Annotated in this window: 45 protein-coding genes and 1 riboswitch (2 of these 46 only partly in view); of the genes, 24 read left to right on the top strand and 21 right to left on the bottom strand. The window is 67.6% G+C overall.

Annotated elements, in window-relative coordinates; genetic code table 11:
• On the bottom strand, nucleotides 1–1,326 hold the 5' portion of the coding sequence (locus tag NGR01S_RS11465) for an alanine/glycine:cation symporter family protein (protein ID WP_063036156.1). Its footprint begins 60 nt before the window's first position; the window shows 1,326 of its 1,386 coding nt (coding positions 1–1,326); the start codon lies at nucleotides 1,324–1,326; the stop codon falls past the left edge of the window.
• A 915-nt stretch (nucleotides 1,327–2,241) separates the two neighbouring features.
• Here NGR01S_RS11465 and NGR01S_RS11470 point away from each other — a divergent pair.
• Nucleotides 2,242–3,684, top strand: coding sequence for a sodium/glutamate symporter (locus tag NGR01S_RS11470; RefSeq protein WP_063036157.1), 1,443 nt, complete (start codon nucleotides 2,242–2,244; stop codon nucleotides 3,682–3,684).
• Between the two features lie 153 nt (nucleotides 3,685–3,837).
• Here the strand turns inward: NGR01S_RS11470 and NGR01S_RS30175 are convergent, their stop codons facing one another.
• Both NGR01S_RS30175 and nhaA read right to left on the bottom strand, forming a co-directional pair.
• A complete protein-coding gene (locus tag NGR01S_RS30175) occupies nucleotides 3,838–4,668 on the bottom strand; it encodes an alpha/beta fold hydrolase (RefSeq protein WP_084480674.1) in 831 nt (276 codons plus the stop codon).
• A 52-nt stretch (nucleotides 4,669–4,720) separates the two neighbouring features.
• On the bottom strand, nucleotides 4,721–6,031 hold the full coding sequence (nhaA, locus tag NGR01S_RS11475; protein ID WP_063036158.1) for a Na+/H+ antiporter NhaA: 1,311 nt from the start codon (nucleotides 6,029–6,031) through the stop codon (nucleotides 4,721–4,723).
• A 729-nt stretch (nucleotides 6,032–6,760) separates the two neighbouring features.
• Between nhaA and NGR01S_RS11480 the strand changes: the two genes are divergently transcribed.
• From NGR01S_RS11480 to NGR01S_RS11490, 3 genes are all read left to right on the top strand, one after another.
• Complete coding sequence (locus NGR01S_RS11480; protein WP_063036159.1) at nucleotides 6,761–7,627, top strand: class II glutamine amidotransferase; 867 nt, start codon at nucleotides 6,761–6,763, stop codon at nucleotides 7,625–7,627.
• A gap of 274 nt (nucleotides 7,628–7,901) precedes the next feature.
• Nucleotides 7,902–8,981, top strand: a complete 1,080-nt coding sequence (locus NGR01S_RS31505; RefSeq protein WP_063036160.1) for a DUF1707 SHOCT-like domain-containing protein — start codon at nucleotides 7,902–7,904, stop codon at nucleotides 8,979–8,981.
• A gap of 10 nt (nucleotides 8,982–8,991) precedes the next feature.
• Nucleotides 8,992–9,795, top strand: a complete 804-nt coding sequence (locus tag NGR01S_RS11490) for a DUF1707 SHOCT-like domain-containing protein (protein ID WP_063036161.1) — start codon at nucleotides 8,992–8,994, stop codon at nucleotides 9,793–9,795.
• A 165-nt stretch (nucleotides 9,796–9,960) separates the two neighbouring features.
• On the opposite strand, the gene NGR01S_RS11495 is transcribed toward NGR01S_RS11490, so the two are convergent.
• Entirely contained in the window at nucleotides 9,961–10,431 is a 471-nt protein-coding gene (locus NGR01S_RS11495) for a hypothetical protein (protein ID WP_063036162.1), read from the bottom strand.
• Between the two features lie 435 nt (nucleotides 10,432–10,866).
• Between NGR01S_RS11495 and NGR01S_RS32820 the strand changes: the two genes are divergently transcribed.
• The 8 genes from NGR01S_RS32820 (at nucleotide 10,867) to NGR01S_RS11535 (ending at nucleotide 21,278) form a co-directional block, all read left to right on the top strand.
• On the top strand, nucleotides 10,867–12,789 hold the full coding sequence (locus NGR01S_RS32820) for an NACHT domain-containing protein (RefSeq protein ID WP_169811897.1): 1,923 nt from the start codon (nucleotides 10,867–10,869) through the stop codon (nucleotides 12,787–12,789).
• Nucleotides 12,790–13,216: 427 nt separating this feature from the next.
• The gene (locus tag NGR01S_RS11505) at nucleotides 13,217–13,588 is read left to right on the top strand and encodes an anti-sigma factor antagonist (RefSeq protein WP_063036164.1); all 372 of its coding nucleotides are present in this window, start codon (nucleotides 13,217–13,219) and stop codon (nucleotides 13,586–13,588) included.
• Nucleotides 13,589–13,703: 115 nt separating this feature from the next.
• The gene (locus NGR01S_RS11510) at nucleotides 13,704–14,345 is read left to right on the top strand and encodes a PAS and ANTAR domain-containing protein (protein ID WP_063036165.1); all 642 of its coding nucleotides are present in this window, start codon (nucleotides 13,704–13,706) and stop codon (nucleotides 14,343–14,345) included.
• Between the two features lie 159 nt (nucleotides 14,346–14,504).
• Nucleotides 14,505–14,768: a hypothetical protein gene (locus NGR01S_RS11515; protein WP_063036166.1), complete on the top strand. Its 264-nt coding sequence runs from the start codon at nucleotides 14,505–14,507 to the stop codon at nucleotides 14,766–14,768.
• Between the two features lie 71 nt (nucleotides 14,769–14,839).
• Nucleotides 14,840–15,029: riboswitch (cobalamin riboswitch) on the top strand.
• A gap of 21 nt (nucleotides 15,030–15,050) precedes the next feature.
• The gene (locus NGR01S_RS11520) at nucleotides 15,051–16,649 is read left to right on the top strand and encodes an ABC transporter substrate-binding protein (RefSeq protein WP_063036333.1); all 1,599 of its coding nucleotides are present in this window, start codon (nucleotides 15,051–15,053) and stop codon (nucleotides 16,647–16,649) included.
• Nucleotides 16,650–16,652: 3 nt separating this feature from the next.
• Nucleotides 16,653–17,621 carry an ABC transporter permease gene (locus tag NGR01S_RS11525; protein WP_063036167.1) on the top strand — a complete coding sequence of 323 codons (969 nt, stop codon included), beginning with the start codon at nucleotides 16,653–16,655 and terminating at the stop codon, nucleotides 17,619–17,621.
• On the top strand, nucleotides 17,621–19,849 hold the full coding sequence (locus NGR01S_RS11530; protein WP_157107209.1) for an ABC transporter ATP-binding protein/permease: 2,229 nt from the start codon (nucleotides 17,621–17,623) through the stop codon (nucleotides 19,847–19,849). Before NGR01S_RS11525 ends, NGR01S_RS11530 begins: the two co-directional genes overlap by 1 nt.
• 148 nt (nucleotides 19,850–19,997) lie before the next feature.
• Nucleotides 19,998–21,278: a cytochrome P450 gene (locus tag NGR01S_RS11535; protein WP_063036169.1), complete on the top strand. Its 1,281-nt coding sequence runs from the start codon at nucleotides 19,998–20,000 to the stop codon at nucleotides 21,276–21,278.
• 37 nt (nucleotides 21,279–21,315) lie between these two features.
• Here the strand turns inward: NGR01S_RS11535 and NGR01S_RS11540 are convergent, their stop codons facing one another.
• Nucleotides 21,316–21,957: a TetR/AcrR family transcriptional regulator gene (locus NGR01S_RS11540; protein WP_084480676.1), complete on the bottom strand. Its 642-nt coding sequence runs from the start codon at nucleotides 21,955–21,957 to the stop codon at nucleotides 21,316–21,318.
• Nucleotides 21,958–22,001: 44 nt separating this feature from the next.
• Between NGR01S_RS11540 and NGR01S_RS11545 the strand changes: the two genes are divergently transcribed.
• The 4 genes from NGR01S_RS11545 to NGR01S_RS11560 are packed head-to-tail and all read left to right on the top strand — an operon-like array spanning nucleotide 22,002 to nucleotide 25,586.
• Nucleotides 22,002–22,379: a hypothetical protein gene (locus tag NGR01S_RS11545; RefSeq protein ID WP_063036171.1), complete on the top strand. Its 378-nt coding sequence runs from the start codon at nucleotides 22,002–22,004 to the stop codon at nucleotides 22,377–22,379.
• Nucleotides 22,376–23,278 carry an alpha/beta fold hydrolase gene (locus NGR01S_RS11550; protein WP_063036172.1) on the top strand — a complete coding sequence of 301 codons (903 nt, stop codon included), beginning with the start codon at nucleotides 22,376–22,378 and terminating at the stop codon, nucleotides 23,276–23,278. The genes NGR01S_RS11545 and NGR01S_RS11550 overlap by 4 nt, the downstream gene beginning before the upstream one ends.
• 59 nt (nucleotides 23,279–23,337) lie before the next feature.
• Nucleotides 23,338–24,951, top strand: coding sequence for an LVIVD repeat-containing protein (locus NGR01S_RS11555; protein ID WP_245664530.1), 1,614 nt, complete (start codon nucleotides 23,338–23,340; stop codon nucleotides 24,949–24,951).
• A 5-nt stretch (nucleotides 24,952–24,956) separates the two neighbouring features.
• Nucleotides 24,957–25,586 carry a DUF305 domain-containing protein gene (locus tag NGR01S_RS11560; RefSeq protein WP_245664531.1) on the top strand — a complete coding sequence of 210 codons (630 nt, stop codon included), beginning with the start codon at nucleotides 24,957–24,959 and terminating at the stop codon, nucleotides 25,584–25,586.
• Nucleotides 25,587–25,761: 175 nt separating this feature from the next.
• Here the strand turns inward: NGR01S_RS11560 and NGR01S_RS11565 are convergent, their stop codons facing one another.
• The 11 genes from NGR01S_RS11565 to NGR01S_RS11615 form a co-directional block, all read right to left on the bottom strand.
• Complete coding sequence (locus NGR01S_RS11565) at nucleotides 25,762–26,673, bottom strand: SMP-30/gluconolactonase/LRE family protein (RefSeq protein WP_063036174.1); 912 nt, start codon at nucleotides 26,671–26,673, stop codon at nucleotides 25,762–25,764.
• The gene (locus NGR01S_RS11570; RefSeq protein ID WP_063036175.1) at nucleotides 26,670–27,632 is read right to left on the bottom strand and encodes a sugar kinase; all 963 of its coding nucleotides are present in this window, start codon (nucleotides 27,630–27,632) and stop codon (nucleotides 26,670–26,672) included. Before NGR01S_RS11570 ends, NGR01S_RS11565 begins: the two co-directional genes overlap by 4 nt.
• 53 nt (nucleotides 27,633–27,685) lie before the next feature.
• Nucleotides 27,686–28,312, bottom strand: coding sequence for a bifunctional 4-hydroxy-2-oxoglutarate aldolase/2-dehydro-3-deoxy-phosphogluconate aldolase (locus tag NGR01S_RS11575; RefSeq protein ID WP_063036176.1), 627 nt, complete (start codon nucleotides 28,310–28,312; stop codon nucleotides 27,686–27,688).
• Nucleotides 28,313–28,364: 52 nt separating this feature from the next.
• Nucleotides 28,365–29,513 (bottom strand): galactonate dehydratase, encoded by a 1,149-nt coding sequence (dgoD, locus tag NGR01S_RS11580; protein ID WP_063036177.1) that lies wholly within the window; start codon nucleotides 29,511–29,513, stop codon nucleotides 28,365–28,367.
• Nucleotides 29,510–30,229 (bottom strand): FadR/GntR family transcriptional regulator, encoded by a 720-nt coding sequence (locus NGR01S_RS11585; RefSeq protein ID WP_063036178.1) that lies wholly within the window; start codon nucleotides 30,227–30,229, stop codon nucleotides 29,510–29,512. The genes dgoD and NGR01S_RS11585 overlap by 4 nt, the downstream gene beginning before the upstream one ends.
• A 56-nt stretch (nucleotides 30,230–30,285) precedes the next feature.
• Nucleotides 30,286–31,041 carry an SDR family NAD(P)-dependent oxidoreductase gene (locus NGR01S_RS11590; RefSeq protein ID WP_063036179.1) on the bottom strand — a complete coding sequence of 252 codons (756 nt, stop codon included), beginning with the start codon at nucleotides 31,039–31,041 and terminating at the stop codon, nucleotides 30,286–30,288.
• Nucleotides 31,038–32,258 (bottom strand): DUF4380 domain-containing protein, encoded by a 1,221-nt coding sequence (locus tag NGR01S_RS11595; protein ID WP_063036180.1) that lies wholly within the window; start codon nucleotides 32,256–32,258, stop codon nucleotides 31,038–31,040. Before NGR01S_RS11595 ends, NGR01S_RS11590 begins: the two co-directional genes overlap by 4 nt.
• Nucleotides 32,255–33,349 (bottom strand): zinc-dependent alcohol dehydrogenase family protein, encoded by a 1,095-nt coding sequence (locus tag NGR01S_RS11600; protein WP_063036181.1) that lies wholly within the window; start codon nucleotides 33,347–33,349, stop codon nucleotides 32,255–32,257. The genes NGR01S_RS11595 and NGR01S_RS11600 overlap by 4 nt, the downstream gene beginning before the upstream one ends.
• Nucleotides 33,350–33,428: 79 nt before the next feature.
• Nucleotides 33,429–34,445 carry an ABC transporter permease gene (locus NGR01S_RS11605; RefSeq protein WP_245664532.1) on the bottom strand — a complete coding sequence of 339 codons (1,017 nt, stop codon included), beginning with the start codon at nucleotides 34,443–34,445 and terminating at the stop codon, nucleotides 33,429–33,431.
• A 34-nt stretch (nucleotides 34,446–34,479) separates the two neighbouring features.
• Complete coding sequence (locus tag NGR01S_RS11610; protein ID WP_063036336.1) at nucleotides 34,480–35,991, bottom strand: sugar ABC transporter ATP-binding protein; 1,512 nt, start codon at nucleotides 35,989–35,991, stop codon at nucleotides 34,480–34,482.
• A 44-nt stretch (nucleotides 35,992–36,035) separates the two neighbouring features.
• Complete coding sequence (locus tag NGR01S_RS11615; RefSeq protein WP_063036182.1) at nucleotides 36,036–37,019, bottom strand: substrate-binding domain-containing protein; 984 nt, start codon at nucleotides 37,017–37,019, stop codon at nucleotides 36,036–36,038.
• Nucleotides 37,020–37,517: 498 nt separating this feature from the next.
• Here NGR01S_RS11615 and adhE point away from each other — a divergent pair, with 498 nt between their 5' ends.
• From adhE to NGR01S_RS11640, 5 genes are all read left to right on the top strand, one after another.
• Nucleotides 37,518–40,178, top strand: coding sequence for a bifunctional acetaldehyde-CoA/alcohol dehydrogenase (adhE, locus tag NGR01S_RS11620; protein WP_063036183.1), 2,661 nt, complete (start codon nucleotides 37,518–37,520; stop codon nucleotides 40,176–40,178).
• Nucleotides 40,179–40,507: 329 nt separating this feature from the next.
• The gene (locus tag NGR01S_RS11625) at nucleotides 40,508–40,954 is read left to right on the top strand and encodes an SRPBCC family protein (RefSeq protein WP_245664555.1); all 447 of its coding nucleotides are present in this window, start codon (nucleotides 40,508–40,510) and stop codon (nucleotides 40,952–40,954) included.
• A 325-nt stretch (nucleotides 40,955–41,279) separates the two neighbouring features.
• The gene (locus NGR01S_RS11630) at nucleotides 41,280–41,588 is read left to right on the top strand and encodes a DUF6802 family protein (RefSeq protein ID WP_063036337.1); all 309 of its coding nucleotides are present in this window, start codon (nucleotides 41,280–41,282) and stop codon (nucleotides 41,586–41,588) included.
• Nucleotides 41,589–41,607: 19 nt separating this feature from the next.
• On the top strand, nucleotides 41,608–41,916 hold the full coding sequence (locus tag NGR01S_RS11635; protein WP_084480682.1) for a substrate-binding domain-containing protein: 309 nt from the start codon (nucleotides 41,608–41,610) through the stop codon (nucleotides 41,914–41,916).
• Between the two features lie 407 nt (nucleotides 41,917–42,323).
• A complete protein-coding gene (locus NGR01S_RS11640) occupies nucleotides 42,324–44,345 on the top strand; it encodes a polyprenyl synthetase family protein (protein WP_218020757.1) in 2,022 nt (673 codons plus the stop codon).
• A 66-nt stretch (nucleotides 44,346–44,411) separates the two neighbouring features.
• On the opposite strand, the gene NGR01S_RS11645 is transcribed toward NGR01S_RS11640, so the two are convergent.
• The 3 genes from NGR01S_RS11645 to NGR01S_RS11655 form a co-directional block, all read right to left on the bottom strand.
• Complete coding sequence (locus NGR01S_RS11645) at nucleotides 44,412–45,245, bottom strand: ABC transporter permease (RefSeq protein ID WP_063036186.1); 834 nt, start codon at nucleotides 45,243–45,245, stop codon at nucleotides 44,412–44,414.
• Nucleotides 45,242–45,847 carry an ABC transporter ATP-binding protein gene (locus NGR01S_RS11650; protein WP_063036187.1) on the bottom strand — a complete coding sequence of 202 codons (606 nt, stop codon included), beginning with the start codon at nucleotides 45,845–45,847 and terminating at the stop codon, nucleotides 45,242–45,244. The genes NGR01S_RS11645 and NGR01S_RS11650 overlap by 4 nt, the downstream gene beginning before the upstream one ends.
• 211 nt (nucleotides 45,848–46,058) lie before the next feature.
• Nucleotides 46,059–47,741 (bottom strand): helix-turn-helix domain-containing protein, encoded by a 1,683-nt coding sequence (locus tag NGR01S_RS11655; RefSeq protein WP_063036188.1) that lies wholly within the window; start codon nucleotides 47,739–47,741, stop codon nucleotides 46,059–46,061.
• Nucleotides 47,742–47,863: 122 nt separating this feature from the next.
• On the opposite strand from NGR01S_RS11655, the gene NGR01S_RS11660 reads away from it, so the two are divergent.
• Both NGR01S_RS11660 and NGR01S_RS11665 read left to right on the top strand, forming a co-directional pair.
• The gene (locus NGR01S_RS11660) at nucleotides 47,864–48,499 is read left to right on the top strand and encodes a flavin reductase family protein (RefSeq protein WP_063036339.1); all 636 of its coding nucleotides are present in this window, start codon (nucleotides 47,864–47,866) and stop codon (nucleotides 48,497–48,499) included.
• 180 nt (nucleotides 48,500–48,679) lie between these two features.
• Nucleotides 48,680–49,615 carry an MBL fold metallo-hydrolase gene (locus NGR01S_RS11665; protein ID WP_157107210.1) on the top strand — a complete coding sequence of 312 codons (936 nt, stop codon included), beginning with the start codon at nucleotides 48,680–48,682 and terminating at the stop codon, nucleotides 49,613–49,615.
• Nucleotides 49,616–49,803: 188 nt separating this feature from the next.
• Here NGR01S_RS11665 and NGR01S_RS11670 read toward each other — a convergent pair whose 3' ends face one another.
• Nucleotides 49,804–53,058 carry a protein kinase domain-containing protein gene (locus NGR01S_RS11670; protein ID WP_063036190.1) on the bottom strand — a complete coding sequence of 1,085 codons (3,255 nt, stop codon included), beginning with the start codon at nucleotides 53,056–53,058 and terminating at the stop codon, nucleotides 49,804–49,806.
• 445 nt (nucleotides 53,059–53,503) lie between these two features.
• Between NGR01S_RS11670 and NGR01S_RS11675 the strand changes: the two genes are divergently transcribed.
• On the top strand, nucleotides 53,504–54,238 hold the full coding sequence (locus tag NGR01S_RS11675; RefSeq protein ID WP_063036340.1) for an MgtC/SapB family protein: 735 nt from the start codon (nucleotides 53,504–53,506) through the stop codon (nucleotides 54,236–54,238).
• A 52-nt stretch (nucleotides 54,239–54,290) separates the two neighbouring features.
• On the opposite strand, the gene NGR01S_RS11680 is transcribed toward NGR01S_RS11675, so the two are convergent.
• Nucleotides 54,291–57,671, bottom strand: the 3' portion of a protein-coding gene (locus NGR01S_RS11680; protein WP_063036191.1) for a CHAT domain-containing protein. It continues 147 nt past the right edge of the window; only the last 3,381 of its 3,528 coding nucleotides appear in the window; its start codon lies off the right edge, out of view; the stop codon is at nucleotides 54,291–54,293.

Genomic DNA, 57,671 nt, shown 5'->3' on the forward strand with positions numbered 1-57,671 from the left:
ATATGCTTTGGTCTCGCGGTATACCAGTGGTGACAGGATCAGGAGGCCGATGAGGTTCGGCAATGCCATCAGGCCGTTGGCGACATCGGAGAATGTCCAGACTGTGGTCAGCTCGGTGGTGGCGCCCACGTAGACGACCGCGATGAACAGGATTCGGTACGGCAGCACCAGCGTGTTGCCGAACAGGAATTCGATACACCGGTCGCCGTAGTAGGACCACCCCAGGACCGTCGAGAAGGCGAAGAAGATGATGCTGACGGTCACGATGACGCTGCCCCAAGTACCCGGCAGGGCGTCGGCGAACGCTGCGGCGGTGAAGGTCGCTGCAGCGGCATCGGATTTCCACACTCCGGTGACCACGATCACCAGGCCGGTGAAGGAGACCACGACAAGGGTGTCGATGAAGGTCTGGGTCATCGATACCAGCGCTTGGCGTACTGGGTGGGTGGTCGAGGCCGCGGCGGCAGCGATACCGCCGGTGCCGAGGCCGGATTCGTTGGAGAAGATCCCCCGCGCCACACCGTACTGAATGGCCGCGGCAACGCCGGCGCCCACGAAACCACCGGTGGCCGCCGTTCCGGTGAAGGCATCGGTGAGGATTTCACCGACGGCGGCGGGTAGATCGTCGAACCGCAGGATCAGAACCGCGAGGGCGCCCAGGATGTACAGCACGATCATCACCGGCACGAAGATGCTGGCCACCCGGCCGATTCCCTTGATTCCACCCAGGATGACCGCCGCGGCCAGAGCGGTGATGATCAGCCCGGTGAGCCAGGTGGGCAGGCCCCATTCCGACGCGACATTGAGCGCCACTGTATTCGCCTGGGTCATATTGCCGATACCGAACGAGGCGATGACGCCGGCCACTGCGAAGAAACCACCGAGGAACATCCCGAGCGGCCCCTTGATACCGCGCCGCAGATAATGCATCGGCCCGCCGGCCTGCCTACCGGCGGCGTCGGTGCGTCGGAAACGGACACCGAGGAACGCTTCGCTGTATTTGGTGGCCATACCGACCAGGCCGGTCAGCCACATCCAGAACACCGCACCGGGTCCGCCCAAGGAGATCGCGGTGGCCACACCGGCGATATTGCCGACGCCGACAGTGGCCGCAAGCGCGGTGGACAGTGCCTGATAGTGCGAGATATCGCCTTCGGCGTCGGTATCGGTGCGTTCGACAAAACCCAGCCGGAACGCGAGTACGAACCGCCGGAATTGCAGCCCCCGCAGCAAGACCGTCAAATACAATCCGGTCAGCAGGAGCAGGGGAATCAGTAGCCAGGGACCCCAGATGAAGTCACTGGCGCTGCTGAGCACATCGCCCATAAGAAAACAACCGCCTCATCGATACAGACCATGGCCGGCACGCACTACGGTCGTGTGTCACCGGCCATTCGCCGATGGCTCGATCATTCTCGCCTATGGGAACCGGATGTGCATGACGACCCGCGTTTCACAAATGGCCACGGCGGTATGGCAACCGCACCGACGGTGAGTATCTTGCCGTCGCAAGCCTGATCCTTGCGTCGCGGCGACCCGGCTGCCCGTGCCGCTTGCCTGCTGATCAACGACCTGGCGGTGTTGCTACTGCCCGCATATCGGCGCTGTCCTCGGTGTCGATCTTCATGGAGGCGGGAATGCGACCGGGGGTGCCGAAGTGCTGTCGATCTACCGTGCGGGGCTGGAGACTCTGTGACCCCGTTGCCTGCTACTCGGGATCGAGGTACCCGTGTCTGTTTCTTCCGTTCTTCCCGCTCCGGTCGCCGAGACCTTGGTCGGCATCGCTTCCCAGGTGCTGCGCACGCGTCAGCTGATGCGAGCCCCGGCTCAGGTCTTATCGGGCGCCTGCGCAACCTCTTCCACCGTGCGCGCAGGCATGACCGCAATCGCGGTACCCGCAGAGAGTGAATGGAGGTGATCGGCGAAAGTGTTGTCACCGTGCAGGAGCGCTCCCGTGGTCGAATTCGCCCGACCCGCTCCGGGCCGGATTGCCGACCAGACTTCCCGGCGCACCACAGGTAAAGATGCCGTACCGGGCGCTCGAGCGCAACCCCGGTTCCCGGCCGTGCTGCCACCACTTCTTCGGGCGTTCGTGTATTCCCGTGAGGGAGGAGGATTTACAAAGTACCGGGCCATTGTCTATCGTACCGTCATTCAACGGCATATTTTTGGGGTGTTTGTCGCATTCATTGCCTGTTGTCGCCGGGTGCCGGCGGTTCGCTACGACGGAAGTAGGTGAGTATGTCACCGGAAGTTATCGGGTTCGCACTGCTGTTGCTGGGCGTGATGATGTTGATCGCGAAGATCATTCGAGTGAAGTGGAAGCTTGCGCAGAAGCTGTTCATTCCGAGTTCGATCATCGGTGGCGCGCTGGCACTGTTGATCGGGCCGGATGTATTCGGCCGGATCGCTTCGCTGTTCGGTACCGATCGATTCGCTGAATCGGGCCTGATGACGCCGGAGATCATCGATGTGTGGAAAACCCTGCCCGGACTGTTGATCTCGCTGGTGTTCGCCGGTCTGCTGATGGGACACAAGCTGCCCTCGCCGCGCGAGGCGTTCCGGGTGGCGGGTCCGCAGATCACCTTCGGTATCACAGTGGCCAGCGGCCAGTACGTGTTCGGGTTGCTGCTGGCGATTCTGGTGCTGGGCCCGGTGTTCGGGTTGCCCGCGATGGCGGGCACCTTGATCGAGATCGGCTTCGAGGGCGGTCACGGTACCGCGGCGGGGATGGCCGGAACGTTCGAAGAGTTCGACTTCCCCGAGGGGCAGGACCTTGCGCTCGGTCTGGCCACGGTCGGGATCCTGTCGGGGATCGTCTGCGGGATCGCGTTGATCAACTGGGGTGTGCGCAGCGGTAAGACCACCGAGTTGCGCACCGACGCCACCCCGTCGGTGGCCGAGCGAGCGGGGCTGGTGGAAAAAGAGCGCCGCCGTTCCGCGGGCACGCTGACCGTCAACCCGTCCTCGATCGAACCCCTTACCCTGCACTTCGGGTTGCTGGCAGTGGCGGTGTTGATCGGCTGGCTCATGCTGAGCGGACTGCAGTGGGTCGAGCAGAAACTGTGGGCCGACAGCCTGGAACTGTTCGCGCATGTGCCGCTGTTCCCGATCGCGATGATCGGCGGCATCATCGTGCAGGCCTTGATCCAGGCGTTCGACCGCGAGGAGATCGTCGACGTGCAGATGATCGAGCGGTTGCAGGGTTTCAGTCTCGATGTGCTGGTCATCGCCGCGCTGGGTACCTTGTCGCTGACAGCGATCGCGGCGAATATGGGCCCGTTCATCCTGCTCGCGGTCACCGGTCTGGTCTGGACAGTGGGTGCGTTCGTGTTCCTCGCCCGGCGGATGCTGCCCGACTTCTGGTTCGAACGCGGTATCGCCGACGTCGGTCAGGCTATGGGCGTGACTTCCACCGGTCTGATTCTGCTGCGAGTGGTGGACCCGGATCTGAAGACACCGGCCTACCAGGCCTTCGGCTACAAGCAGCTGATCATGGAGCCCTTCTTCGGTGGTGGACTGGTGACCGCGGGCGTTATTCCGATCATCGCCAATTTCGGGGTCGGATGGTTGCTCGCCGGGATGCTCGCGCTTTTCGTGGGCGCACTCGCCGCCGGCCTGCTGTATTTCGGTCGCCGCCCTGTCTCCACTTCTACGTCGGAGCCGGCCACGGTCTCACCGTGACATTCGCGGTAGTGGTAGGCCCCGGCGCGCGAGACAGGCGCCGGGGCCTACCTCTTCTGTGTACACCGCCGCTGCCCGGACACAAGTGTGCGGTGACTCGCGACTGCACCGAGGCCCGGCGTCAGATGTGCCCGGACAACTCGTCGACGAGGTTCACGACTCCGGCCGGATCGTCGCCGAGGGCCAGGTGTCCGCAGTCCGGCAGTATGCGCAGATGGGTTCCGAGCCGGTCATGGACGGCGCGTTCGAGATGACGGGGCGGTAAGAAGATGTCATCGGCGTTGGTGGCCACCAGGCAGGGTGTCGAGCGGCAGCTGTCGAGTAGCGCGGGGCCAGTGGGGCCGGCGCCAGTGTGGTGCGGCAATAGCGGGCGACCAGGGGCATCCAATCGACCAGATGCGGTGCGACACCTCGGGTAGGGCCTGTCATCAATTGCAGAAGGCGGATCGTGTGGTCTCGGGACGGGGCGGCAAGCCAGCTGACGGTTGCCGCGAGCAGGCGGGGCGGTACCGCCAGGCGGGCAAGCCCGGCCGGCGCTATCAGTACCCGGCCGGCTACCCGCCGCGACGGGCAGGCCAAGGCGATCGCACCGCCGAGTGAATGCCCGAGCAACACGGCCGTCTCGGGTACGGTCTGCTCCAGCACCTCACCGAGCCACCGCCCGTACCAGGCCATCCGGTCTCGGCGCGGCCGCTCCGGCGCGCTGAGACCGGGCTGGCCCGGAACATCCAGAGCGAGGACCCGATACCGCGCCGCCAACTGCGCCAGGAAGGGTAGTGCGACCGCGGTGTTCATGTTCGTCCCCGGGATCAGCACAACAGTGGCCCCACGATCGTGCTCCTCGCCGAGCGCCACAATGCGAGTGGGGCCCGCCGACGTCGTGATGCTCCACTGCCGGTGGGCCACGTCCCAGTTCTGTAATCGCTCGGTGCACCAGAGCTCGATCACCTCACCACTGGGTGCGTTGACGTAAACCGAAACCATTCGCCGGCGCCTTTCTCGGTATGCCGCGGGTATCGAGGGGATGTTCGGCTCCTCAGGATCTCTTCTGGTAGACGTCGGGGATGCCGTCGTGGTCGTCGTCTCTGGTTTCCTCTTCGGCGATGCGGCGGTAGACGCGGTTGCGTGCCCGCAGCACGAGCGTGGCCAGCAGTGCGGCGGTCAGGGTGCCGACGAGGACCCCGATGCGGACATGGTCTTCCCGAAGCGGCTGACCAGCGAATGCCAGCTCTCCGATCAGCAGCGACACCGTGAACCCGATTCCGCCGAGCAACGCCACTCCTGTGACATCGATCCAGCTCAGATCTGAGTCCAGTTCGGCGCGGGTGAGCTTCGCAGTCAGGAAGGTCGTGAGCAGAATCCCGAGAGCCTTGCCCGCCACCAGGCCCACGACGATGCCGAGCGTGACCCGGTCGCTGAGCGAATCGACCATTCCGCTGAGCCCTCCGACGGTGACCCCGGCGGCGAAGAACGCGAATACCGGGACCGCGAAGCCGGCGGTGAACGGTCGTATCCGGTGCTCGAACACCTCGGCCACCCCCGGGTCGTGCGCCGACGGGGCGGCGGCACCGGAACGGGAGGTGAGAACGGGCACGGCGAAACCCAGAAGTACACCGGCGACGGTGGCGTGTATCCCGGATTGATGCACCAGCCACCAGGTCGCTGCCGCCAGTGGTATCAGCACCCACACCGAATGGACCCCGCGCTGGACCGCGAAGGTGAACGCGGCGAGGGGGAGCACGGCCAGTGCCAGGTAGGGAAGATGCAGTTCGTCGGTGTAGAAGATCGCGATCACCGTCACCGCGAGGAGGTCGTCGACTACCGCGAGGGTGAGCAAGAATGTTCGTAACGCGGTGGGCAGATGTGAACTGACCACCGCGAGGACGGCCAGGGCGAAGGCGATATCGGTTGCGGTGGGCACCGCCCAGCCCTGTAGGGCATCGCCGTTGCCGAGATTGAACGCGAGGAAGATCAGAGCCGGGCCGACCATCCCGCCGACGGCTGCCACCACCGGCAGTGCCGCGCGGCGGGGGTCGCGCAGGTCTCCGGCCACGAACTCGCGTTTGAGTTCCAGGCCGACGACGAAGAAGAACACCGCCAGCAGCCCGTCGGCGGCCCATGTCTCCAGCGAGAGCCTCAGGTGCAGGCCGGCCGGGCCGACCTCGAAGGCACGCAGCGCCTCGTATGCGTTCGACCAGGGGGTATTGGCCCAGATGAGACCGAGGGCCGCTGCGACGATCAGCAACGCACCCCCGGCGGTCTCGGTGCGCAGGATCGCGGTGATCCGCCGGGTCTCCGGCCAGGAACCCCGAGCGAACAACGAGGGGCGGGGTCGGGGTGAACTCATCAGCGCGTGTCATCTTCCGTCGGCATCGACCCCGGCCCATGCTCGGACCAGGTACGCCGACCAGACTTCCCGGCTCTCCTACCGTAAAGATGCCGTATAGACCGCTGGAAACGCAAACCGCGCGGCCACCGCCCCGGTCATTCGTTCCTGCGGTACGGGGCCGCTGCTCCCGCCTGCCCGTCACGGTGATGCATTAGGGGAGGGCTGTTCGGTGGTGTATCGCTTACGCCAGCGGTCGATGAGGGGACCAGTTCGTGGAGCATGAAGGTGGAGAAGTAAAGCGAGTGTGTAGGCAGTGATGATCCACTGCGGCCGAGGTCGCCGAATTGTAGGTCGAGCTGAGCGGCAGGCATCGCGATATGCACGATCGTGCCGTCCGGAATCACTATTGGCTGGGGCGATGGCGACGGATCCGAGAGCCAGCCACTTCCGCTGGATCGGCGCGGCCGGGGAGGCATTGTGCGCGGCCGGCCCGCAAGTCAGGGCCAGGAACGCCATGCGGCCGCAGTGCCCACCTCCAGCGCGGGCAGGGGCCGTGCTTCGGCATTCGGGTCGAAGCCATGTCGCCGGCCACGGGGCCGGAACCAACCGAAGATGCTGCTCGCAGCTGGCTCGATGTACTCCTGCGGCTCAGCCGAGTCGGCGATGTCGGAGCGGTGCCGAATACATTCCCGGCGTAAGCTGACCGGCGACCTGCCCCACTCGGACGACGCCCGATCAGGAAGCGCCATGTGTCGTTTGTTCGGATTGTCGGCCGCACCGCGGCGGGTACGAGCCACATTCTGGTTGCTGGACGCGCCGGACAGCCTCTCGGAACAGAGTCGGCGCATGCCCGATGGTGTCGGGCTGGGCACCTTCACCGCGGACGGGTCCACGCGGGTGGAGAAGCAACCGATCGCCGCGTACGAGGATAGGCAGTTCGCCCGTGAGGCGCGGGAACGGGAATCGGCGACGTTCGTGGCGCATATCCGCTACGCGTCTACCGGCGGTCTGGAAGTACGCAATACCCACCCCTTCGAACAACACGGCCGGCTGTTCGCCCACAACGGTGTGCTGCAAGGCCTCGACGAACTGGATGCAGAGCTCGGTGACTACGGCGATCTTGTGCACGGCGATACCGACTCCGAACGGTTCTTCGCGCTCATCACACAGCGCACCGATCGGCACGACGGCGACGTCACGGCGGGCATCGCCGATGCCGTCCGCTGGCTCGCGGACCAGGTGCCCGTCTATGCCCTGAATATGGTATTGACCACCGACTCCGGTCTGTGGGCGCTGCGCTATCCGGACACCCACGACCTGTTCGTGCTGGAGCGCGCGGCAGGCGGACCGCACGGCGGACGCCACCTCGATCACGCGGGCCGAGCGGGAATCCGTACCCGTAGCGCCGAGTTGGCAGCTTTTCCCGCGGTGGTCGTGGCCAGCGAGCGCACGGACGAGGATCCGGGGTGGCGATCGTTGGCGTCGGGAGAGTTACTGCACGTCGACGGCCATAACCGCATCCAGGTGACGACGATTTCGGACAAACCGCCACGCCATCCGCTGACGCTCGCGCAGCTCGATGGGACGGCGGCCGCTTCGCAAAGGGGACGGTGAACCGTCCTGCACTCCCATGGCCGTCCCCGAACGATGCGGGTTGCGGACGTTCGTTGTGGCAGTACCGCCAGCAGGAGATCGCCCCGGCAACGCCGGACGTGCCTTCGAATGCGGTGATGGCGTCGGGGGAGCGGTCAGTCGCGGTAGACACCGACGGAGGGAAACTCGCGGGAAACGTGATAGCCGGCGACGACTCCTGTCTGCACTATTGCCAGCTGTCCTTTCGACACAACGAATCTTTTCATGCCAGGAGTGCGCGACGTAGAATTCGCCGGTGTCAACAGCAGGGTCGGGTCGTTTTCGTGCACGCGATGTCGACCGTGTCGAAACAGCGGCCCGGCTGGACGCGGCCTATGCCGAGGGCCAGCTGGGCGCGACGGAATACCACGACCGTATTGCCCGGTGCCGTGCCGCGAAAACGCTCGGTGAACTCGCCGGATTGGTGGCCGACCTCCAGGGCTCGTCCACTGCCGGACCTCCTGTAGCGCGGTCGGCGCCGCGTGGTTATCCGCCGGGCATCCGGGCGCGTACCGCCGACCGCCGGGCCACCGCCGAACTACTGGACCGGGCCTACGCCGAGGGCCAGCTGACCGAGGACGAGTATCGCGCGGCCGCGGAGCTGCTCACCGAGGCCATCACCCTGGGTGATCTCACCGATATCACCGCCGACCTCCAGGCTCCGCCGCATACTCCTGTCGAGTCCCACCCGGCCGGTGGCGCTCGCTCCGGTCGTTACTTCGCCGTCCTCACCGCCGCCGCGCTGGCGGTGGCGTTCGGCGCGTACACGCTCGTCGGCCGCGAAGCCGAGTCCGCTGTAGCGACGCAACCGCCGCCCGCCGCGGCCCCGGTGCCCGCGCCGGCCCCGGCGCCGGAGGAGCTCGAGCCTCTGGTCTTCACCCCGCCGGATCTGGTCACCGGTGCGGGACTGGCCCAGTTCATCACCGAGTACCGGGCGCGTTTCGGCGATACGGTGGCCGACGAAGTGTGGCTGCATCCCGAGCACGGTGATGTGAAGCGGGCCGTCCCCGGGCAGCCGAACCGGCTGCTCGCCTACGACTATCGGGGCGGTTTCCGGCAGTCCGACGATCCGACCACCCGCACGGCCGGCACTCCGACCGTGGACCTGGGGGCTCTGAACACCGAGGTGATCGGTCGCGTGCTGGTCGATGCCCCGGCGATCGTGCGGGTCCCCGACGGCGTGGTCACCCATATGGGTTATGAGATCCACACCTTCCCTCCATACGACGGAATGCCCGCGCTCAGTATTTATGTCCGCAATTCGTTCGACGAGAGCGGGCGGCTACTGGTCGGTCCGGCCGGCGATGTGCTGCGGGTCTGGTCGTTCGAGGGATGAGGATCGGGTAATGGCGAGGAAAGAGCAGGTCAGGGCGCGCGACCGTGATCGCGTCGAGGTCTGCGCAATCCTGGACGCGGCGCTCGCGGACGGACAACTGCGCACCGACGAGCACACCGCCCGCACCCGGTCGGCGATGCGGGCGAAATTCACCTCCGACCTGAGCGCCCTCATCCGTGACCTCCAGACTCCCGGCAACCCGGCAGATGCCCCGGTGCTCAGGGACAACCACCGGTGGCGGCGCTGGAAGCTCCCGGTCGCGGTACTTGCCGCGGCCGCCGTGCTCGGAATCGGGGTCGGTGTCATCGCGCGCGACGATCCGGCACCCGCTGCCGTCACCGTCACCCACCGCGAACCGGAGTCCCCGCCGCTGCCGAATCTACTCACCACCGAGGGGCTGGGGTTCTTCATAGACGCCTATCGCCGAGAATTCGGCGATACGATCGTCGATACGGCCACGGTCTACCCGGACTTCCTGCTGGTCCAGCGGCTGGACAACGGCAGACCCCGGAACTTTCGTTTCACCGCGGGCGGGTTCGACGAGGTGGGTGTACCGGTACCCAGCTACGCCGAGGGTCGACCGATCGACCTGGCCGATATCGACCTCACGACCATGGCCGCCGTACTGGCGGGCGCACCGGCCACGGTGCGCCTGGAACAGGGAGAAGTCGAACATCTCGGAATCGGTTTCGAACTGATCGCACCGGTCGATGCCGGACCCGTGGTCGGTATCTACGTCGAGGACCCCACGGGCCGGACCGGCCATCTGTCCCTCTCGTTCGACGGCGCACCTCTGGAAGTGTTCCCCGCGTAGAACTCGGAGTCGCCATGACGGTCCCTTCGAACGGCCGCCTGCGGCCACGCATGTAGATGCCATCGACCGGGCTGCCCGGCCGATCGCGGTCGGTGCGCCCCACACCGTTCACCGCCCGCACCGAGAGCAGTTGAGAGTGGCCCGGTACCGGCCGGGTTCGCTGTCTCAGTGCAGGACTCCGTAGTTTCCGGCGATGGTGAACCCGTGTTCGAGGATTTCGCAGGTGACCGTGCCTTGGAAGCCGACGCCGCAGGTGGTGTAACCCAGGGAGGTCTTACGCCCCTCCGGCAGGACTTTTGCTCCGCCCGGATACGTGAACGTGGGCGAATCGGAGGTGACGTACCGGGCCGTTTCGTCGCCGGAAACGAGTACCTGATTCGTGCCTGCGGGCGCATCGGCCGGCACGGCGTCGCATCCGGACAATCCGTCGAGATAAATCGCGCAGTGGCGTCCGTCCGGGGTGCGGAAGAACACCGTCGCATCATGGTCCGCACTCCGGACGAGATATTCGGTGTTGTCGACTGCTGTCAGTTCGTCCAGCACCTCGGCGTCGGCGGGGCCTGCGGTCGATGCCACCGTCGCGGTGGTGAGTAGTGCGATCGTCGAGATCGCGAAGAGTCGAGCACGATTGGGCAAAGGGAACCTCCTGATCGATAACGGACAACTCCAGCGGGCCGGTCAGCAGTTCGATCCGTCCATACGTGATCGCTGATCCCGCAATCGACGGTCGGCCTGGGCATGCGCAGACCGATCGGCCCATGTGGTACGGCCAAGCCTGTCGAGCTGGTCGGCCCGACAGACTGTACGCGTGAGTCACAACATCGGAATATGCGGGAATCGTATGCCGCTGTGTACTGGTTTTCGGTCGGTTCGACGCGTTTCGTCCGGCGAGCGATCGGATCCAGCGGGGCCACCACGGACGATAGTTGTCGGAGCGGCGTGCGACCTCCTGGTGTCATCGCCTCGGCCGGAGAAGGACGGTATGGCCGACATCGCCGAAGATCGTTGGCTGTCGGACCGACTGTGGTGTATCGGAATCGGCTCGGTGGCAAGCTGTTACGGGTGACCGGGATGGAGACCGCAGCTGTACGCGTGCTTCCAGGATTGATCAGACCTGCGGTATGGCTCTATCGGCGCTGGCGGCCGGAGAAGCACTCGCGTGCGTTGGCGCAGCGCGCCGACGACCTCGCTTCGGCGGTGGGCAGGGCCGAGGACAAGCTGCAGCAGGAGCTGCGCGCGAAGCCGGGCTCGTTCATGCCCGTGACGTTCACCGCTGCCGACCACGCGCAGCCCGGGGAGGTGATCGACTCGGCCGAGGTCGATGACATCTCCCACTACTTCGACCTGCTCGACCAACCGCGGCGCATGGTCGTGCTCGGCGATCCGGGCGCCGGCAAGACAGTGGCCGCCACTTACCTCGTCGGTGGTCTGATCCAACGCCGCCGCGAACTCGACCCCGAGTCCCGCCGTGCCGCCGAACCGGTACCGGTGCGGCTCAACACCGCCGGATGGGACGGTGGACAGGAGTTCTCCACTTGGCTGGTGAGCCGCCTGAAGCTCGACCACCAGCTGCCGAGCATCCTGGGCGCCGAGATGGTCAGGGCCGGGATGATCCTGCCCCTGCTCGACGGCCTCGACGAAATGGACGACGAGACCACCGACGGGAAACGCGCCCGAGCGCTGCTGGACCGGCTCAACGAACGCGAATGGGCACACCGCCCCGTGGTGGTGCTGTGCCGGAGCATCGAATTCGACCACCTCGAACAGGCCGGGAGCGATAACGGCTTGCATGGCGCGGTCACGGTCACCCTCGCCCCGCTTTCCGGTGGTCAGCCCGCCGACTACCTCACCAGCTATCAGCACCGGATCGGCGCCACCCATCCCGCATGGGATAAGATCAATACCCACCTGCGCGAACACGCCGATCCCGAGCGCGCCGACAGCCCTCTGGCCGTGACTCTGCGCAACCCGTGGATGCTCGGCCTGACCGCCCACACCCTGCACCGCGACCCGGCCACCGCTGCCGCACTGCTCGACTGCCCTACCCCCGAGGCCGTGCGCGACAGGCTATTCGCCGCCCAGATCCCCGCGGCGATCGCCGGCACCGACGACACCGAGCGCTTTCGCGACTACACCCCCGACAATGTCGAGAAATGGCTGCGCACCCTTGCTCGGCATCTCGAACACCGCCGCGACACCGGGCGCAACGGCACCGCCATCCGCCTCGACGAAATCTGGGAAATCGCCGGCACGGCCCACATCCGACTCCTCCACGCCCTGGCCATCACACTCACAACCGGGCTTGCGCTCGGTCTCCCGGCCGGGGCCGCGTTCGGGATCACGTTCGGGCTGAAGGCCGGGGCCGCGTTCGGGATCACGTTCGGGCTCATATCCGAGGCTCAGAGAACTCCCGCAGCGGACAGCATTGCGTGGAAAGTGCCCACCCGCTCCCGATGGCGCGGCGGGTTCGTAATGGGGTTCAAGGCCGGGATCCCGATCGGAGTCACGGTCGGGCTCATGCTCGGGGTCACGGTCGGGCTCATGCTCGGGCTCGCGTCCGGGCTGATGTTCGGGTTCGTGGGCGGGCTCAGCACCACTGCCGAGGATCGGCTGGCTATGGGGATCGATGAACGGCGGCTGATTCTCAACGATCTGCAATCAGCGCTCTTCCACGGTGCCGCGTTCGGGTTCGCGTTCGGGTTCGCGCTCGGGTTCGCGCTCGGGCCCGCGGTCGGGCTGGCGGTCGGGTTCGCGGTCGGCCTCGCGGTCGGATCCGGGTTCGGGCTCGCCAGTGGACGGTTCTTCCTGGCCGTGCTTGTGTTCAAGTTCACCGCAGACTTCCCGGACCGCCCTGCTGCCTTCCTCGACTGGGCCCGTAACAGTGGCCTGCTCCGCGTCAACGCCACCGCCTACCAATTCCGACACCAGACCTACCAGCAGTGGATCCTCCACCCCCGACAGGACAGCCCCGACACCGCATCGCTCAACCAGTGACGCGTCCGGTATCCCGCTCTCGACGTCCGGACCCGCTGTCGGCGGCGTGGTAGGACGGCCAGGCCGGAGGGAGCTGTCTGTTCAACCCCCTCCGGCCTGTCCGGACTAGCCCTTCATGGATCGGATAAACCTTGACAGCCGCCGGCCCCGGGCGGATGCCCTGGAAATCAAAGAAACCCGCGGCGCGGTGCGGGGCTGTCCTGGATGGACCCGCTGCCGATGGTCGTTCTTCGCGGGCGGTGTCGCCGGGAAGATCTTCCTCGCCATGGGGTCGGTGGTGAGGCCTTGGGCGACCAGGTCCGCGAGTACGCGGCGGTGGATCACTACTCGGGGCGTAATCGATGTAGGTGGTGGGTCTGCGGCGGGGATCTTCGACCACTCCGGTGAGGCTGTCCAGTCTGGTCGTTTGAGGGATAAGATTTGAAGGGTGACTGAAGACGACGATGCGGCGCCGGTTTCCCAGGTGGAGATCGCGCATCGGATGGTCGGCGAGGTCGCGGTCGTGGCGGTAGGTGGGAAGGTCGATCACACGACCGCCCATCGGTTGGTGGAAGCGGTGAGTTCGGGGTTGGACCGCACCCGCGGTGGATTCTGCGTCCTGGATCTGACCACTGTGGAATTTCTCGGCGGCCACGGCCTCAGCGCCATACTCAAAGCCGCCAGGGCTGCCGAGAACCGTCGGCAGCCGTTGCGGATCGCCGTCGACCACAACCGGCCCGTGGTTCGTCCGCTCGAGGTCACCGGGCTGGAGGAGTTTCTCGCGCTCTATCACAGCGTCGAGGAGGCGCTACAGGGCTGACAACCCGGTAGCTCCGGCCACCGACGGAGTCCTCTGCTGTGGTCGGCCTTGCACAGGCCGCGTGCTCGGCTGCTCGGGGTAGTGACAATACTGGGCCGGTGATCGAGAAGACGCTATGACCGACCAGCCGAACCCCAATCCCGCCCCGCAGCGTGTGGGGGGTTTCTGGTTCTATGCCGACGGGCAGCGCTGGGAGTGGTCCGACGAGGTCGCTGCCTTGCACGGGTATGGCCCCGGCGAGGTCGACCCCACCATCGAGTTGCTGTTGAAACATAAACACCCCGATGATCGGGATCAGGTCGCCGACGTGCTGTCGGCGGTCGTGGACGCCGGTCGGCCCTACTGTTCCCGGCACCGCATCCTCGACGTCGACGGCGCCGAGCACCATGTCCTGGTGGTGAGCGATCAGATGCGTGACGGGTCCGGTGCCTCGATCGGCACCATGGGCTTCTACATCGATGTCTCCGACACCGCGGCCAGCATCCGCACCCAGGTGATCGACGAGACGATGCCCGAGATCGTCGAAGCACGCTCGGTGATCGAACAGGCCAAGGGCGCGGTGATGGCGATGTATGCGATCCCGCCCGAGAAAGCATTCGATGTGCTGGTGTGGCGGTCACAGGAAACCAACACCAAGCTGCGGGTCCTGGCCGAGAACCTCGTCACCGGCCTCACCGAGTTCGGTGGCGTGGCGGTGCAGACCCGCACCCGCTTCGACCACCTGCTGCTCACCGCACACGAACACCGGACTCGCTGATACCACCCGCACGCGGGCCGCGTAAGAACCGGTGTGCACCGCTCCGCGCGGGGGTTAGGATCGGTTCAGGCGAAGTGGTTTGGACGTGCAGCTCGGCGCTTGGTCGGAGTGAGCCGGTAGGTCTACCCGACGAGGGGCGGACGCGCGGAAGGCTCGGCTATGGCTCGATACGCAGCGCTGTCGACACCGATATCGGCCCGATCCGGTCGGTCATGGGCCGCGGTATCCCGCGCGCGCAGCCGAGATTCCTGGCCGGCGACCACCGACCGGGGCACCCTGATCCTGGCTTTGATCACCACGATGTTGCTGGCCGGTGCGGTCGCCGGTATATCGCACTCTGCGGTAGCTGTGATCAGGTCCGTCGCCCTGATCACCGCGGGTATAGCCGTGACGCTGGTCATCCTGCGGCCATCCTGCGGCTGAGCGCCACACCCGGAGGCGGCACCACCCGGAATCCGCGTCGGCAGGCGATCGCGTTGGGTTCTCTGGGCCGGCGTGCCCCGAGCCGGATAAGTACCCGGTAACGTCATCCGAGGTGCAGGGAACACCGGTGCGAATCCGGGGCTGTCCCGCAACTGTCACCGGGGAGCGATCCGCCATATGTGGCCACGACCTACCCAGGTTGGAAGGCCGGCGGGGATGTGTTGATCCGGGAGCCAGGACACCTGCGCCTGCACTACCGGGTGACACCCCACGAGGATGGCGATGAACAACTCCACAACCGGCCGGCCTGTGCTCGGCCGCCGACGACTGCTGGCCGGCGCGGCCGGCATGTTCGGGCTCACCGCGGTCGGCCTCCCACTGCTCACCGGCTGTGGTACGGGCACCGGACCTTCCGGGCCCGCGTCCGGTCCACCGCAGCAGGGTGGCAGACTGCGCTCGCTGATCGCAGGGCGGTCGGCGACCTCCGACGTGCTGGACCCGCACGAGGCGGGCAGTTCGGCCGGCGGCGCGGTATCGAAGAACGTCTGGGACAAGCTGGTCGCCTACAACAACGACCTCACCCTGCGGTACCGCCTGGCCCGGGCACTGGAACCGAATGCCGACGGCAGCGTCTGGCGGATCGGTTTGCGGCCGGGTGTGGTGTTCAGCGACGGCACTCCGCTGACCTCCCGCGATGTATTGTGGAGCTTCGAGCGGATGCTCGATCCGGCGCGGGCCTCGGCCGGTGACCTGGCGATGGTCGATATGGCGCGCACCAAGGCGGACGGTGAGCTCGACATTCTCGTCGGCATGAAAACACCCATCGCGGATTTCGGGTCGGTGCTCGCGGGATGGTATTGCTACGTTGTCAAGGACGGCACCACGGAGTTCGACCAGCGGACTCTGCCGGTGGGCACCGGGCCGTTCGCGCTGGCCCACTGGTCCCCGGGCGACCGCACGCTGCTGCGCCGCAACGACCGTTATCGGGACGGACCCGCGCTGCTGGACGAGGTCGAGATCATCCAGATCGCCGAGACCGAGGCCCGGATGAACGCCTTCCTCTCCGGTGAGGGCGAAGTGGTGCACGAAATGAGCTACCTGCAGGCCCGGAGCCTGGAGAACGACCCCGCCGCGACGGTGTACGTTCCGCCCGAAGGGCTGATGGGGTGTCTCCAGATGCGCACCGATCTGGCTCCGTTCGACGATGTGCGGGTCCGGCAGGCGATGCGGCTGGCCGTGGACCGGGAGGCGATGGTCGATGCCGTCTACTACGGGTACGGCGAGGTCGGCAACGATCTCTACGGGAAAGGGGCGCCGTACTACAACGACACCCTGCCGCAGCGCAGCTACGACCCGCAACGTGCCCGGGAACTGCTGCGGGCCGCCGGGAAGGAAAACCTCGAGGTCACCCTCGTCACCGCCGATGCCACGCCGGGAATGGTGGAGTCGGCGACCCTCTACGCCGAGCAGGCCAAGGCCGCGGGGATCACCATCAGGCTCGAATCCGCCCCCGCCGATACCTACTTCTCCCAGGTCTCCGGTAAACGGGCGCTGACCCATGTGGGTTGGTGGAACTACAGCCTCGACTATTTCTACGGGCAGACCGGTACCAGTAGCTCGCCGAGCAACAGCACGGCCTGGCGGCGGCCCGCGTGGGACGCGAAATTCGCCCGGGCCCGAGCCGCCATGAACCCCGACCGGCGCCGCGAACTGTACTTCGAACTACAGGACGAGCTGTGGCGGGAGGGCGGTCTCATCCTGCACAGCTTCGCCAAACGGCCCGACGCCGCCCGTAACACGGTGGGCGGGATGCGCGCCGGGGTCCCGGGCACCGACGATTGGGCGAACTACGCCACCACCTGGCTGACTTCGCAGGAGTGACGCGTGCTGCGGTATTTCGTCGGCCGTGTCGGTGCCGGGGTGGGCGTCCTGGCCATGGTCGCCGTGCTGGTCTTCGGTCTGTTCGAACTGCTGGATTCGGATGCGGCGGTCGTCATGCTGTCGCGGCAGGGTGCGGGCGATCCGTCCCCGGAACAGCTGGCGGCGTTGCGCGCGGAGCTCGGGTTGGATCGGCCGGCGCCGGTCCGGTTCGCCGAATGGGTCGCCGGTTTTCTGCGCGGCGACCTCGGTGATTCGCTGATCTCGGGTCGTCCGGTCGCCGAGGTGCTGTTCGACCGGCTGAGCAACAGCGGCGCGCTGGCTGCGCTGACCATCGTGCTGCTGATTCCATTCGCGCTGGGACTCGGACTGCTGGCCGGCGCCCGCCCCGGATCGCGGACCGATCGCATCGTCAGCGCCGGCGCGCTCGCCGTCGAATCGGTGCCGCCGTTCATCACCGGTGTCCTGCTGGTGGCGACCGCCGCGCTATCGCTGCGCCTGCTGCCCGCGGTTTCCCTGGTACCCGCCGGTAGCGGTGTCTGGGAACGTCCCGAGGTCCTGGTGCTGCCGGTGGTATGTCTGCTGCTGGGCCTGTCACCGCATCCCGCGCGGATCGTGCGGGCGCAGACCGCCGAGGTCATGGCCACCGAATACATCCGCACCGCACGTCTGAACGGAGTCGGCGGGTTCCGATTGGCGTGGCGGCATATCGCACCCAACGCCGTATCCGCCTCGATCCATCCGCTCGCCGGGTCGGTGGTGGGCCTGATCGGCGGTATCGCGGTCGTGGAAACCCTCTTCTCCTATCCCGGTGTATCCAAGGAACTGCTGATCGCGATCTCGGTGCGGGACTACCCGTTCGTCCAGTCCGCCGCGGTGCTGCTGGCGGCATTCGGGATCGCCGTCTATGTGCTCGCGGACCTGCTCGCCCTACTGATCAGCCCGCGGGCTCGGACACTGGTGGGGGCGTGGTGATGGTGAGGAAGACCGGGTGGGCGCTGGTTCTCCTCGGGATTCTGGGTGTGGTCGCGCTCGGACCGTTCTTCGCCCCGTATTCGCCCACGGCCTCGGTCGCGCGACCGTACCGTTCACCGGGTCCGGGGCATCTGCTCGGTACCGATGTCGTGGGCCGTGATGTTCTGTCCCGCCTATTGCACGGCGGCTGGTCGCTGGTCGCCATCTCGGCGATATCGCTGATCAGCGCCTACGCGCTGGGCCTGGCACTGGGTCTGTCGGCAGGCCTGCGGCCACGCGCGGATCCATGGATCATGCGGCCGGTGGACGCGATCGTGATCATCCCGTGGTTCCTGGTGCTGGCGGTGACGGCCACCGCGCTCGGGCCGGGGGCGCCGGCCGTATTGCTGACCTCCGCGCTGGCCGCGGTGCCGTGGATCGCGCGGATCGTCCGCACCGCGGTGCACGATATCGCGAGTACGGGCTATGTGGAGTCGGCCCGGGCCCGGGGTGAACCGCTGTGGCGGATCGCCGTGGTCGAGATCCTGCCGAACCTGCGCGGGTTGCTACTGGCGGACGCCGGGGTGCGGCTGTCCGGGGTTATCTCGATCGTGGCGGTGGGTGGTTTCCTCGGACTCGGCCTGCGCCCGCCGGCGCCGGACTGGGCGCTGATGGTCACCGAGAATCGCCCGGGATTCGGTACGCAACCGTGGTCCGTACTCGCCCCGGCGTTGCTGATCATGGTGCTGGTGGTCTCGGTCAATATGCTCAGCGACCGGGTACTCGCTCCACCCCGCCGCCGGAACGCCACGGCCACACCGGCACCGGACGCCGGAGAAGGATTGCGGACCGAGCAGCTCACCGTCCGAACCGACGCCGGGCGTCTGCTGCTCGAGGATGTTTCCGTGCGCTTGGCCCCGGGGCGAGGGCTCGCGGTCATCGGACCGTCCGGGGCTGGGAAAACGACCTTCGTCTCGGCCATGCTCGGCGCGCTGCCGCCCGGACTGTGGGCCTCGGGCACGGCCACCATCGGCCGGAGCGGGAGACACCAGCGGTCGGTCGGGTTCGTCCCGCAGGATCCGGCAACCGGGCTCAACCCGGCGCTGCGGATCGGCACCTCGATCGCCGAGATCATCCGGGCGAGCGGTGTCAAAGGGACCGGCGACGAGGTGACAGCCGCCCTGCGCCGCGTGGGCTTGCCCACCGACCGCGCGTTCCGACGCCGGTTCCCGCACGAGTTGTCCGGGGGCCAGCAGCAGCGAGTCCTGTTGGCCATGGCGATGATCGGCGATCCCGCGGTGGTGGTCCTGGACGAGCCCACGACCGGACTCGACCGGCGTGCCCGCGCCGATCTCGTCGGGATGCTGGGCGCGGTACGCCGGGACGCGGCCACCGCATTCGTAATCGTCACACACGATCTACCCGGCATCACACCGCTCGTCGAGGATGTGCTCGAACTGGACGCCGGCCGGGTGATGTCGTACCGGCCGATACACGGCTCCGACAGCCGGGCACCGGCGGTCACGATGCGGAAACCGCAGCTCTGCGACCAGGAGCCGATTCTGCGGGTGGAAGCGCTCACGGTCGCGTACCGGTCGCGGACGGTCGTCGACGGTATCTCCTTCGACCTGGTGCCCGGTTCCTGCCTCGCGCTCACCGGGGTTTCCGGAGCGGGTAAGACCACCATGGCCCGGGCGGTGACCGGCCTGCACCCGGCAGCCGGCGGGACCATCCGACTGGGCGGAACAGTCCTGCCGCCCCGCATAGACGAACGCACGCGACCGCAGCGTCGCGCAGTGCAATTGATCCCGCAGAACCCCGCCAGCGCGTTAAACCCGGCGCACCGCGTCGGCGCCCAGATCCGCCGGCCATTGACCCTGCTACGCGGAATGGGTTCCGCTACAGCCGAGCTCGAGGTGACCCGCCTGCTGACCCAGGTCGGCCTGGACCCGGACCTGGCCTCTCGCCGGCCCGGTGAACTCTCCGGCGGGCAACAGCAGCGGGTGGCTCTCGCCCGCGCCCTGGCCGCCGACCCACAGGTCCTGATCTGTGACGAGATCACCGCCTCACTCGACGCGAAGTCCCAGCAGACAGTGATCGACCTGCTCGACCGGCTACGCCGCAACGGGCCCGCACTCCTGGTCATCAGTCACCAGAGCACGGTATTGGACCAGCTAGCCGACGTCGTCCTCGATCTGGACGACCCGGACCCCACAGTGCGGGAGGTGAACGCGCATGCGGCCGGTTGATACCCATCCGGTCGCGACGGTGGCCTCCGGCGAGGCGCGGTAGCCGACCACTCCCTGCCCCGGCCCGGGTTCGGTTCCGGGTCGATTTCGAGACCCCGACGCCCAGGGATGCCACCATGGGGAGAGCACACCCGGTTCGGAGGCGGTCATGACAGAGACAGGCAGTACGGCGTCCACGCGGTCCCATCATGAGGTCGATATCTCCAGTTATGAGTTCTGGGAGCAGGACTTCGACGGTCGGGAGGCGGCGTTCGCCCGGTTGCGCGCGGCCGAGGGCCTCACCTGGCATGCCCCGCCGGATTCGCTGATCTTCGCCGATCCCGATCCGGGTTTCTGGGCTGTCACCCGGTACCGGGATATCGTGCAGGTCAGCCGGAACCCGGAGATCTTCTCCTCGGAAGGCGGCACGACCCTGGGGTATCTGCCGCCCGATGTCGAATACAGCACCAAATTCTTCATCGCCCTGGACGCGCCCCGGCACACCCGCTACCGGAAATTGATCAGCTCGGCGTTCACTCCGCGCCAGATCCAGCGGGTGGAAGAGCAGGTCCGCGCCAATGCCACCCGGATCGTCGACGATTTCGTCGCCGATCTGCGGACCGGCGAGACCCTCGATTTCGTCGATGCGGTATCCCGGAAACTGCCCATGCAGACCATTTCGCAGATGATCGGCATTCCAGCGGCCGACCGCGAGGCGGTCGCGTTCGCGACCGAAGCCCTGTTCGGCACCACCGACCTCGAGTACACGAGCCTCGAGGAGCGCGCCGAGTTCCTCCACAGGCAGATCGGCATCCTCCAAGCCGCCGGCACCGATCTGGCCCGGCGGCGCCGTGCGGAACCGCGCAACGACCTCATGACCGCGATGATCGACGCCGAATTCGACGGGCACCGTCTCAGCGATGAGGACATCGGCGCGTTCATGGTGCTGATCTCCGCCGCCGGCAACGACACCACCAAACAGACCACCTCCCATGCCTTCAAAGCGCTCGTGGAGCATCCGGGCCAAATCGACTGGCTACGCGAGGATCTCGATGGGCGGATGAACACCGCGATCGAGGAATTCATCCGCTGGGGCAGCGTCGTGGTGCACTTCGCCCGCCGAGCGACCCGCGACACCGAGATCGCGGGAACCCCGATCGCGGCAGGTGAGAAAGTCGTGATGTTCTACAGTTCCGCCAACCGCGACGAGTCGGCGTTCGACGATCCGCACGCTTTCGATATCACCCGCGACCCCAACCACCACGCCGGATTCGGTGGTGGCGGCCCCCACCACTGCCTCGGCGCCTGGCTGGCCCGCATGGAATTGAAGCATCTGTTCCGGGAGCTGATCACCAAGGTTCCGCCGGTCGAACTCGGCAAACCCGAGTACGGGCACAGTGCGCTCATCCACGGCATCAAACGCATGACGGTCCGGCTGGCCACCCCTTGACCCCGGATGCCTTCCCTACGGAGGCTCGGGGGATCGGTCAGGATCGTGCCGTCACCAGTGGGGCGATGGTGCGGCGGGCGACATCGCGGGCGACCTCCGGGTCGTCGAGGTCGAACCGGCTACCGGGTAGGAAAAGGTAACCCAGGGTCAGCCGGATGATGGCCTCCGCCTGGAGGTCGGGGTCGCCACCGGGCAGCACCCCTTCGGTTTGACCGGCGGCGATATGCGCCGCGATGAACCGGTGACCGATATCGATCGGTGAGGGGTCGCCCTGGTCGAGCATTACCGGCAGTTCCCAGTGGCGTTCCGGTGCCACCTGCTTCGGGAAGAAACGTTTACGCAAGGCCAGGCAGGCCACGAACGCCTCGGCGATCCTTTCGGTGGGGTCGGTGACCGTCAGGAAGACGGTGGCGATCGCGGCGAGGAAGCGGCGCAGTTCATGGGCCAGTGCCAGTTCGAACAGGCGATCCTTGCCGCCGAAGCGGCGGAACAGGGTGGCCCGGCTCACGCCCGAGGCCGTGGCGATATCGTCCACGGTCGCGAGTTTCGTGCCGCGTTCGGCAAGGACGGCGAGCGCTGCGTCGAAAACCTGTTCGTCGGCGTCGTCGCTGTTGTCGCTGACGGCTCGTTCCACGGCGCGCCCGAACAGGCTGGAGAGCGGAGCGCCGGGACGTGTCACCGAACCAGTATCGCAGGTGAGACTATTATGTTAGTAATAGAATCATGACTGACGTGATCGCCGCTCCGGCCATGGCAATCGGGCGGCCGAATCCGGCCGAGCGGGCGCTGTTTCGGCCCGATTCGGCGGCCTGGCGCGTGGTCGGGGATTCGACAGACGTTCTCGGCGCCTCGCGCCGGTGGATCATCCAGCGTCCCGATATGACCGATCGGGTGTTCGCCGTGCTCGGTTCGCCGCGGCCACCGTCGTTCCCGGTGCTGCGCTGGGCATTGCTCTGGAACTACACGATGCGTCCGATCACCGGCGGCGCCGATGCCGTGATCACCGCCTGTCTGCTCCCGCTCGTGTCGCGAGAACTACCGGGTGTGGAGTGGGGCCGGCGCGCGATCACCCGGCTCCGGCGCGAAGCCGCATGCGGATGAGTACCGGTCCGGAGACTACTCCGGAAATCGCAATTGTCCACAGCGCCGACGGCACCCGGTTGCACACCGAGGTGCACGGTGCGGCCGGGGTGCCGACGCTCGTGCTCGCCCACGGCATTCTGTGCGCGACGCCTTTCTGGCGCAGGATCATCGACGCACTCGTCGGCGAGTACCGGATCGTGGCCTACGATCAGCGCGGTCATGGGCGCAGTGAATCTCCCCGCCGGGGCCACTACACCCTCGATCACCTCGGTGACGACCTCGCCGCCGTTCTCGACGCCACCACCGGCGCCGGGGAGCGCGTCGTGATCGCCGGCCATTCGATGGGCGGGATCGCCGTTCTCGCTTGGGCCGCCCGGTATCCGGAACAAATGGCCGCCAGGGTCTCCGCTGTCGCGCTGATCAACTCCACGCCCGGTGAGATCCTCGACAACGTCCGGTTCCTCCGCGGCCCCGAGCGTTTACTCGGCGCCCGGCGACGGCTCGCCCACGCTGTGGTGCCGCTGGCCGGTGTGCCGTTACCGCGCCGGCTTCCGTTGCGGCACGCCCTGCTGCGCACAGTGGCGGTGGGCAAAGCGGCGGAACGCCCGCTATCGCAGGGCCTGGACCGGATCATCGCCGCGACGCCCCGCCGGGGGCGCGGCGGATACGGCGCCATGCTGGTGCGCATGGTGACCGCCCTCGACGCCGCGGTCCTCACCGTGCCGACCCTGGTGATCGCCGGATTGCACGATCGCATCGCGCCGGTGCACCGTTCGCGCCGGATCGCCGAGCAGTTGCCGTGGCTGGTGGAACTCGTCGAACTCGAGACCGGGCACTGTGGTCCGCTCGAGGCTCCCGACGAAGTGGTGGCGGCGCTGCGGCGGATTCTTCCGGCGGCGGCAGTCCAGGCGGTGTAGCCCGGTCCCGGCCGTCCTCCGGTCGGAGGTGGTGTGCGGGACCACGAAGGAGAAGCGCAATGAGCAGCGGCCCGGACAATGGCGTCGATACCCGCTGGACCCGCTGCCGGCCTCGCTCCGGCAGATCCCGGTGGTGGGGTCGGCGTACGGCCGCCCGAGTGGGGGTGGCACTGACGGCGGTGACAGTGTTGATCGTCGGCTCCGCTGTCGGGAACGCGGTACCACCACCAGGATTCGACGAGTTCACCGGAGTCTGGCCGACCGCGGTGGGCCCGGCGTCCTGCCGCACCGGTGACCGGGTCGAAACCGGAATCCAGGGTGAGGTGCCGCTCGCCGAGCGTAGATCCGGGCGCAGTACAGCGGGTTACAACTGTAATCTCGACCTGGTCGGGCAGTATCAGGGCCTCGGTGCCGGCCCCGTCAGCCCCTCCTACAAGGACTGCGCCTATATCGCGTCGACCTTCCCGACCAACCTGCTCGGCCCCGACGCGGGTGTCCATGTCGTCGATGTCGGCGATCCCGCCCATCCGGTGCGCACGGCTGTACTCGCCGAGCCGGCGATGCTCGGCGGCACCTGGGAATCGCTGAAGGTGCACGAGGGCCGCGGTCTGCTCGTGGGCACCGGCGTCGGGTTGATCGAGGGTGCGGGATTCCTCTCGGTCTACGACATCTCCCAGGACTGCGCGCATCCGCGGCTGCTGAACACCACGACCGGCTCGCTGCTGAACATGCCGGTGCCCATCACGACCCATGAGGGTGATTTCTCCCCGGACGGCAACACCTATTGGGCCTCGGGGATCGCACCAGGGTGGATCAGCGCGGTCGATATCAGCGATCCCACGAACCCCATGGTGGTATGGGGTGGTCTCACCGGTATCGAAGCGCACGGGATGGGGTTTACCCCGGACGGCGACACCATGTTCCTGGCCAACCTCGGCGGGCTCACCGTGCTCGATGTCTCGGCAGTGCAGAACCGGGCGCCGCGCACCGTGATAGCGCAGTCGATGCCGCATATCGGCCAGAAGTTCTGGACCGACGGACAGATCAACCAGCACAGCGTTTTCGTCACCTACAACGACCGGCCCTATATCTTCACGGTCGACGAGGGCGGTTCGGGCGGCGTGAAACTGATGGATGTTGCCGATCCGGCGCGCCCGATATGGCGCAACAGCATCAAACTGGCGATCAATCTTCCCGAGCACCAGGATCGCTGGGCTTCCAGCAGTGCGGGCAACGGGGCGTTCGGTTACGACGCGCACTACTGTTCGGTGGACCGGCCCGATGATCCGCGCGCACTGGCATGTGGCTGGATCCAATCCGGTATCCGGGTCTTCGATATCCGTGACCCCGAGAACTTCCGGGAGATCGCCTACTTCAATCCGCCCGCCCAGACCGGTAAGCACCTTCAGTTGCCGAACTCGCTGCACGCCACCGTGGGCTCGATCATCGGGCCACCGGTGATCGGCACCCTGGCTCTGGCCCGCGCGGTGATGCAGGGGCACACCGGACTCGACGGGGTGATCAACGATCAGAGCCGGCTCGTCGGTGGTGATCTGTCCGCCGACTGGTGCCTCTCGCCCCCGGAGTTCCACGGCGACTTGCTGTACGTGTCCTGTATGGACAACGGCTTCATGGTCTTGCGGCTGGACCCGGCAGTGTATCCGCCACGATGAGGAACGTGGGCACGGGTCGGCGGTGGCGGACACCGGGTTCGGCGGCTGTGGTGGCGGTGCTGTGTCTCGCGGCCGGGGTGCTGATCGGGTATTCCGCTCGCGGTGCCGGACCCGATCCGGACGGGACGACGGTAGTGCTGGCGGATACCGATATCGCATTCGCTCAGCAGATGTCGGTGCATCACCAGCAGGCGATCACCATGGTGGAGATGCTGGGCCCGGATGTGGCCCCCGATATCGCCGGGATGGCCGCACAGATCCGGTCCGCGCAGTGGCGGGAGATCGGGACCCTCACCGGTTGGCTGGAATTGGCCGGTGCGCCCCCGCAGCAGCCGGTCGCCGGCGGTGCGCACGACCACGCCCGTGATCACGCGGGCATGGCCGGGATGGCTTCGGACGAGGACTTGACCCGGTTACGTAATGCGCAGGGGACCGAGCGCGAGGTGCTGTTCCTGCAGCTGATGATCCGGCACCATCAGGGCGGGATCGAGATGGCGGCGGCCGCGACGGATACCACCGCCGTTTACGCGGTCAGGGCCCGTGCGGTCTCGATGATCGACGGGCAGCGACAGGAGATCACCTTGATGACGGTTTTCCTCGACCGGCGCGGGGCGACGCCGCTACCGTATCCGTGAGCACCCGCCGCTGCGGTTCTACGACAGGTCGCGTCGCGCGGGCCCGATCGCTGAGAACCGGGCTGTCCAGACTGCGGCTCACTCCCAACGCCTCTGTGACCAGGTATCCACTGGCGCGATCACAGATCGGCTCGATTATCCGAAGATCGCCGAGGTAGACCGGATGGCCGGAGTCTCAGGCGCCGAAGGTCGCCGTGGGCAGCCCGGCGATCGTGGTCGATGCGACCAGGGTGGCGCCGTCCAGCGGGCCCGGTTCGGTCAGCCCGTGCGTCGCGGTGGTGACCACGATTCGGTGCGGTGCACCGGCGCCGACCGCGATGCTCGTCGGCTGTGTCACCGGAACGGGCGCTACGTCGATGAGTTCGCCATCGGGGCTGTACCTGTGCAGTCGGCGGCCACCCCACAGCGCCGACCACACACACCCGTCCGCGTCGACGGTCATACCGTCGGGGCTCGCGTCGTCGATCGTGGCGAAGACGGCGGGCTCATCGATTCCACCGTCCGCTTCCACCCGGTACCGCAGGATCACCCCCCGCGCGCTGTCGGCGAGGTACATGATGGCGCCATCGGGGCTGAATACCGGGCCGTTGGGGATGGTGAGCCCGTCGAGAACCACCTGGACGTTGCCGTCGGGGTCGACCCGCACCAGCCGCCCGGCGCCCGGGGTGCCGTCGTAGGGCATCGCGCCGGCCCAGAACCGCCCGCGCGGATCGGCGACACCATCGTTCATCCGCATCGGTACCGGCGCGTCATCGAACGGCCTCGCCAGCCATTCGATCTCGACGGCGGGGGCGCTCGATCCTGCCCGGTCCGATACGTCGAGTAGTGCGATTCCAGTGCCGGCAGCGGCTATCCAGCCGCCGCCCATCCGCGGCGCGACGGCACCGAGAGGGACGTCGAGCCGCAACACCTCACGCGTCAGGTGCGCCGGATCGCCCTCGGTCCCCGGGGACGGCGTGCCGTCGGTCTCGAGCAGCACTCCCGCCAGCAGGTCGACGAACAGGAAGCCGCTGACGGTCGCTCGCGCGCCCTCGCCGAGTTCGTGCCGCGCCGTGCCGAGCGCGGTCCACTCGCCTACCGCGCTCATCGCAGCGCCAGCCCCGAACTCGCCTCGATCAAGGCCAGCTCGTTGCGTCCGGGCAACCCTTCCCAGTCACCGCGGCTCGAGACCGCGAACGCGCCGAGGGTGTTTCCGCGGGCGAGCCGTTCGGCGATGTCGCCGCCGTCGAGCAGCGCGGACAGGTATCCCGCGGTGAAGGCGTCGCCGGCGCCGATCGAGTCGACGACACTCACCCGGTGTCCCGCCGCGGTGGTCACGCCCGCGTCGGTATATGCGGCGGCGCCGTTCGCGCCGAGCTTGCGCACCACTTCCGAAACCCCGCAGTCGATGAGTTCTGCGGGGTCACGGGCGACCAGACCCAGTTCGTCCTCGGACGCGATCACCAGATCCGCAGCGCGGGCCAGCGGACGCAGTACTGCCGCGGCGGTATCCGGATCCCACAGCCGGGAGCGGAAGTTCACGTCGAAGGAGATCAGTGCGCCGCCTTCGCGGGCGATGCGCACAGCCGCTGTCACGGCCTCGGCGGCACTCGCGGACAAGGCCGGTGTCACCCCGGTGAGGTGCAGGATCCGCGGCGGCTCCGCCAGTGCCGCGACGGAATCCGCGGCGCGGAGCCGGGAGCCCGCGGAGTCGCGGCGATGGTATTCCACGCGGGTCACATCCGGCAGCCGCTGCTCGAACATCACCAGGCCGGTGGCGCGTTCGGCATCGCGGGAGGCGGTGTCGACGAGGATGTTCTCCGCGCGCAGGGTGCGCAATACCAGCTCGCCGGACTCGTCGGCGCCGAGCCTGCCACTCCACCGCACCCGGTGACCGAGACGGGCGAGGCCGATCGCCACATTGGATTCCGCGCCCGCGACGGCCACCGTGGCGTCGCCACCGAAGCGGATATGGCCCGCGACGCGGACCGCCACCATCGTCTCACCGACGGTGACGACGTCGAGCGTGCGCTCGGCTGTCGCGTTCACGCTCTGCCTATTGGGCATGAGCGGGAGCCCTGCGTGGTGACGCTGCGCTACCGCCTTCGGGCCTGACCCGCTCATGCCTGCTCCCGTACGGCCGCGTGGAAGGACCGCGCCCGCACGCGCAGCGCGTTCAGGTCGCCGCCGTCGGGGGCGTCGCCGCACAGCGGGCTCGCGACACCGACCGCGATCGCGCCGTTGGCGAGGTAGGCGGGCACGGTGTCCGCACCGACACCGCCGACCGGGACGAGCGGGACCTCGGGGAACGGTGCGCGCAGATCCTTGAAGTATCCGGGGCCCATCGCGGATGCCGGGAAGATCTTGACCGCGTCCACCCCGAGCCCGACCGCGGTGACGATCTCGGTGGGAGTCAGAGCACCGCAGAGCACCGGGATGCCGCGCTCGATCGCCGCGGGCACCGAAGGCGCCACGGCCGGGGTGACGACGTAGGTGGCGCCGGCCTCCCGCACTCGGAGCACCTGGTCGGGCGTGAGAACGGTGCCCGCGCCGAGCTGGATCCGTCCGTCCAGCCGCGTCGCGATCTCCTCGATCACTCGCAGCGCATCGGCCGAGGTGAGGGAGACCTCGAACAACCGGACGCCCTCGTCGGCGAGAGCCAGCGCGGTGTCGATCGACGCGGCGGCGTCGGTGCCACGAATGATGCCGAGGAGCCGGTGTTCGCGCAAGTCGTCGAGCAGGGTCATGAGATGCCTCGATTTCGTCGGTTCTCGGGTCGTCGGTGGTCGCGGAGCGGGGTCACCATTCGGCGAACGATCCGTCGGGATGGTGCCAGATCGGCCCGTGCCAGCCGGTCGCGACGGCGTCGGCCGCGCGGACGGCGGCCTCGTCGATGGCGACCCCGAGACCCGGTGCGTCCCAACGCTCGATATGCCCGTCGACGAACCGCAGCGGGGAGCGGTCCAGGACGTAGTCGAGCAGTTCGGCACTGCCCTGGTTGTAGTGGATGCCGATAGATTGTTCCTGTAGCAGGAAGTTCGGGGTCGCGAGCGCGACCTGCAGGCTGGCGGCCAAGGCCAGCGGGCCGAGCGGGCAGTGCGGGGCGAGTAGCGCGCCGAAGGTTTCGGCCAGGGAGCCGATACGCCGGACCTCGGAGATGCCGCCGGCGTGGGAGAGATCCGGTTGTACGATCGCGACACCCGATTCGAGCACGGGCAGGAATTCGGTTCGGGAGTACAGGCGTTCGCCGGTCGCGATCGGCACGGTCGTCGACTCCACCACATCCCGCAACCGGTGGCTCAGTTCCGGCAGTACCGGTTCCTCGACGAACAGCGGACGCATCGGCTCGAGCATCGATACGAGCCGGCGCGCGTCCGCGACCGCGACGCGACCGTGGAAGTCGACCGCGATGTCGTTCCGGTCGCCGATCGCCTCCCGGACCTTGCCGACGCGTTCGACGACGCTGTCGAGTCCGGCGGGCGCCGCCAATCGGTCGAATCGTCCGCACGCGTTCATTTTCAGCGCGGTCAGACCGGCCTCGATCTGGGCGCGGGCGGCGTCGGCGACCTCGTCCGGTTCGTCGCCGCCGACCCACCCGTACACGCGGACCCGGTCGCGAACCGCGCCACCGAGTAGCTGGTGCACCGGTACGTCCAGTGATTTGCCGAGGATGTCCCACAGCGCCTGGTCGATGCCGGCGACAGCACTGGAAAGCACCGGACCGCCACGGTAGAAGCCGCCCTTGGTCAGGACCTGCCAGTGCGCCTCGACCGTACGCGGGTCCTTGCCGATCAGCAGTTCGGCGAGCTCGTGGACCGCGGCGCGAACCGTATCGGACCGGCCTTCGACCACCGGCTCGCCCCAGCCCACGATGCCGGTATCGGTATCGATGCGGCAGAACAGCCATCGTGGCGCGACTGCGAAGGTATCGATAGCCGTGATCTTCACCCTGATTCCTTACTGTCGAGGAGATTGAGCACGCTCGACAGGTCGGCTGCGGCCTTGTCGAGGAGTGCCCGGGTCGATGCCACCGCGGCCGTGGGATCGCCCGCCCGGATGGCGTCGACGACTGCGCGGTGGCTCGGCACCGGGTCGTCGGTGGTGTGGTAGTGCACGAGTGAGTCCCGAACCATCAGCGCCGGTTTGATGAGCACGTTCATGCTGGCCAGCATCTCGTTGTGCGCGGCCCGCAACAGCAGTTCATGCCAGGCCAGGTCCGCCGCGGCGGCCTGCTCCGCGGTTCCGGTCGCGGCGGCGGCCATCTCGGCGAGGCACTTCTCGAAGTCCGCGAGGTCCTCGTCGGTGCGGCGCAGCGCGGCCAGTCCGGCAGCGGACGGTTCGATGATCGCCCGCACCTCGGCGAGTTCGTCCAGCATCGCGGACGCGTCACCGGCGGAGTGCCGCCAGCGGATCACATCGCCGTCGAGCACATTCCACTGGGCCCGGTCCCGGACGAACGTTCCGCGGCGCTGACGGGAGTCGACCAGCCCCTTGGCCGCGAGCACCTTGATCGCCTCGCGCAGCGCGGTCATCGACAGGTCCATCTGCGCGCCGATCTCCCGGAGATCAAGGACCTCGCCAGGGGCTATCGTCCCGTCCACGATTCGAGAACCGAGCAGTTCCACCGTCGAACCGTGGACCCCGCGTCCCGCATAGCCTGTCATCTCTTCTCCTCGACCCGTTCTCGGTGAATTGCTGTCACACCCCGGCATGGATGCGGTCAGGACGAATTCTTGGTGATGCTCCATCCGCCGTCGACGGTGAGGGTGGCGCCGGTGACGAAGGACGCGGAGGCACCGAGCAGGAACTCGATGGGACCGGCCACCTCCTCGGGATCGCCGAGCCGCCCGATGACCGTCTCGGCGGCGCTCGCGGCGCGCTCGTCTTCGGCGCTCCCGTCCCACTGCGCCGTCAGGATCGGTCCGGGCAGCACACAGTTCACCCGGACTTCGCCACCGTATTCGGTGGCGAGCTGCCGGGTCAGGCCGGTCAATCCGGCTTTCGTCGCGGCGTAGGCGGGTACCCCGGGCAGCCCGAAGCCGGCATGGACGGAGGAGACGATGACGATCGCGCCGCGCCGGTCGCGGCGCAGGTCGGGCAGGCACGCCCGGACGCCGTGGAAGGCGCCGGTGAGGTTGACGTCCAACTGCCGCTGCCACGAGGCGAGCGTCATCTCGTGCAGCGGGGTGTGATCGGTGGCGAGCGCGTTGCAGACGAGCGCGTCGAGGGGGCCGAACGTCTCGTGGGCGCGTGCGAGCGCTGCCGCCCAGTCGGATTCGGAGGTCACATCGCCGCGGCAGGCCAGGGCTCGGCCGCCCGCCGATTCGATCGACGCGGCCGTATCGGCGACCTTCTCGTCGCGGTCGAACAGCACGACCGACCATCCGCAGGTCGCCATCCGGCGGGCGGTCGCGGCGCCGATTCCCCGGGCCGCGCCGGTGATCAGCACCGTGCCGGTGTCGGGTTCTGCGGTCACGGGGTCTCCTTCCGGTCGTGTACCCGGTCGGGACCGGGTACGGTGCCCAGGTCGTGGTCGCCTCCGGTTCCGTGCTCGCGCAGCGTGACACGGCTACCGATCAGGCGGCTGTCCAGCGTGGTCACCGCACCGGGATGCACCCTGCCGCGGGGGACGCCGTCGGCCAGGAGCTCGCCGCCGACGTACGCGGCGAACCGGGCGCCGCTCTCCCAGTGCCCGACCGGAGTGACGGCGCGGACCTCACCCGCACCGGCGGCGGTCGCGCATCGGTACTCGAGCGCGGTGTGTTCGCCCGGGGCCAGCGTCGTCGACGGGCCGAGGAGTTCGATCTCCACGATCCGCGCGCGTGGATGCAGGCCGCCGAGATGCTCGATCGGTTCGCCCAGCGGGTGTTCCATCCATACCTCCACCCGGGATCCCCCGTCGGGATAGTCACCGCGCGGATCGGCGCTGAAAGCCTGGGTGGTGGTGAGGCCGTGCGCGCCGTGCGCCAGCCATCCACTCGCGCCGGGGAATCCGACTTTGCCGACGACATCCTGGTGCGGCACCAGGACCCGATCGGTGCCGAGAACCTCGTGCCGGGGCGATCCGGTGCCGACCGCGAGTGGTACCGCCCGGTGGTCGCCGTCGGTGACGCCGATGTACACGCCGCCGCTGCCGGGCTCGCCGGCGGCGCGCTGGGTGACGTTCCACAGCGCCCACCGCACCGGCCGCGCCGACGTGTTCCGGGCTTCGAGACGCACGTCGTAGCAGCTCTGCCCGTCCCGCAGCGTGACGGCCCGGGTCAGGGTCAGGCCGGTGCGCGGGTCGTGGCCGCTGGTCATCGTCAGCGTCACCGTCCCGGGTAGGCGCTCCACCCGCCGGTCGTACGGGCCGGAGTCCAGCACCGGATCCGGCGGGCCCGCCCACTCGGCCGGGCCGGACCATCCCTGCGGTGCGGGCCACGTTTTGTCGCCGCCGTAGTTGTTCCAGACACTCATCGGCCCCGAGACCGGCGCGGGCACGTGCGGCGGCATCGGGTGCAGGTTCTCGTCGAGCAGTTCGGTATTGCGCCACAGGGTTTCCCGGCCGTGCAATCGCACCGAGAGCAGCCGCCCGCCCAGTGCGGGGACGAACCCGAGCCGCAACACCGCGTTGTCGAGCCATACGGTGTCGGGACGGCCCGCGGAACCCGCATCGATCTCGACGAGAGGTCCGGGGGAGGGCGGCCGGGTCACTGTAGTGAGTCCGAGACGAAGACGACCTTGCCGCGGCTGCCCCCCGCGGCGAGGGCGAAGGCCCGGTCCGCCTCGTCGAGGGTGAACCGGTCGCTGACAACGGCTTCGGGACGCAGGCCCCAGGCGACGAGGTTGGTCGCCAGATCCGACATCGCCTGCAGGGACGTCACCCACGAGGCGTGCAGCGTCAACTGCTTGTGCAGCAGCGTGTCGGAGACCTCGCTGTCGAAGCGGCCGCCCTCGCCGATGAACGAGACGTGACCCCATTCGGCCGTGTGCTCGACCGCGGTGGAGCGGCCGGGTGCCGACCCGGACGCGTCCACGGTGAAGGCGAACCCGGATCCGTCGGTGAGCCGGTCGAGTTCGGCATCCGCCTCGCTCGGTGTGACGGTGGTATCGAAGATGCCGAGCGAGCCGGCCCAGCTCCGGCGCACCTCGGACGGTTCGACGCCGACCACGCGGCGGGCGCCCATCCCGCGGCCGATCATGCCGGCCGCGAGGCCGACCGGTCCCAGGCCGACGACCAGCAGGTCACCTTCCCCGCTGACGCCGATGCGGCGCAGTCCCTCGTAGGCGGTGCCGAATCCGCAGGCGATGAGCGCACCGTCGACATAGGACAGTTCCGCGGGCAGCGGCACACAGGTGCGCTCCTCGGCCAGAACGTAGCGCGCGTTGCCACCGTCGCGCTGCCAGCCGTAGGACTCCCGGGACGGTGCGGTGCAGCTGATGTAGAAACCGCGGCGGCAATTGTCGCAGAGTCCGCAGCCGGCGATGTGGTAGACGATGACCCGGTCGCCGACGCCGAAGCGGGCGCAACCGGGCCCGGCGGCGACGATGCGACCGGACGGCTCGTGGCCGGAGACGACCCCGCGGTACGCGGGTCCGTCGATACCGCGGTGGGCCTTGTACTCCCGGTAGATGTAGCTGATGTCGGTCCCGCAGATCCCCGCGGCGCCGACCTCGACGAGTAGTTGTCCCGGACCGGGTGTCGGCACGGGGACCTGCCGCATCTCGGTGGTGGAGTTGCCGGGGAGGTAGATGCCCGGCATCGTCTCGGGAACGGTTTGGGTCCCCGGTTCGGTTGTGGTCACAATTCCTCCTGAGGGCGGCCGGGGCGGGCCCGTGCGGTGAACGACGACGGTACCGAGCCCGTATCGATGGGAGAGCCGGTCATGCGGTGCGGGTGGCCGCGGCGCCGCGGCGGACGACGAGCGCGTTGATCAGGACGGCGCCGACGATGATCACGCCGCGAATGACGTCCTGCAGGAAGGAGTTCACCCCGAGCAGGACGAGTCCGTTGCCGATGACGGTGATGAAGACGACGCCGAGCAGGGTGCCCAGCATCGTGCCCCGGCCGCCGGCGAGTGCGGCACCGCCGATGACGACGGCCGCGATGATGTCGAACTCCAGGCCGGCTCCCGCGCTGCCGGAACCCGCGCCGAGCCGGGAGGCGAGGAGTACGCCGGTGATCGCCGAGAGCAGGCCGGTGGTCGCGAACAGCAGGATGCGCACCTTGGTGAGATTGATGCCGGCGAGCTGGGCGGCAGCCGCGTTACCGCCGATCGCGTACACCGAACGGCCGTACGCGGTGAACTTGGCGATATAGACGAACACGGCGAACAGGACCAGCATCACCACCGCGGACGTCGGGATACCGAGGACGGAACCGCCCAGCAGGTCGAACAGTCCGCTGTCGGGGAGCACCACGGGTAGGGCGTCGGTGAGATAGAGGCCGAGCCCGCCGAGGACGCTCCACAGGCCGAGGGTGGCGATGAAGGAAGGCACATTGAAGGTGGCCCGCAGCCATCCGGCGAGTGCGCCCCACGCCGCACCGAGCACCAGAGTGAGGAGTACGGCACCGAACACACCCAATCCCCATTGGGTACTGCCCATCGCGACCAGCACCGAGGCGAATGCGACGGCGGGACCGATGCTGATGTCGATATCGCCCGCGATGATCACCAGCGTGACGCCCCAGGCAGCGATGCCGATCGTCGCGGCGTCGCGCAGGATACCCAGCTGGTTCGAACCGTCCAGGAAGCCCGACGCGGTCAGACCGAGCACCACGTAGAGCGCTGCGATCGCCACCACGAGGCCGATTTCGTTGAGCTGATGACTACGCGAGCCCAGCCAGCCGCGTGCGGTGCGGGAATCACCCGGCTGGAGACTGTTCTTGGTGATGACCACGGGGTCCTCTTCTCGTGTCTTGGCTTCGTGGTGGTCAGGCCGCCATCGCGGCGGCGAGGACGGAGGCGATGGTGATATCGGAGCCGGTGAGCTCCTCGGTGATCTCGCCGCCCCGGAGCGCGAGCACCCGGTCGCAGACCAGGGGCAGCTCCTCGAGCTCGCCCGAGACGAACACCACGGCGGCGCCGCCGGCGGCGAGTTCCCGGACGAGGCGGTAGATCTGGGACTTCGCCGCGACATCGACACCGCGGGTGGGTTCGTCGAGCAGCAGGATCCGGCTGCCCGCGTGCAGCCAGCGACCGATGACCGCCTTCTGCTGGTTGCCGCCACTGAGGTTGACGATCGGTGTCTCCGTGTGCGCAGTCGCGATCGACAGCCGCGAGATCAGGTCGGCGGCCGCCGCGCGGAAACGGCGATACACGATGGTCGGTCCGGAGCTGACGGTCCGATAATCCGATATCAGCATGTTCTCGTCGACACCGAGTAACGGCACGATGCCCGCACCCTTGCGGTCCTCGGGTGTCATGCCGACTCCCAGAGCCTTCATCCGGGCCGCGCTGACATTGCGGACCTCGGTCCCGGCCACCGCGACGGAGCCGGACGAGATCGGATGGAATCCCGCGACAGCGCGGAGTAGTTCGCTGCGACCCGAGCCCATCAGGCCGGCGATCCCGAGCACTTCGCCCGGATGCACATCGAAGGAAACCTCGCGGATCATCGGCGGCAGCACCAGATTTCGCACCGAGAGCAACGGCGTCCCGGAGCGGTCCACGACGCGCTCGGTGCGTTCCGCCACGGCCGGCGCGGCGGAGCCGACCATCAGCGCCACGATATCGGCGGTGCTCGTATTCTCCAGCGAGACGGTCTCGACCACCCGGCCGTCGCGCATCACGGTCGCGGTCGAGGCGACCTGCCGGATCTCGTCCAGGCGGTGGCTGACATACACGACGGCGACCCCGGCCGCCGCGATCTGCTCGACGGTCCGCAGAACCACCTGGACCTCGGCGGCGGCCAGCGCACTGGTCGGTTCGTCGAGGATGAGCAGCCGCGGCTTGCGTCGGACTGCCCGGCAGATCTCGACGAGCTGCTGTTCGGCGAGTGGAAGGGACTCGACCCGGCCGAGCGGGTCGATATCGAGTGCGAGTTCCTTCAGGACGGCGGCGGTTTCGCGGCCCATGGTGTCGTAATCGACGCGCCCGGCGGTGCGGGGCCAGACGCCGAGGAACATGTTCTCCGCGACGGTCAGTTCCGGGACCAGGCTCAGTTCCTGGTAGACGGTCTCGATGCCGAGCGCCGTCGACCGCCGGACGCCGCCGTTGCCGAGTAGTTCGTCACCGACGCGGATGGTTCCCCGGTCGGGGGTCTCGACACCCGCGAGCAGCCGGATCATCGTGGACTTGCCCGCGCCGTTGCGGCCGAGCAGTGCCCGCACCTCACCGGCGCGAATCGTGACCGAAGCATCGGTCAGTGCCTGCACACCGGCGTAGTGCTTGGTCAATCCCTCGATCTCGACGACGACCGCGGGATCGTCCGTGCGCTGATCCATGGTGTCCTTCCGGGGGTGGGGCGGATTCGCGGCGGGTGCGGGGGTCATGGGATTCCGTCCGGATGCGTCTCGAGCCAGTCCGCCGCGGCCTGCGGTCCGACGTACTCGTCGACCGGGGCCGGGATCACGAATTCGGTGGGTGGGTGGCCATCGATGACATCGACGGCCGCGCGGCCGGCCAGTTCGCCGACCTTGATACCGGAGATGTCGGTGACACCTTTGAGGATGGTGCCGTCGCGCAGCATGCCGGCCGCCTGCGTCGACATATCGCCGCCGAACACCGCCACGGCACCGGCCTTGCCCCGGGCTTGGACAGCGCGTGCCGCACCGATCATCTGCGAACCGGCCTCACCGTAGAACGCGTCGATATCGGGCTGGGCCGTGAGGATCTGCTCGGCACGCTGAACTGCCTCATCGAGGGTCAGCCCCTGCTGGTTGGCCACGATGGTGGCCCCGGGAGCCGCCGCGGTGAGCGCTTCCTCGAACCCGATCCGGCGCTGAATGCACACCTCGAACTGTTCGCAGTTGATCACCGCCACCTTCGGTGCGGTGATGCCCTTCTCCCGGAAGTAGGCCGCCATCTGGCGTCCCGAAGCGGCACCGAATTCCTTGGGGTCGCCGAGCACGTAGGCAGAAACCAGCTCACGGGCGGCCTCGTCGGCGATGCAGGTGTTGTAGCAGATGATCGGTACGCCGCCCTCGTGCGCGAGCCGCAGCGCGGGGACGGAGGCGGTGGCGGAAGCCGGCGAGATGATCAGCGCGTCGGCCTGCACCGAGGCGACCGTATCGACGAAGGTGCTCTCCTTGGAGGCGTCCGACTGGATATTGGACGCGAGCAGCTGGGGCGCGTCGGGCAGTTCGGTGAAGGTCTCGTTCAGACCTTTCGCCACGCCTGCGTAGTAGCCCTCGGCGTTCAGGTAGACGACCCCGACACGGCCGTTCTCGCCGACCTTGCCCGCGCAGCCCGCGACGGTCGCGGCGATCAGCACCGCGCCGAGGATGGCGCCCCACTTCCTCTTGACCTGCATGTGACCTCGATGTCTCGCCTGGGCAACTTTGCTTCGATCAGAGTCGCCCACCACGCCCAACGGTGTCAATACTAAATTATTATTTATTTTGCCGAGTGGATCGGAAGGCCATCGCGGCAGCCACCCGTCGCAGGGATACCTCGACGAACGCCGAGTCGTGAGCGACCGGACGCGCCCTCATCGCGGCGGCTCACCGGTGGGTAATGACCCCGGCGGGTACCGCGGGTGCTGGAGTTCGACAACCTCGACAACGACGTCACTGTTCCGGTGCGCCTCGTCCGGCTGCGCCGACGGCCGCCGCGCCGCAGGGGAGGTCGTCGAGTTGATCGTGGCAACCGCCACCGGCCGCGAGCTGCCGGCGGAGGCACACCGCGTGGGTCGACGGCGTACACGAGCGACTCTTCGGAGGGCTGCCTGAACAACCTGTACCGGGAGTACTGTCACGAATATAAGCCTCGTCCACACCGAGAATCGACGGCATCTCCAGCGAGGAGAGTCATGAGCGAAACGCGGAGCGGCACCGAGTCCCGAGCTGTCGATCGCACCGGCGACGCGGCCACGGTGGAGCACATATCTGCCATCCCCGGTACCCCCGGGCGGCGCGATGAGATCGACGCGGTGGTCGACACCGCCGCGACCGCTGCGGAGGCATACCGCGCGCTCGACCAGCAGCAGGTCGACATGATCGTGGCGGCGATGGTGCGTGCCGGGATCCGGGCGGCTGCGGAACTTGCCGCAGTGGCCGTCGAGGAGACCGGGTTCGGCGTTTTCGAGGACAAGGTCGTCAAGAACTACGTGGCCACGGAGTTCCTCTACGACTATCTCAAGGACAAGAAGTCCGTGGGGGTGATCGAGGAGGATCTCGATCGCAGCATTGTCCGGGTCGCCGAACCGATCGGCGTCGTCCTGGCCATCACCCCGGTCACCAACCCCACCTCCACGGTGCTCTACAAGGCGATCGTTGCCGCCAAGACCCGCAATGCCGTCATCTTCCGGCCGTCGCCGTTGGCGGTGCGTTCATGCGAACGCACGGTCGAGACCCTGCGCACCGCGGCCGAAGCGGCGGGCATGCCGCCCGGTGCTCTTCAGGTCATCCCCGATGCTGCACACGACGTCACCCACTACCTGTTCGGACATCGCCGGGTCGATTTCATCTGGGTCACCGGTGGGCAGAAGATCGTCTCCCTCGCCAACGCCGCCGGAAAGCCCGCTCTCGGGGTGGGGCCCGGTAACGCCCCGATCTATCTGCACCGCACGGCCGATATCAAAGGCGCTGTCGTCGACATCCTGATCTCGAAGACCTTCGACGCGTCGGTGATCTGTCCCGCCGAACAGACCTGCATCGTCGATGACGAGATCTACGACGACACCGTCGCCGAATTCGAAAGAATGGGTGCTCACCTGCTCACCGACAAGGAAACAGAGGCGCTCGCCGATTTCGCTTTCGGCTGCGGCGACAAGGTGAACCTCGAAGCCCTCGGGCAGCAGGCACCCGAACTCGCCGCACGCGCCGGCTTCAGCGTCGACGAGTCGGTCAAGGTGCTACTGGCCCCCCTGCCGTCGGATCGCGAGCGGCTCGCCGCGCACCCGCTGGTGCAGGAGAAACTGATGCCTGTCCTGGGTCTTGTTCGGGCCCGCGATGTCCAGCACGCCATCGCAACTGCCGTTCTGGTCACCGAGCACGGCGGCCTCGGCCACACGTCCGCGGTCTACGCCCGGGACCAGACCGTCATCGACGCGTACGGGCTGGCCGTGCGCACCGGCCGGATCCTCGTGAACGCTCCCACCGCGGTCGGGGCGCTCGGCGGGATCTACAACAATCTGACCCCGACATTCTCCCTCGGGTGCGGCACGTGGGGTGGATCGAGCACCACCGAGAACGTCAACTACATGCAGTTGCTCAACATCAAGACCATTTCGCATCGGCGCACACCACCGCAGTGGTTCCGTGTGCCGTCCAACACTTTCTTCAATGCCGGCGCGCTGGAGAATCTGCGCGACGTCGCCTGCGCCGACGTGGTGGTGATCACCGACGCGATCGGCGAACAGCGGGGTGTCGTCGACGAACTACGCTGTCACCTGCGCGCCGCACACATCAAAGTGTTCAGCGAGGTCGAACCCGAACCGGACGAGGCCACCATTCGCCGCGGTGTCGCGCTGCTCACGGAGTTTCCTCCGGATCTCCTCGTCGCCATCGGCGGCGGCTCGGTGATCGACGCAGCCAAGGCGATCAGGCTGTTCTACGAGCACCCCGAGAAGGAACTCGAGGAACTGACCCTGCCGTTCCTCGACCCGCGCAAGCGGATGGCCGACTACCCGCAGGACCCCCACCGGCTCAGGCTGGTGGCCATACCCACGACCGCCGGGACGGGATCGGAGGTTTCGCCCGCGGCCGTCCTCACCGTCGCCGGCCGCAAGGAGACCCTGGTCGACTACTCGCTGGTGCCGGATATGGCGGTCGTGGACCCACTGCTCACGATATCCATGCCGCGCACTCTGACCGTCGACACCGGCATCGACGCGCTGACCCATGCGTTGGAGGCGGCCGCCTCGGTTTTCGCCTCGCCCTATACCGATGCCTTCTGTGTCCAGGCCGCGCGGTTGATCTTCGATGCGTTGCCGAGGGTGTACGACGATCCGCACGACCTGTCCGCGCGCACCGATATGTCCAATGCCGCCACACTCGCCGGGCTGGCGTTCTCGAACGCATTCGTCGGGACGAACCATGCGCTCGCGCATGCTGTCGGCGCCCGATTCGGCATCGCCCACGGCCGGGTGAACGGGGTGTTCCTGCCGCACACCCTGCGGTACAACGCGAGCGTGCCCACGAAGTTCATGCCGGCGCCGGGCTATTCGGCCTATGTCGCGCCGGATAAGTACGCCCAACTCGGGCGGATCGTGTTCGGCGGTCACGAACCCGCGGAGAGCCGCCGCCGGCTCTTCCAGGGCGTCGAGGACCTGCTGCGCCGGACGGGCGTGCCCAGCACGCTGCAGGAGATCGGCATTCCCGAAGACGAGTTTCTCGGGGCGCTACCCGAACTGGCGATGACCGCGTTTCGAGATCTCAGCAACCGCACCAACCCGCGAATGCCCCTGATCAGCGAGATCACCGATCTGCTCCGGGCCGGCTACTACGGGGAGCGTCGCGATTCAGGCTGACAGCGCCGACGGAATCCCATGGTTCGGCCACCTGGCCGGCCTGGCGAACTCTGCTGCCCACCTCGTCGGATGCCGTCCTCTGGCATTTCCCCGACCCGGGTCGAGCCGGCAGCGTCGTTCCGGCGTGACACGGCCACGGGAGTTCGAACGCGCGACGGCCCGAGCGCCGATCGGCCCGACGGCAGGGTACAAAGACTCCAGGCGACGCCGTGGTACGGGAGTACTGTCAGGAACAGATGCACCGGGAACGCCGCCACCTCCACCGTTAGGAGAGATCGTTCTCATGTCCGATACCGACATCGCATCAGAATCGGTGCGTGCCGCCGGGGATGGCTGCTGTGCCCACTGATAGTGCCACCGAAACCGTGCGCCTGCACGCGCCGGTGGCTCGGGTACTCGAGACCATCCGTGATCTGAAAAGCCAGCCGGAGTGGATTCCCGAGATCCCCGAAGCCGACGTGCTCGAGGTGGACGAGCAGACGGGCCTGCCGGTGACCGCACGGTTCAAGGCGTCGGCGACGGTCGGCACCGACACCTACACCTTGACCTATCGCCACCGCGGCGACGGTATGAGCTGGTCGATGGTGGAAGGCCGCATGCAGACCGGTCAAGAAGGCCGCTATCAGCTCGAAGAAGCCGGCCCGGACATCACCTCGGTCACCTACCAGCTGACTATCCACCACAACTTGCCGCTACCGGGCTTCATTCGCGGTCGGGTGATCAAAGGGCTGGTGAACAGCACACTCAACGGGTTGCGTACGCGAGTCGAAGCTTGAATCGGCGGGCCGCCGCATGCTGCGGCGCGCGACTGCCGCGGGGCGCGGCTCACCGGTGACCATGGAAATCGATTGATGCGGATCGCGGCAAGGGCACACATCAGCGAGCCGGCGCTGAACACCACCTATACGAGAACAGCGTCTCCATCGCGGCGGCATGCACCCCGATGAGCGCGGCATAAGGCCGGGAAGGCGCGGCGGGGTGATGCCCGACCACCGACAGCCCCGTTCCTGCCCGGGAACCGGGGTGCGCTGTACCGTCGGGGGATGGAAAGATGAACCGGAGGATATTCCCGCGGTCGACCATTGGAGCTCAGGAGAATCCATGCCTACATCAGGAGAATTCCCCGGCATCGGTATGCCGAGTTTCGATGCGTCCTCGTCTATGGACGGCCTGGGACCGGTGGAAATGGAATCACCCACCCAGGACCTGGTCGTTGACGGCATCCTCGACACCTTCGTCACCACCGGTCCCGATTCGACGAGTGTCTGGACCGATACCGACCTCGACGGTTATGCCGACCGGCTGAGCGTGGTGGAGCACGACGGCGATTACTCGGCGTGGGAATACCACCGCAATCCGGACGGGACGGGTGAGTGGCGGCAAACCGATCAGGGGCAAGTAGGGGAGTGATCGGGGTGCCGGTGAGCGTATTGCCGCCCGGCCCACCGGTGACCGGCCCGACGCCGCGCTCTGCGTCAACGACCTGCTCGCGATCGGTGTGCTGCAGGCCCTGACACTGCGCGGCATCGAGATACCCGGCGACGTCGCGCTGCTCGGCTACGACGATATCGACTTCGCTCCGGCGGGCGTCCCGCTCACCTGCATTCGTCGAACTCGGGCCGATATCGTCTCCGTCGCCGTCGACCTGCTGGTCGCCGCGGCCGATGATGGGGGATCACAACCCGAGCACGTCTGTTTCCGTCCATACCCGTTCGAGCGCGCCTCCACCGCCGCCTGAGCCGGTTCGACGGCGGACCCTCCTCCTCGGCCACTCGGTGACCGAGCGAATTCCGAGTGGTGGGACGACCGGCTCGCCGCCGACGGCCGGGCCGTCCCCACCACGGCGGTTGCGGGTCCCGGTCCGTGCGAAATCACCGTGGGACACCCGCAGTCCGGCCGTCGGCACCACAGCACTTCCGCAGCAGGCGAGGCCGTGCATATCGAGCGGGGACGTATCGGGCTGCACCGGGATGACCGGACCGGTGGCCGTTCCCGTAGTGCGGCGGGCACCACACCGCGTGACGGTCGCCGGATAGTTGCGGTGAACGTCGAAGTCGTTCGATACCAACATTTTTGCGGGAGCATGGTGACAGACTGACCGGCGGTGTTCGTAGATGACCGATCCAGCAAGTCAGGAGCGCGCTCGTGCCACGTGAAATCGACTCGGCTGTCTTTCCGCATCTGGAGGCGGACCTGAACCGCGTCCGCGACATTCTCGGGCCTGTTCGACTGGAGAACAGACCGGAACTGACCGCACTCACAGACGAAGGGCCGGGCACCTCGCGCCGTCTGGTCCGCCCGACTCTGACCCTACTGTCGTACTACCTGCTCACCGATCCCGAGATACCGGCGGTCGACCGGGCGGTGCGCGCCGCGGCCGCCGTGGAGATGATGCACCTGGGGTCGCTCTACCACGACGATGTCGTCGATCATGCGGACCAGCGCCGCGGTCGTCCCAGTGCCAACGCGGTGTGGGGATCGCATATGGCCGTATTGGGTGGGGACGCGGTGACGTTCTCGGGTCTGCGCATGCTGGCCGAACTCGGCCCGCGCGAGGTTCTCGCGGCGACCCTCGCGGGCGAGCAGATGTGTGCGGGCATGGTGATCGAGGCCGCCGACCTCTACGTTCCCTCCCGCAGCGAGCAGTCCTACCTGGACACGATCGACGGTAAAACCGCAGCGGTCCTGTCGCTGGCGTGCCGGGTGGGCGCGATGCAGGCCGGCCGCTCCGCGGACGAGGAAGAGGCGCTGGCGCTGTTCGGTCGGCACTTCGGACTGGCCTACCAGCTGTACGACGACATCCTCGATCTGACCTCGACCGCCGAGGAGATGGGCAAGGCCGTCAATGCGGATCTGCCCGAGGGTATCTACACACTTCCGGTGATCCGCGCGGCCGCCCACGACCGGGAGCTGGCCCGCCTGCTGCGCGGCAGAATGACCGGGGATCAAGCTGCTCGGGCCCGACAACTGGTCATCGCCTCCGGTGCCGTCGACGAAGCCCGGGCCGTGGCCGAGGATTTCCTCGACGAGGCCGCCGGCCGACTCGCCGACCTGTCCGTTCCCTCGGACGCCCGCCGAGCGATGACCGCCTACATCCGGTCGATCCTCGACCGGCGCCCTTCTCGCCCCGCGGTCTCCCAACTCATGACGCGGCCTTCCGAGGCTCCGGTCGACGACCTTCCACCGCGGGTCGCGGAATGGTTGACGAGCTGGTTGGTCGATACCGGCCTCGCTGTCTCTGCGGCCGAGGCGGACTATCACCGGTGGACCGGAGCGATCCGGAGCCGGGCACGAATTCTGGCCCCGGCGGCGGACACCTACCGCGAACAGACCGCCTACGGTATGGCCGTGCTGGCCCTTGTGTGGGACGACCTCTTCGAGGATCCGCAGCTGACCGATCCGGACGATGTGACCGCACTGCGGCGGGGCATGGTGGCGACACTGCGCCAGGACCCGGAGACGCCGTGGCGGTCCGGCGCGATTCCCACGGCGTGGGCGAGCTTGTGGCCGCGCCTGCGCGCGGGCCGCACCGCCCGCTGGCAGGAGCGGTTCCTCGACGGTGTCGAGGAGTGGTTCGAAGCCGCCGAACGCGAGGCACACCATCGCATCGACGGCCATATTCCCGCCACCGCCGACTACCTGCCACTGCGGATGTCCACCAGTGGGGTGGAGACCGCCATTGCCGTCATGGAGATGTATCACGACCGGGAGCTGCCCGGGAAAGTGCGCAACCACCCCGTTATTCGCCGTCTCGAGGAACTCGGTTTCTGGGTGACCTTCGTGGAGAACGACCTGGTGGGGTTGGCGCAGGACGAAGCCGACCGAGTCCCCTACAACCTGGTCAGGGCGGTCCGCCACGAGACGGGCTGCACCCGCGGCGAAGCCGTCGAGCAGGTGCGGCGGCAGGTCGCCGAGCATCGCGCCCAGTTCGAGTCGGCGATCCGCTACGTTCCCACGCTCTTCCGCGTACTTCCCGGTCTTTCGGGCCGCGGGAAGGACTACGCGGAGATGTACGGAAGTATGGCGAGAATGGGGCTCTGGGGGCGGGAAAGCGACAGGTACGCCACGACGTCGAAGGTGGGGGCGACCTCCGCGACGCCGGACCTGGAACGCTTGCGTCGTGAGGTCTACTACCGGACAACCGAACCGGCTCCTGCCGTACTGTAGCTCCCGCGGCCGCAAGGAACCTTCGTCCCGGGCTGTCCGCCGATACGGCCCGCCCGGGACACGCGTTCAACGTTTCGCCGGCTGTCCGGACTTCGCCGGCCCGCGGGTGCGGCGTCCGGAGATATGGATCCACCTCGTCGGACCCAGGGACGAGCGGGTGCGCAGATGGAAAGCGACCAGTCCGGCAAGGGCGCTCGCGGTGAACCAGACCAATTGCACGGCGAAACCCGCGAAGAGTGTGGTGTCGGCGAAACCGGCAGCCGTCGAGGCCTGCATCGCACCATAGGAGGGCAGCCAGCGTACGAATTCGCTGTCCGCGCCGCTGCTGGCGATCGGGTTCTGTACAGCCATGTCGAAACAGCTGATCATCGCTATGGCGAACATACCCTCCACTTCGCGGCGGAGCAGTGCGCCGAGGGCGACACCCAGCGCTCCATAGGTCATCGCCGCGCAGAACAGGGCCGCAGCGAGCTGGACAGGCCGTTGTGGCGACCAGTAACAGCAGATCACAGCGGTGGCATAGACACAGACCCCCAACGAGGCCACCACCAGGCAGGCGATTTTCGCCAAAGCCAGTGCCACCCGGGGGAATCCGGCCATCGATAGCCGCCGGTCGAAGGCTCCGCTACTGAAAGTCGCCGCGAACATCATGAACCCGATGATCAATGAGACCGCGGTGAGGGCGCCGCTGATCTGGGCGAGCTCGTTGCCGTCGGCGCGCAGCACCAGACCGGTGTCCCGAAGTCGGAACGGTACCTCGATATCGGTGACGGCCACGCGCACCAGAGTGATCAGAACGGGAACGAAGACGGCCACCAACACCATGGCGAACCGGTTACGCGCGTGTTCGACGAGGCCGTAGCGGGTAGCGATCAGGAACAGCCGTACACCGCCGCTCATCCGGCTGTCTCCTGCCTGGTCCGGAGGACCCCCTCATGCAACCGCCACACCTGGTCCAGCTTGTCGGTGTCGTGCGCCAGATGCGAGACGACCAGCACCGACCGGCCGGTGTCCCGGAATTCCGCGACCAGATCCCAGAAGCGCAGGTATGTCTCCCAGTCGAAACCCTGATACGGCTCGTCGAGCAGCAGCACCTGCGGATCGTGCATCACCGCGAGCGTGAGGTTGAGCTTCTGTCGGGTGCCGCCGCTCAGCGTGCCGACGGGCTCACCGGCATACTCGGAGAAGCGCAGGATTTCCATGGTCTGCTCGGCCCGCCGCAGGTCCGGGACGGCGTAGGCCGCGGCGAAGAAGTCCAGGTGCTGGCGCACTGTGAACGCATCGTTCAGCACCACCTGCTGCGGGCAGTAACCGAACCGGGCGCGGTGCCGGACCGTCCCGCGGTCCGGCCGCAGCTCTCCGGAGAGTACTTTCAACAATGTCGATTTGCCGACGCCGTTCTCGCCGACGATTCCTACCAGCGCCCCGGCGGGCAATACGATGTCGATGCCACGCAACACCGACCGCCTGCCGTACGAATGGTGGACGTCCTCCACTTCCATCAACGCCCCTTGTCTTCCGCTGACGTAGTGGCCGGTTTGCCGCACGAATGCTATCAATCAACCGTCGGTGCGACGGCGAAATCCACTTCCGCGCAAGGGATATGCGTCCGAAACCGACTACGGAGGCGTGGCTTCCGCCGAAATGGGAGCGTATTCACGACACTCGGCGCTCGCGCGGAGTCCGCGTGACAGCGTAGCCCGCTACATCCGGTCAGCGGAGACGAGGATTCGAACGGCCGCGTTGTGGCTTACGTGCGGCTTCGTCGTTCACCTGGTCCTGCCGATCGTCGGGTACGAGGGAGCGGATGGCTGCTCGGGAGCCGATCATCAATTTGTGCAGTACGGAGGCCATTTGAGCGTCGACAGTCTTGGAGGAGCTGCCGCGCCGCACCACGATGGCAGTGTTGGTCCACCCCGCTGCGGCGAGTACGGCGACCTCCTGCTCGGCCGTCGACAGTTGCTGCCACGGGGAGGGGCGGCTGCGCCGGATCGGATGTTCGACGGGCAACTTGTCCATGGACAGGTTGCCCAACGCCAGCTGCGTCACTTCGCCGAGCTCTGGCCGCGACAGCGCACCTTCCCGCTCCGCCTCCGCGAAGGCGTCGTCGTTCAGTATTCTCCGGGCGGTGTCCGCGGCGAATTCGGTTTCGGTGGCGAACGGGCCGAGGTGGACGATATCGACGCCCAGGCCTTCGCGGAGCGTGGCACCGCCGCCGAGCAGGCGTGCGATATCGCGTGCCCGGGCCGTCACGGCCGGCTCGTCGTCGGCGGCGACCAGGCGGGCCAGCGTCCATGCCTGGATGTGCACGGCCCACACCGCGCTCCACCGGTCGCGCATCGCGAGTTGATCGGACAATGTCGCGCGCCCCACGGCGAGCGCCTCGCCCGCGTCGCCGTGTTTACTCGATGCGATCGCCCATGCCAGCCTCGCCCAGCAGATCGCCCACTGGGCACCGGAGCGCTCGGCGTTGCGGAGGTGGGCGCGGCAGGTGTCCAGTGCTTGGCCGGCGGGGCCGAAGAATGCGGCGGCCAGCGCTTCGAACAGTTCGCTCATCGCGGCGCCGCCCGCGTCTCCCTCGGCGGTGAAACGTGCCCGCGCCCGGGCCAGGACGGCGATCGCCCGCGGATCGCGGCGGATCAGCATCAGTTCGGCACCTCGGGCGTATTCGACCGCGGCGGACAGCCCCAGATCGACATCGGGTTCCGCGCGCCAGCGCACTCGGTCCGCGGCGTCGGGCACGCAGCGGGCGACGCATTCGTCGAGCATGCGCTCGGCCTCGCGGGGCAGTCCTTGGCACAGGCTGATCCAGGCGATCAGTGACATCGCCCCGACCTCCAGCGGCACCGGCTCGGGGTCCAGGTCCCGGGTTGCCGAGAGCGCGCGCTCGGCCCACCGGCGTGGCTCCCGCAACGAGCCCGCGAAGAACGGGATACGCAAGGCGATGAGCTCGGCGGCGATCTCGAGCCCGACCGCAGCCTCGCCCGGCGTGGCGATACTGCTCTCCATGGCCGATTGGAGGTTGTCCCAGGCCACGCGCGCCCAATCGAGCAGTGCCTGCTCGTCGGGCCCGAACCAGCCGGCTCGGGAAAGCTGCTGCCTCGACCGACGGCAACCCTTTCCACCGATCTCCCTGCAGCGCGGAGGTCGGCTTTCGATCTCCCTGGGCCCGGCCGGTATGGCCGGCGGTTCTCGCCGGCTCACCACGCGTTCCGTGGTGCGGTTCGCGACCGCGCTCGGTGGGAACCCCTCGATTCCGCCGCGTCGCAGCCGCTGACCACCGACGAATCGAGAATCGCCGGATAGGTAGAAAGGGCACATCGGCAGATCGTTGTCGGCCACGGGTGCGATGAGGCGCATCGCGCCGATGGCCCACGCCGAGGTGGGATCGGGCAAGGACTACCTCGGTCACGGCAGGTGGACCCCGTATACGGTGGAGCATGTTGCGCACCGCCGTCCCGGCCCGGACCTTGCCGATACGGCGGTGCCGGCGAGTACTGCTGGAAGGAAGTGGCCGTATGCGCACCGGTATCGATCCCGACGTGGTGGGGTACGGCGACTTCTACAAGGTGCTGACCAGTGTTGTCGTCCCCCGCCCGATTGCCTGGGTGTCGACCCGGTCGGGCACAGGAGTCGACAACCTGGCCCCGCACTCCTTCTTCACGGTCTCGTGTGTCGCGCCGCCGATGGTGCAATTCACCTCGGTGGGCAGGAAGGACTCGCTGCGCAATGTGCTCGAGACCGGTGAGTTCGTCGTCTGCCTGGCCACCGAGTCGATGTTCGAGCAGGTGAATGCCACCGGTACGGATTTCCCCGCCGAGCTCTCGGAGTTCACCGAGGTCGGGCTGACACCGGAGCCCAGTGCGACCGTGGCGCCACCGCGGGTCGCGGAGTCCCCGGTCGCACTGGAGTGCCGCCTCGAACACACCGTGGAGCTCGGTGACTCGACAGTGGTGATCGGCCGGGTCCTGCATGCCGCGGTCGATGCCGATGTGGTCCGTACGGATGCCCGTGGTAACAGCCTCCCCGCGATCGACCGGCTGCGCCCACTCGCGCGTCTGGGTCGCAACGAATGGTCGACGATCGGTGCGGTACTGGACATCGCCCGCATTCCCTATGCGCGGTGGCCGGGCCGTCCCGACCGCGAAAGCTGAGGCCTCGGCGGGCGGCGGCTCGGTACCACCCGCCCACCGTGATCGGCCGCCGGCGCGGATCTGCTCGCATCGGAGAACTCCGGTCCCGCACGGGGTAGCGAGCGCGTCGAGAAATACGATGGCCGTGTAACTTGCCTCGCGCTATCGCAGCGAGGTCCTCACCGGACACCCTCCGAGGGGGTGAGAAACAACGCTATGAACGGCGTCGACGACATCACGCCCGCCGAGGCACGCCTGCACAGCACGCCGAAGCTCCGTTCGGTTCACCTCGGCGATATCCGGGTCAGCTATGTCCATGACGGATGGGTGCAGCTCGACCCCACATTGTGGCTGCCGGACAGTTCGGCCGAGTACTGGGCTCACCACCCTCGGTACCTCGACGACGAAGGCTACCTTCGGGCCGGTATGGGAGGACTGCTCGTAGAGACACCGGACGGCACCGTACTGATCGATGCCGGTTTCGGGCCCCGTCGGATACCGGCCGATCCGGCCGTGCCTCGAATCGGCGCCACCACGGGCGGGTCCTTCCCGGCGAGCCTGGCAGCGCTGGGTGTCAGCCCTGATCAAGTCGATGTACTGGCGTTCACCCACCTACACCTCGACCACATCGGATGGGTTTGCGCCCGCGATCCCGCGACCGGACGAACGCCGTTCGCCCGCGCACGAGCGGTAACAACCGCCGCCGAATGGCACCACGGTACCTCCGACGCACACGGCCCTTTCGAAGAGACGATGAGGGCGCTGCGTCCTCGACTCGAGCTCGTCGAGGACGCCGGCGAGTTCTTTCCCGGAATCACGTTGATCTCCGCACCGGGGCATTCGGCCGGCCACGCGGTCTACGAGATCGCCTCGGGGGGCCGGCGTCTGCTCGCTTTCGGGGATCTGTTCCACTCGCCGGTGCAGATCGAGAACCCGCACTGGTCCGCACAGCCGGATATCGATACCGTGCTGAGCACTCGAAGCCGCCACGCGATTCTCCAGCGCCTCGTCCAGGACAACACGCTGGGATTCGGAATACATTTCGCCGACGTCGCTTTCGGTCGCGTCGTGGTGGGCGAAGAGGGAGGCTGTCGTTGGCAGCCCGTCGCCACACAGGTGGTCGACGCGGTCCGGTGACCGCCCTCTCTGGTCCGCGGTCGGCGTCTCCGGCTCGGACCGAGGCGGAAGGCGTGGTCGTCGTCGCGGTGCCCGGGCGGCTCGGACTCGATGAGCAGTGAGGCCGAGTCATCGACTCGGCCGCCGCCGGGACCGCTGTCCCGTCATCGACCTGAGGTACGAGTGCCGGCGCGCTATCGATGAGGCTGTCAAGAATGCGTGTCGCCGGAGTGTTCCGCGACCCAGGCCGCGATCTGGGCTCGTGAGTTGAACCCGAGTTTGGTGAGTATGTTCTCCACATGTCCCCGCGCTGTGCGCTGGGAGATCGTCAATCGCGCGGCGATCGCCTTGTTGGTCATTCCCTCGGCGATGAGGTCCATGACCTGCCGCTCGCGCTTGGTGAGCGGCACCTCGTCGTCGGCCGATGCCACGTCTCGGTTCTGCTCTCCGAGAGCGAAGTCGACGGCCGATTCCAGCGTCATTCCGGAACCTCTGCGGTGGGCCGATTCGAATCGCCTCTTTCCGAGGGTGCCCTGGGTTCTGCGTACACAGTCGGTATGGAAGACCGCCATGTCGGGGAACACGATACTGGTGCCGATGAAGTGACCGAGCCCATGTGCCGCGCCGAGTAAGACCGCTGTCCGCTCGGCTTGGTTATTCTCGATCGAGATCCACGCCATTATCTCGAGCGCGACGACGGCGACGAGCGGATCGACCAGTCGGCGTGAGGTTGCGAGGGATTCCTTCAACAGCTGAATCGCTCGCTCGCTGTTCCCGGTGCGCCAGACTGCGAGCGCCAGGGGCCGTAATGCCAGGGACCGGATCTCCGTCTCATCGTGAGCGTCGGCGGTCGTCAGTGTTCTTTCGAGGCAGGCTATACCGCTCGGCATGTGGCCACGGAGTACGAGAGCCCAGCCGAGGACAACCAGGGCCCTCAGTTCGAACAGCACATTCTCTCGGGCACGGAATGCTTCGACGGCATCGTTGAGCCGCACACTGGCGAGATTCAAATCGCCGGTGTTGAGTGCGGTACATCCGGACGCGTAGGCGAGTAGAGCCTCGATCGAGGGGTCGGCAGTCTGTTCCACGAGGTCTTCGAGCTCGGTGATCCGCTCCGTCGCGGTTATCAGATCGCCGACTTGGCCCGCGAATACGATAGCGATGTTGAGCACTCCGGCTCGGTCGGCGGCCGGTGCCTGGGATACAGCGTCGAGCAGGCGATCGCACCAGCGGCGCCCTTCATTGATCCGGCCGGTGGAGAACCAGAAACTGAAGAGGTGGGCAGCGGTGCGCAAGCCGCCGGCATCGCCTTCCGAGATACTGTGCTCCATGCTCTTACGGAGGTTCGGGAGCTCCCGCTCCAACAGGGTGATCCACTGGAGTTGCCGCGAACTCACCCAGTCGGCCTCGGCCCGCGAGACCAGACGGTCGTACCAGCTGCGATGGCGTCGGTCCAGTTGTGCCCGTTCGCCGAACTCGGCCAGCTTGTGTGCGCCGTATGCCTGCACGGTTTCCAGCATCCGGAAGGTCAGATCGGCACCTGATTGTTCCCGGATGAGGATGGACTTGTCGAGCAGTCCGGAGAACGCGTCCAGGAAGCCCTGCTCGGTGAGGCCGGTCCCGCAGATTTCCTCGGCGGTAGCGAGATCGAAAGTTCCGGCGAACACCGACATCCGGCCCCACAGCTGTTGTTCGGTGGCGGTACACAGGTCGTAACTCCAGTCGATGCACCAGCCCAATGTCTGCTGCCGGGTGGGAGCACTGCGGCTACCACGGGTCAGCACGGCGAATCGGTCGGACAACCGCTCCGAGATCTGGTCTGCGGACAGGGTGCGCAGTCGGGCTGCGGCCAACTCGATCGCCAAGGGCAATCCGTCCAACCGTGCGCAGATATCCGCCACGGTGCTCCGATTGCTTTCATCGAGATGAAAGTCCGGCACTACGGCGACCGCGCGTTCGGTGAACAACGTCACGGCCTCGTTGGCGTTCGTCCCCGGGACCGGCGGTTCCGCGAAGCTCAGCGGCGGCACCAGTACGACCGCTTCACCACCGATTCCCAGAGGTTCGCGACTGGTGGTCAGAATCTTCAGCCGCGGCGCGGATTGCAGGAGAATCTCCACGAGTTCCGCCACCGGATCGAGCATATGTTCGCAGTTGTCGACGACCAAGAGAACTTCGCGGCCGGACAGGTGTTCCACCAGGGCTTCCAGTGCCGGCCGGCCGACCGGCCGTAGGCCGAGGGTGGTGGTCACCACGTCGACCAACAACAACGGGTCGCGCAACTCGGCCAGCTCGACCAGCCAGACGCCATCGGCGTAGCTCCGCTGTAGTGTGTGGGCGGCCCGCAGTGAGAGACGCGACTTGCCCACCCCTCCGATCCCGGTCAGCGTCACCAGCGGCGACCGCGACAGCAGGTTCTTGATCTCCGCGACCTGGCTGCGCCTGTCGACAAAGCTGGTCAGCTCCTGCGGCAGGTTCCCGGCGGCGGTCCGCAGCCCGGTTCCGCCACGGTTCGGGTCGTGGGCAGGAATGGGCGCGGACGTGGCCATCGGCCGGGGTTGCTCCCCGGACTCGCCACGCAAGGCCATGTGATCGACGGTGAGCCCATGGGCGGCTTGAATATGCCGCAGCTGCTGGCCGAGCGCTTCCGCGGTGGGACGTTGCCCGCTGTCGCGAGACATGGCCGTCTCGATGACGGCGGCCAGATCCGCGGGGATTCCGTACCCGCGCAGGTCCGGAACCGGCTGGGTGCTGATCCGCGCGAACTGCGCCATGACCTGTTCTCCGCTTCGGCGTTCGAACGCGGGGTGCCCGGTCGAAGCACAGAACAGCGTGGCGCCGAGACTGTACACATCGGAAGCACGGGTCGATGGGGTACCACCGAGGACTTCGGGTGCGGTGAATGCCGGTGAAGCGGTCACTGTACCGGTGGCGGTACGGAAGCCTTCGGCGAGGCGGGCGATGCCGAAGTCCGTCAGCGCCGGTTCGCCGTAGTCGGTGAGCAGGATATTGCTCGGTTTGACGTCCCGGTGGAGTATGTCGGCACGATGCGCGGTTTCCAGCGCGCCGGCGAGCTTCACCCCCAGCCGCAACAGTTCGACGAGTTGTAAGGGGCCGTCGCGGCGTATCCGGGCCTCCAGCGAGCCCTGCGGGTGGAAAGGCATCACCAGGTACAACCGGCCGGACTCGGTCTCACCGACCTCGAGGACCTCGACGATATTGGGGTGCCCGGTCAGCCGGCCCATTGCCTGCTGCTCGCGGAGAAATCGTTCCCGATCGCCATTCAGCTCGAAGGTCAGGACCTTCACGGCTACCACGCGGTCGAGGACGGGCTGGACGCAGCGGTACACAACCCCCGAGCCGCCCCGGCCGATCTCCGCGGCGCCCTCCAGTCCGGCGTCGTTCAGCTCCGCGACCGCATCTACACCCAGGTTGCGTTGCGTTGCGAAAGGGTCTGATCCCATCGACAGTCACTTCATGCCGTGCCACCCGCCCCAGGCAAAGGATACACGCGGCAGCGCCTGTCGGTAGTCCCAGAAAAGGGTGCTCGATCAGCGCCGGCCTCGGGCGAGCCGTGCCATTGCGGGCGGCGAATTCGATATCGGAAATCCGGTACACGACTCTTTGCTCCCGCGGTATCCCGGATCGTTACGTCCGGGGGAGCGGATCGCGCCTGGGGTGTCGTGTTCGAGCGGTGCCCGCGGGCTTTTCCCGAGAACCCTGCGCGGTATGACCACAAGCAGGTCACCTGGTCCGCGGGTGCGCGTATCGGAAGCGTTATCGGTACCGGGCCGCCGAAACCGGGTGGAAATGTCGACCGAGCTTTCGGTCCGACCGTCCACCGGTCGCTGCCTCGCCCACGGCGAGCTGCGTCGACAACGACTCACCGGTGCGACACGATTGGAATCGATGACGACGGTCGCTGCGGTGGCGAGCACGAACGCGCAGGGTGTGGGCCAGATCGGGCAACTCCTGCTGGCCTTCGCGCTGTCCTCGATCATCGGATTGGAACGGCAGTTCCGCGGCAAGAGCGGGGGCTTGCGCACGCAGGCGATTGTCGGCACGGCGTCGGCGTTGTTCATGATCGTCAGCAAGTACGGATTCGGCGATGTGCTGTCGGCGGGGACGGTTGCTCTGGACCCGTCGCGCGTCGCGGCGCAGGTCGTCTCCGGTATCGGATTCCTCGGCGCGGGTTTGATCATCACCCGGCGTGGCGCCATTCACGGGCTCACCACCGCGGCATCGGTGTGGGAGACCGCCGCGATCGGCATGACAGCGGGCTCCGGTCTGGTATGGCTGGCTCTGCTGGTCACCGGACTGCACTTCGTGATCGTGCTCGGCTACACGCCGCTGGGGCGTTGGATATCGCGGCGCGGTAGCGCCGAGCGCGGGTACATCATCACCTACGAGGACGGCCGCGGCGTGCTGCGTGAAGTCCTCAGCACCTGTACCAGGCGCGGATGGGTGATCGATTCGATGGCGGTGCTCGCGCAACGTGCCGACATCGGTGTTCGGCTGCCGCCGGATCGGCTGGTCACGGTCGCGCTGCGGCTCCGCGGGCAGGGCGCGGTGGACGCGAGCGCGGTTCTCGGGGGTATCGACGGGGTAGTGCGCATCGACACCGGAGACGACGAGAACGACTGATCGCCGAACCCGCCCTCGCGCGGGCGGGGCGGCCGGTCGGCGCCGCGGCGGTTCATGCTCCGGTGTGGAGGTGGGCGGCCCACAGCGATGGGGTGGCCGGAAAGGTGTCGCGCGCCGCGCGGACGGCGTGGTGCAGTGCGTGGGGCGCGCGGCCGAGATCGACCGCCGGCGTATCGGGCGCGGTACGCAAGGCCGTGTAGAAGGCGTCGGCGATGCGGATCGCGATATCGTCGTCGATTGTCCACAGCGTGCCGATGACATGGGAATATCCGGCGAGCTGGAAGGCGGACGCCAGGTGGATGGATTCGTCGACCAGTTGGGTATCGGTGCTGATAGCGGTATCGCAGGCCGACAGATACGCCAACCGCGCCCGGTCGAGATGGACAGGGGCGAGTGCGGCGACGGTGAGCGGCGTCGTGGCGTGATCGTGTAACAGCAGCCGGCTGCGCGAGGGGTCATCGGGGTCGGTGGCTCCGTGACAGGCGAAGTGCACGATGGCGCTTTCCGGCAGCAGATCCAGCACAGTGGCTGTTGTCGGGCGGGTGTGTTCGGCAGACGGCCTCGCCGGGGCGCCGAGAGCGTTCACTTCGTCGGGCTCGGTGAGGACGGTGGCTCCGGGCAGATGCGTGGCGACCAGGTGGGCTTCCTCGAGCACGTAGTGCAACCGCCCGTCCATCCCCGGTGTTGTGGGCATGGCCACGACGAGGGCCGGCCCGGGCGTGTCCGGGTCCGCGGTGGACGGGCACCGGCGTCGCGCGTATTCGAGCGCGGCGACGGTGGGCGTATAGGAAGAGACGACGCGGTCCATCACCGTCGGTGCGTCGCATCGGGCCGGATGACTGTGATAGCCGGCCGCGTGGATCGGTAGTTGGCCCAGGAGCCCGCCGGGCGCCCACCACACCCGCGGCCCGGCCCGGTCGGGCGCGATCGGCCGATGAAAGCCCAGCGCGTCGAGCACGGGACCGGTTGCGTTGTCCCACAGCCATTCCAGGGTGGAGCTCAGATATCGTTGCGCGGCTTGTCGTTCGGTGCCGGTGCTGCCGTGGGCGGCGGTCTTCAGCGCCTCGCGGAAGGTGCGGGCCCGGTCGCGCACCGCCGCCGCGGACAGGGCGGGCAGCGGTAGGCAGGAGATTCCGTCGGCGGTGAGCAGAAGCGCGTCGCTACCGTACCGGCCGATGCTGAAGGCCACCACCGGCCCGTGGTCGGCCTGCGCGACCAATTGCCCGGTCGACGGTGGCAGGGCGAATGTTTCGAATCCGGGGTGCGTCCGGATGCGGGTGAGCACCTCTTCGAGTTCGCGTGCCAGTCGGTGCCGGTCCGGAGCCGGGGCTTCGGAACCGCCCGGAAAGGGGGTGATGCCGGACCGATTGAGCTCTTCACGCAACCGGACGAAGTCACGACCGAGGTCCGGATGCCGGTCTATTAGCTCGGTGGTCTCCGCGCGGACCTGGACCGTCCGGTTCAGCAGTACGGCCCGGCCGGCCTCGAGCAGGCGCAGTGCCAGATCCGCTCGGTCTTTCTCGGGTACAGCCGGATTCCGCAGGGTCAGCGCCGCGGCGTCGGCGGCGAATCCGCCCCATCGGCCGATGGCGTACTGCTGATCGGACCGTTCCAACTGCCGCGGCGTGATCTCGGGAAGCAGTCGGATCGCGTGCTCGACCAACTCGGCGGCACGAGCCGGTTGCGTGGCCGCGACCAGGTCGGCGGCAGCGCGGGCCGCCAGGATCCGGGTCGACGGCGGTGCCACAGTGGACCGCTGCGCTTCCAGAAAGGCTGCGGTGGCCTCGTCTCGGTCGCTCGTGGCGTCCGTTCGCCAGAACCGCATCATCAGGGCCGCCCCGAGCTTGATGAGCTGTTGGGCGTACGCAGGGTGATCGGTGGGCGTGATACCCGCGGCCCGCCGCAGTGTATCGATGGCCTCGCGGAGGTCAGCCGGGGTGCCGATCTGTTCGAAGCGGGTCCGGAGGGCGAATCCGAGGTTGCCCAGCATGGCCGGGAGGTCGGGGTGATCGGTGGGTGTCGCGGCGACGGCCTGCCGGAACATATCGATCGCCGCCTCCAGATCGGCTGTCTCGCTCGTCTCCTCGAATCGGTCCGACAGGGCGTTTCCGAGATTCATCAGCAGGATGTTCATTGTCTGGTATCCGGTCGGCGCCGAATCCACCGCAGCGCGCAGACCGGTGACGGCTTCATCCAGGTCCGATCGCGTTCCGCTGCGCTTGTAGCGATTCCGAAGGGCTGTCCCCAGAGTCGTCAGTCTGCCGGCTCGGGTGCCGCTGTCTCCCGCTGTGCCGGTAACAGCTCGTCGAGCCATCCGGATGGCTTCGTCCAGATCCGTCATGGAACCGGTTCGATCGAATCGATCGACCAGCGCGCGGCCGAGACTGCTCGCGCGGTCGGGGTAATCGGGATCCTCGGTGGCCGTAACCGCCACCGCTTCCCGTCCGATCCGGATCGCCTCGTCCAGATCCGCCGGGTCCCCGGTTCGCTCGAAGTGGATGCGCAGTGTGAACCCCAGACCGAACAGGTTGCGGGCACGATCGGGATGACCGCCGGGGGCCGCCGCCACTGCCTGTCGTCCCGCTTCGACTGCCTCGTCCAGATCGGATATCGTCCCGGTCCGCTCGAACCGGCTCAGCAGCGCGGCGCGAAGGGTGTCCATGGAGGCGGCGCGGCCCGGATCACCGGCGGGAGTGCCGGTCACCGCCTGTCGCACGAGGCGAATGGCTTCGTCGGCATCGGCACGGTCGCCGGTCCGCTCGAAGCGGGCCCGCACGCTTCGACCCAGGACGTGCCGGATCTCGGTCCGCAGGTTGTCGGGAAGCGATGCGGGGATCGCGGATATGGTCTGCTCGCCGAGCCGGATGGCCTCGTCCAGATCGGCCGCCGTCCCCGTCCGTGCGTACCTGTCCGCGTGGGCCGCGGCGAGGTGCACCAGCCGTACACAGAGCAGCGGATCGTCCGTGGCCGTCGCGGCCACCGTCCGGTGCCCCAGCGCGATCGCTTCATCGAGGTCGGCGAGTTGCCCGGTCCGCTCCACTCGGCTGCGTAGCGCGGCGCCGAGTCGGTCGGTCCTGTCGGCGAGATCGGGATCGCCGTCGACCGTGTGGGCGACCGCTTCCCGCATCAGCAGGACCGCGCCGTCCAGATCGGCGAGGTCGCCGTTCTGCTCGAACCGGGTACGCAAACTGCTCCCGACGGCTACCAGCACGACGGTACGGAAGGGGAGACCGGCCGGGACGACATCCAGTGTCGCGCGACCGAGCCGCACGGCCTCATCCAGATCTTCTGCCGTATTCGTCCGGTCGAACCGGAATACCAGAGCTCTGGCCAGGTGGTATCGAGTGCCGGGAAATGCGGGGTGGCCGGCCGGGGTGTCGGCCAGGAGTTGCCGGCCCACGCGGATCGCGTCGTCCAGTTCGGCAACGGTCTT

This window comes from Nocardia grenadensis NBRC 108939 (assembly GCF_001613445.1).
In the GTDB taxonomy this organism is placed as follows: domain Bacteria; phylum Actinomycetota; class Actinomycetes; order Mycobacteriales; family Mycobacteriaceae; genus Nocardia; species Nocardia grenadensis.

Coding starts and splice junctions, on each gene's coding strand:
- NGR01S_RS11470 (WP_063036157.1), top strand. CDS start 2,242: ATGTCACCGGAAGTTATCGGGTTCGCACTGCTGTTGCTGGGCGTGATG.
- NGR01S_RS30175 (WP_084480674.1), bottom strand. CDS start 4,668: ATGGTTTCGGTTTACGTCAACGCACCCAGTGGTGAGGTGATCGAGCTC.
- nhaA (WP_063036158.1), bottom strand. CDS start 6,031: ATGAGTTCACCCCGACCCCGCCCCTCGTTGTTCGCTCGGGGTTCCTGG.
- NGR01S_RS11480 (WP_063036159.1), top strand. CDS start 6,761: ATGTGTCGTTTGTTCGGATTGTCGGCCGCACCGCGGCGGGTACGAGCC.
- NGR01S_RS11490 (WP_063036161.1), top strand. CDS start 8,992: ATGGCGAGGAAAGAGCAGGTCAGGGCGCGCGACCGTGATCGCGTCGAG.
- NGR01S_RS32820 (WP_169811897.1), top strand. CDS start 10,867: ATGGAGACCGCAGCTGTACGCGTGCTTCCAGGATTGATCAGACCTGCG.
- NGR01S_RS11510 (WP_063036165.1), top strand. CDS start 13,704: ATGACCGACCAGCCGAACCCCAATCCCGCCCCGCAGCGTGTGGGGGGT.
- NGR01S_RS11515 (WP_063036166.1), top strand. CDS start 14,505: ATGGCTCGATACGCAGCGCTGTCGACACCGATATCGGCCCGATCCGGT.
- NGR01S_RS11520 (WP_063036333.1), top strand. CDS start 15,051: ATGAACAACTCCACAACCGGCCGGCCTGTGCTCGGCCGCCGACGACTG.
- NGR01S_RS11530 (WP_157107209.1), top strand. CDS start 17,621: ATGGTGAGGAAGACCGGGTGGGCGCTGGTTCTCCTCGGGATTCTGGGT.
- NGR01S_RS11535 (WP_063036169.1), top strand. CDS start 19,998: ATGACAGAGACAGGCAGTACGGCGTCCACGCGGTCCCATCATGAGGTC.
- NGR01S_RS11545 (WP_063036171.1), top strand. CDS start 22,002: ATGACTGACGTGATCGCCGCTCCGGCCATGGCAATCGGGCGGCCGAAT.
- NGR01S_RS11550 (WP_063036172.1), top strand. CDS start 22,376: ATGAGTACCGGTCCGGAGACTACTCCGGAAATCGCAATTGTCCACAGC.
- NGR01S_RS11555 (WP_245664530.1), top strand. CDS start 23,338: ATGAGCAGCGGCCCGGACAATGGCGTCGATACCCGCTGGACCCGCTGC.
- NGR01S_RS11565 (WP_063036174.1), bottom strand. CDS start 26,673: ATGAGCGCGGTAGGCGAGTGGACCGCGCTCGGCACGGCGCGGCACGAA.
- NGR01S_RS11570 (WP_063036175.1), bottom strand. CDS start 27,632: ATGCCCAATAGGCAGAGCGTGAACGCGACAGCCGAGCGCACGCTCGAC.
- NGR01S_RS11575 (WP_063036176.1), bottom strand. CDS start 28,312: ATGACCCTGCTCGACGACTTGCGCGAACACCGGCTCCTCGGCATCATT.
- NGR01S_RS11585 (WP_063036178.1), bottom strand. CDS start 30,229: ATGACAGGCTATGCGGGACGCGGGGTCCACGGTTCGACGGTGGAACTG.
- NGR01S_RS11610 (WP_063036336.1), bottom strand. CDS start 35,991: ATGGATCAGCGCACGGACGATCCCGCGGTCGTCGTCGAGATCGAGGGA.
- NGR01S_RS11615 (WP_063036182.1), bottom strand. CDS start 37,019: ATGCAGGTCAAGAGGAAGTGGGGCGCCATCCTCGGCGCGGTGCTGATC.
- adhE (WP_063036183.1), top strand. CDS start 37,518: ATGAGCGAAACGCGGAGCGGCACCGAGTCCCGAGCTGTCGATCGCACC.
- NGR01S_RS11625 (WP_245664555.1), top strand. CDS start 40,508: ATGGCTGCTGTGCCCACTGATAGTGCCACCGAAACCGTGCGCCTGCAC.
- NGR01S_RS11630 (WP_063036337.1), top strand. CDS start 41,280: ATGCCTACATCAGGAGAATTCCCCGGCATCGGTATGCCGAGTTTCGAT.
- NGR01S_RS11645 (WP_063036186.1), bottom strand. CDS start 45,245: ATGAGCGGCGGTGTACGGCTGTTCCTGATCGCTACCCGCTACGGCCTC.
- NGR01S_RS11650 (WP_063036187.1), bottom strand. CDS start 45,847: ATGGAAGTGGAGGACGTCCACCATTCGTACGGCAGGCGGTCGGTGTTG.
- NGR01S_RS11660 (WP_063036339.1), top strand. CDS start 47,864: ATGCGCACCGGTATCGATCCCGACGTGGTGGGGTACGGCGACTTCTAC.
- NGR01S_RS11670 (WP_063036190.1), bottom strand. CDS start 53,058: ATGGGATCAGACCCTTTCGCAACGCAACGCAACCTGGGTGTAGATGCG.
- NGR01S_RS11675 (WP_063036340.1), top strand. CDS start 53,504: ATGACGACGGTCGCTGCGGTGGCGAGCACGAACGCGCAGGGTGTGGGC.